The organism is Amphritea sp. 1_MG-2023 (assembly GCF_030547545.1).
GTDB lineage: Bacteria > Pseudomonadota > Gammaproteobacteria > Pseudomonadales > Balneatricaceae > Amphritea.
This window is the reverse complement of record NZ_JAUOQE010000025.1, coordinates 1-57,671: the sequence shown is the minus strand read 5'-3', so window position 1 is coordinate 57,671 and position 57,671 is coordinate 1. Positions and strand designations below refer to the sequence as shown.

The window sequence follows — 57,671 nt, the reverse complement described above, 5'->3', positions numbered from 1 at the left end:
TCCCTGAAACCATAAGCCAGTCATTTCAGTACATACTCATCTGAGGTTCACTGCAAGGTTGAAATGCTTAATTTGAGTAAAAATTTGATCCTCTTCGCTAAAGAATGTGTGATCATAACTTCTTGTGCTCTGATATTATTCTTAAGACTTCGGGTAAATATTGGCCTTCTTTACTATCTGTGTCTGCCCTTAAATAAGGCGCTATTACTTCTTGAAACTCTAAAATGTCACAAGGCCTTTCATGAAGAAGCGCCTCAACCATTGCTGGCCTAAGCAGCCTTTTGTTTGCTTGTGTATCGGGTAGACCTATTCTAATGACCTTCTCATCATACTCTCGGAGTTGTTCGACAAGAGATCTTTTAGCTATTTCAATCGTATCTACAGCCTCTTCTTCATGATCTTGCTCGAGTATAATTTCATTTATATTCAAGCTTTCATCCACAGACTCACAACTAGCTAGAGTCTTCAACTTATCGAGTTCAGCGACTAAGGGTTGAATTTGACCTTCAGGATTTTTAAACCAATCTGTTGACCATATCCGCCTTATTTTCCAACCAAGACGCTCTAATACTGACTGCCTCAACCGATCTCTATCCCTTGCTGATTTAGCTGAGTGATATGTAGCGCCATCACATTCAACGCCCATTAGATATCGCCCTGACTTGCCTGGATCTATAACAGCCAAGTCGATAAAGAAACCTGCAACACCAACCTGGGGCTCACATTGATACCCATAACGAGAGAGGGCTTCAGCAACAGAGATTTCAAAATCACTATCGGCCGCTTTACCTGTATGCACTGGTTGATGAATTTGTCCTGATTTAGCAAAGCCAAGGAAGTTTTTAAACGCGATAATACCTCGACTGGAGGTGTTACTTACCTTGATATCATCAGCTTCCATTGATGAGAAAATATGCATTCTCTTCTTAGAACGCGTAAACAAGACATTTAGTCTTCTCCAACCTACATCACTATTAATAGGGCCAAATCGCTGCATAACCTCACCACCTTGTGCGTCATGAGGCCCATAAGTACACGAAATAAAGATCACATCCCGCTCATCACCCTGAACATTCTCGAGATTTTTGATGAATAGCGGCTCATTCTTACTTTGATTCTCTTCCAATGCCGATTGAAGAGTCTTGTTCCCCCTAACTAGCTCTTCAACAGCACGGTCAATTTGTTCGCTTTGCGTAGAATTCATCGCAACCACACCTAATGACTCATTAGGTGTTTTAATCAAATGCTCAGCAACACTATTTGCAATAGCTCTAGCCTCTTCAATGTTTCTTCTGTTTATAAATCGACCTTTACTAACTTTGTGAAACTTAACACCAAACTCAGGTGAATCTTGGTTCGGCGATGGGAAGACCACCAGATTACTGTCATAAAAAGAATAATTCGAAAACGCTATAAGTTGCTCATGCTGTGAACGATAGTGCCATCTCAGCCTTCTCATAGGAAATAGTGGCGCTGCAGCCCCTAGGACACTTTCAGACTGCTGAATCCCAGTCACTTCATCATCATCTTCTTCGTCACCATGCTTATCAAAAAAGCTTGTAGGCGGTAACTGTTTTGGGTCACCAACAACAACTAATTGCTTACCTCTTGCTATAGCCCCCAAGGCATCCTGAGGTTTAACCTGAGAGGCCTCATCTATTACTACAAGATCAAAGGTAATTTCACCTGGAGGTAAATATTGTGCTACTGACTTTGGTCCCATCATAAAACAAGGCTTATTAGCAATCAGTGCTTGGCCGGCCTGTTTAATCAGTTTCCTTATAGGTATATGTCGAGTCTTTTTACCACATTCGTGCTTCAGTAATGAAAGCTCTGTGTAATTTGATACTTTACCTCCCGACTTACCAGCAGGCACTTTCTTCCTAGAAGACAAGAAAGCTATTCTCTCTCTTTGTAACCCTTTCAACCGTTCATCATATTCACAGAACTGCCGTTGGATAGCACTTTGTTTTTGGCCTGAGAAATGAGACAGGTCTGAATGCTCTTTCAAAATTTCTCTTGCTAATAGGTCATATGTACCTAAATAGAAATAACCTTCGATTTCTTCTATAGGAATTAAAGCAGTCTCAATATTCTCAATTAAAGAGGAATAACCAGATTGATTTAATTGCACTTTGCAACGAATGAAATCGACCCAGGTTGCCAACCACGGAGCCTTCGTAACAGCCATAGAGTTACGTTCAGCAAGGCTTTTCACAGTTCCATCAGTGTTCTTCTCCCAGGAGGAGAGATCTAAATCTGTCAGTTTTAAGAATGATTCGTAAGCAATATTTACATCTGCTAAATACTTTTGAAATCTCTGAGAAATGCTTCTAAGTTCATCAACCGTTGATATCTCTGGTTTATGATATAAGGCCGCCTGATAATGCTCTGAGCATCCGTTTTCTCGAAAATACTTAGCTAACGCAACAGTATTCTTAGCAGCCTTATATGGAGCCTCCCACAAGGCAACCCTACCTATTTGTAGCTTTAATCGACCATCCAGCACTCTTTCGTCAATATCAAAAGAATCCCATTTAGCCTTCATCTCGAATAAATTTTGCAAAGCTTCCACAACTTTCACAAAATTATCAAAAGCCATATCTTTCTTGGTAAGTGCATTTTGACATGGGGCAAGCAAAATTTTGAGTTTGACTGAAAGCTTTTTCAATGAAGGCTCAGACTCAAGCTCTCCAAGCAAGTGAAGTTTGTCTCTAAAGAGAGCAGCATCAGGAATTGTCTCAGCAGTCTTATCAATATCTTTAAAGGTTGCATCTATTTTATCCTGAATTCCATTCTCTGCCATAGAATGAATTCCTTTAGCAATATCCGCAGAAATATTGATCAGGACAGACCCGAGACTCGCTTTTGATCCGAACCCAACCCCATAATAACTACGAATATTTGAATACCACTCTCTCAATGTACATAGATTATCAACCTTTGTTTCCAGTCCTTGGAAATGATCCCCTAGTAAGCGCTTGTAATCTTTATTTGAATTCAGAAGCTCGACAGACTCAGCATAAGAAATAAGCTCTGGCAATCTCGTAACTAGAGAAGGAAAACTTATATTCGAATCAACAGCACCTGACAGTAAGTTCTTCCGCGCTGTACGCCAATCAGATTTCAACCATTTAAAGAATTTACCCTTTTCGATAGTACTATGTAGATCTTTCAATTCTTGAACAGGTGGCAAAGATGTAAGGCTATAAGTCTTAGCAAGCTCACCTTTTTGTTGTGTCAATCGATCAACTTCTTCTTTCAGAATAGGAAGTTCGATGTCTAACTCATCATCATCAAAACACTCATTACGATACTTCAATAAAGCAGGAGGTAACTTGACTACATGAACGATAAACGCAGCAAATTCATTAAGTCCATCTTGGGTGATAGTCACATAAGACGAAAATTCTTTTCCAAGTCTAGAGCTAAGTTCATCTATCGTATTCTTGAGTTCATCGAGGCTATTTATCAACCTATCAATACGGTGCGTACTTTTCGCTATATCTTCTAGATTCGCTTTTTTGGAAACACCAACTAATTCAAGCGATTTCTGAGCATTTCTAAGCTCACTGATCAAAGAAAGATCATCAAGCCATTGATCCGATACATAGTTACTGAGTGACACATAATGCTTTTGAATCTTTTCAGTCAGATCTAGTAGCTCTTGAACTTCTATAATAACCTTATCATTTAACAACTCTAGGCACCCAAGATGAGCACTGCTATAGAAGCTAGGTATATTAGATTCAGTGTCTATAAATGACTTAGCGTCTTCGAATGTTAAAAACGAAAGGTCGATTCCAAGCTCAGCAACTACAGTTTCAAAATATTTGTCTAATGCCTTTAAAATTTTTGTCCACTCATCCAGAGTTGAAGTAACTTCTGGAGAATCAAAGACCTGCAGTTCTGTATTCTGTACACCATGCCAAGGGTGAGAATCTATCCTTCCATGAGTACCAAGCTGTTCACTAACCTGATTAAAAACATCTTTATACAAACGAATATTATCAAGTACTTCCCTATGAAATACTCGGGTACAGCTTAAACCATCAACCCCTGTTGGGTGGACCTTCGTCGGTGCTGCATCCAGCCGTTCTCTATAAAGCGCAGCTCCATTAAGGATTTGATGAATAGTTCTGCCTGTATCCTTCCAGTTACTATTGATCAACTGAACATAGCTATTCAATTTATCTTTAAGGTCTTCGTAACGTGCTATCTCTGTATCTATTTCAGATGGCGCTTTGAACTTAGATTGCTTTGCCAAACGGCGGCTAATATTATCTAACAGTTTTCTCTTTTGCGTTTTATGACTATGAAGCTCTAAGCAAAAGTCACCTAGTTGCGCTTGATCCAAACGCCTTTTCACCACCTCTAATGCTGCTAATTTCTCAGCAACAAATAACACCGTTTTACCTTGAGAAATCGCAGCTGCAATGATGTTGGTAATCGTCTGAGATTTACCGGTTCCTGGAGGCCCTTCGATAACAAGGTTTTTACCTTTGATCGCATCAACGACGGCACTATGTTGCGAACTATCAGCATCATCTATGAGTGGATAGTGCTCATGTACATTCTCGAGCCTATCAATTAGATACTCATCAGAAAAAGAACCAGCAGCAGCTGCACCATCATTTTCATCGACATTAGAACTAGTCGCAAAGAAACGAGATACGATATTGTGATTGGTAATATTCTGAGGGCCTTCAGGCCACTTATTCGGGTCTAAATCGAGATACATCAGAAGGTTACCAAACTCCAACAAGGCCAAAGAGCATTGTCTCTTCACCCGCCAACGAGGCTGATTTTTTCTAATTATTTCATTTAGTTCGGTGAAGTAGCCTTCAGGAGAATTAATTTCTTCAAAGTCAGGTAACCCCAAACCAAAATCAATCCTTAACTTTTCCTGCAAGGACAAATTGGGAACAATATCCTCTCCTGTATATGTGATTGTATATACGTATCGCATAGTTGCTTGATCTAGTCGCCCTTTCTCTATCGATACAGGAATGAGATAAAGTGGAGCTGATCTAGATTGATCCGAGTCTGCACTCTCAAACCACTCTAAGAAGCCAAAAGAGAGATATAGATAATTAGATCCAGTTTCTTCAATCGCAGTAACCGACTTAGAGCGAAGTGTTCTTAAACGAGCTTCTAACTCAAAGGGATATAGCAGAGTTTGGATAGCAGTATCGTTATGCTTGGATTCTTTACTCTCTTCTAAGTCAGGAAGTTCGTAATTTGTATTGAAACCGAGATATTTAGCCCACTCCATAGCGGTAGGATTTGGCTTAATTAGCTTTTCTTCACCCGTTTCTTCATCAACCTCAATATAACCAGCAAATATCAACTCCTCTTTCAAGGGCTCAGGCACAGGTTCAAAATTCAACCGTCGATCAGAAATCAAAAATTCATGAAGCTGATCAGGTAATTCATCGATGACTCGAATCTCACCAGCTTTACTGTATCTAAAGTTCAAAAGCCGATTCTTACCAGTTAGATCAAGCAACCTCTTACGTAAACTTTCAAGTGATTCATAAGAAAAGTCATTTGCCTTCTCAACCTTATCGGCACTCTTGCCTTCCTGAATATCATCAGCTTCAGTCTCCCTTGCTGTTACTGCATCTCTCATAGGTTCTTTACTCTCGAAACTTTGACCTTTTGAATTGAGACTATCCTGTATTTCAGTAGCCAACGCTTTTGCCTTCTTTGAAGTCCGATGCGATAACTCATCAAGCACTTTTTCTAAACTCAATTTATCTGCCGAACTATCTTTATATAGAGACTCAAGCTGATCCGTAGTCAAACTCAATAAAGGCTGATAAAAAGCAGGATTAGAGGTAGAGAGGCCTTGTTGCACATGAATCTTGAAGTCTTTTGCTTGTGACTTTTTTACAGCCATGTATCGTTTGAAAGAGTATGGATGAGTCCATGTTTCGATGAACCCTTCTTTCTCGACAGTCAGACGCGAGTACCGACCTTTCTTCGTATAAGCTAAAAAACCAGCTTTAATGAGGTCATCTTCTTGAATACCGGCCAGCTCACACCAGGTGTCAAGAGAAATTAGATCATTGGAATCTAGCCAAGATTGAAGTTCCTGATCTTGATATTCTGACACTCGCTATTCCTTTAATTGGTATCCACAGAAACAGCGGTATTGGTTCTGAAGCGTCCACAGCCTCTGATTTTGCCTGAAAGTGTACTATAAGAGCACTGCTCAGTTGAACTGTTAGAAATTAATATTCATCATTTTGAGCAAAAAGTGAAACGCTATCTGCTTGTAACCTCAATTCAACTACTCATAGTTTCTCTTAACCTACAGCTCAAAGCTGCCATCCCGATCCCGTGGAGCATCAATAAGCGGCCCATCTTCGATGCAGAAGATATTTCTAGAGAAGCCATTACAGCTGTTATCAATAAGGGTAGCAGATATCATTCAGCTCGGTCCTGAGAGCCGCTTCGGTAATCTGTTTGATGGAGGGGTTAAGAACCCATCTTTGCCTGTCAGATTTTGCCCTGACTGAAGAGATTTAATGGCTTGTTCTAGATTGAAGTCTTTGGTCATGTGTCATTCCTGTTTTATACACATTACGGAAATGACACAGATTTCTAAACACTACCCGCGTAACTGCGGCTCTCGCGACACGACGTTGGCAATGGTATACAAGCTGCGGGAATCAGCTCAGTCACGATGGAAGAGGATCAAAGGATTTAACTTACTGACTCTGGTAGTCAATAACGTTGAGCTCAAGGATGGAGAACAAGTAAGGGATCAGTCAGATAGGAGTGCCGCCTGATTCCATACACCAGATTTGACAATAACTCCTACCTAGTCAGTATTGTTCGTAATCGTCGCTTAAAAACCTTACTCGAATCCAGATGAGACTCTTATTAAAGCCGGCGAAAGGCAATACTGTACACCAGCCAACATTGTTATTATTTAAGCCTTAGCCAAGGTTTTAATCAGCAGCACTCGACTTCGCTCCTAAAATGGAATATCTAATAAAACTTTAACTTAACCCGACCATTAGAAGCCGTAGCCCCACGCTACTTTCATTTTTTGTAGCACTAACCTTTTTAGAGGGGTACTGCTACCTATTGAGCACAGCCAAGATAAGACCAATGGCTGAAAGCCTGCTCAATTTCAGTGCTTAATGACACTTTACCCCGCACATTTCATAAGATTTTCTTATTATATTGTTAAATAAATACAGACCTAATTTAGCGAATCTAATGTAAATTACATTGTGTATTCAGGGCTTAGCGTTATAACACTCAGCCCCGTTTGTATTCCTGAGGAAAATTTTTATTATTCTCGTTCAAAAATGGCGTTAGTTATGTACTCATCAATACGGTATTTGAGCTGAGAATTTAAACACTCTGATCCTTAAGCAACATTAAATAATAAAAATAGGAATAGTCTAATGCCAACATATGAAAGTCTTCTCTATATCAATGCGGAATGGTGCTCAGCAGCTGATCGCGGCACCAAAGACGTCGTCAATCCGGCGACTGAAGAGGTCGTAGGAAGCGTTGCTCAAGCAACAGGAGAAGATATTCAGCGTGCTATCCAGGCCGCCAAAATCGGCTTTGACCATTGGCGCAAGGTATCCCCTCAAGCACGAAAAACTATCTTGAAAAAGATTGCCGCGCTGATTACGGAGCGACGCGAATCTTTAGCCCTTATGATGACACTAGAGCAAGGAAAGCCTTTAGAAGAAGCCCGCCTAGAGATTGATAGAACAGTCGATGTGTTCGAGTGGTGTGCTGAAGAAGCCTCCCGTACCTATGGTCGCCTGTTACCGCAACGCAAACCGGGTAGCCGGGAAATGATCATTCGTGAACCCATTGGTCCTGTTGCAGGATTCTCACCGTGGAATTTCCCCGCGGCGATGACCGCTCGAAAAATAGCCGCCGCACTCGGTGCCGGCTGCTCGATGATCATAAAACCTTCCGAAGAAGCACCCGCCATCTGTGTAGGCTTAGTACAAGCGTGTCATGATGCGGGTGTACCTCCCGGCGTGCTCAACCTTCTCTTTGGCCCCTCTAATGAGATTTCAACCGCGCTGATAGAGTCTCCTGTCATCAAAAAGATATCACTAACCGGCTCGGTGCCGGTCGGTAGAAAATTAAGTAGCTTAGCGGGCCAGCATTTAAAGCCAGTCACTATGGAGCTTGGCGGTCATGCACCTGTCATTATTTTTGACGATGCTGATATTGAAAAAGCGGCCGCCATGACCGCCGCGTTTAAGTTCCGTAATGCCGGTCAGGTTTGTCTTGGTGTCAGCCGTATTTTTGTGCAAAAAAAAATCTACAGTCAATTTCTCGCTTGTTTCTTAGGACATGTAAGCCGTCTCACTGTCGGGAATGGTCTAGAGCCCGATGTAACAATGGGACCCATGGTCAATCAACGTCGAGTCGATGCTATGAATGACATCGTGGCTGATGCTCAGGCACGTGGTGCAAATATTCGCTACGGAGGTAAGCGCTGGGGAGATAAGGGCTATTTTTGGCAGCCGACGGTCATTACTGATATAACCGATGATGCACTGTTGATGACAGACGAGCCGTTTGGCCCCGTTGTACCCGTCGTCTGCTTCGATGACTTTGATGAAGTAATCGAACGTGCTAACCAATTACCACTTGGTCTTGCTGGCTATGCTTTTACACGTTCGCTAGCACGGGCCACCGCCACCGAGGATGGTTTAGACGTTGGCTGGATCGGCATTAATAACTTCTCACCTGCCCTCGCCGAAGCCCCATTTGGCGGCATGAAAGATAGCGGCATTGGCTATGAAGGCGGCCCCGAAGGCTTCGCCGCGTACACTCAAATTAAATTTATTAGCCAAGATAGTTTGTAACTCGAGGTAATCATTCTATTGGAGATAAGCCATCACATAGCGGTTATCGATATAATTTCTGCTTACAGCCGACTTAAATAATTTGTATGTGATACCTAAAAAATTCAACTGTAAAATTAGAGTAACTCATTGAAAGAACACTTAAACAATCAAAAAATACCCAAAAATAATAATTAATTTTCAAAAAACAAAGGTGTTATTGTAATGAAAAGAATAAAACTAATAATTGCAACATTGTCGACGCTAATAGCCGTTGTCTCTAGTGGACAAGCCATGGCGATGGCTACGACTAACATTCCTTACATCAAAAAAACAATCAAAACACTAAAGCTAGCCCATGGTTTACCTGCGGGCTCATCTTATGATCAGGGGGCCCAGCGTTTTTCTAATTTAGTGGAAATTTATACCCGTGGCGAAGTTAAGGTAAAGGTTTATCCAGGTGGGCAGCTTGGTAAAGAGGCAGACCTAGCAAAAGATATTCAATTAGGTACTCTAGACCTTGGCCTTGTTGCCATCAATAATGCATCCAAATGGTATAAACCAATGGATATCTTCATCATGCCTTTTATCTTTCGTGATAGAGAACATGCGAATGCAGTTATCGATGGTCCTGTAGGAAAAGAAATTTTCACTAACTATAAAAATGCGAGCGGCATGAATGTTGTTTCTGTTTTTGAATGGGGTGACAGAGCCATCATGAATAAAACTAGAGCCATCAATCGACCTGACGATTTAAAAGGAATTAAAATTCGAGTACCTAAAAATAAAGTCATGATAGATACTTATAATGCGCTTGGTGCAAATGCAACAGCCATTGACTGGGGCGAGCTTTATAGTGCATTACAACAAGGTGTTGCTGATGGTCTTGAAGGCCCACCTCAGGGCATGATCGATATGAAGTTTAATGACTTCTTAGATTATTACTCTTACATCAATATCTACTACGGTACAGCAGTGATATTGATGAATGATAGAGTCTTGAATAAATTCTCTCCAGAAAATCAAGCCGCAATCGTTCGTGCTGGCCAAGAAGCAGGCATTTATCAACGCTGGCTATCGACGGTTTCTCATACCGATGGTTTATCTAAAATGGAAGAACTCGGTGTCAATGTTAATATTGTTGATGACCGCCAAGCATTTGTCGATAAAGTTCAACCGGTTTGGGATAAGTACCGAGACATCATCGGTGATGAATGGTTCGAGAAGGTAACTCAAGCCAAATAACATTAGTCCGCTCATTCATTCTATGATTGAGCGGCTATTTATAATCCTAATTAAACACTAAACATCCTTCTATATATTTCAATAAAAATATATTTCGACATAAAGCACTATGAAATAAGCTCATAAAATATAGTCGTAATCATATCAAATAATTATATAGACTTGTTTGAGGTTAAAAATGAAATTTATATTTTTCATCAACCGTTGGCTTGAGAAAATAATACTTGTTTTATTATGTTCAACAATGGTCATTTGTCTAACCTACTCTTCATTTGTTAGATATTTCGTTGAAAACCATTTTTTCACAAATCTTACCCATAAGGCAGAAGAACTAGCTGTATTTTGCTTCATCTGGATGCTTTACTGGGGTGCTGTGCTAGCGACAAAAGAAAAAGCACACTTTAGAATTGATGCACACCTTAGCTTACTACCTGAAAAGTTTCAGCGCTGGAAATATTTACCCGGTGATATCTGCTGGGTCATCTTTAATATTTTTGTTCTATGGCAAGGTATTGCATTAGTTGAATCTTCAATCGAGATGCCCGAATACAGTCTGTCGCTTGAGATTCCGATGGAGGTTATCTACTCAATTATACCTGTGACTTTCTTCATGATGACATTCCGACTCATTCAAAGTTATTGTTCTACTGATGATGAAAAAAATATAAACGAATATCACGCATAACATTAACTGTTTAGCTTGAATTTCATCAATAAATATAAGAAATAGGTCTCCATGATGGATGATTCATATATTATATTAGTCCTTTTTGGGGCTCTCACAACAGCACTTGCACTTGGCATCCCAGTTGGTTTTGCACTCGGTATTGCCACAGCCTTAGGGCTTACGTTGACATCAATCCCCTTAGTCTATATTGCCCAAACCCTCTACACAGGGGTGGGTATGTTCCCACTTATCGCGATACCCGGCTTTATCTTAACGGGCCTGCTGATGGAAAAATCAGGACTGACCCATAAGATTGTTAAAATAGTGACGCTGGCAGTTGGGAATGTACCCGGTGGACTCGCTGTTGTGACCATCATCTCATGTATGTTTTTTGCCGCATTAACCGGTTCAGGGCCTGCTACGACCGCAGCCATTGGTGGCATCATGATCCCAGCGATGATTCGAGCAGGTTACTCTGTTGGGTTTGCCGCTGCGGTTGCCGCAACCGGAGGCGCTCTTGGCATTCTTATTCCACCATCGAACCCTATGATAATTTACGGAGTGATGGCCAATGTGTCAGTAACCGGGTTATTTATGGCGGGCATGCTGCCCGGGGTATTATTAGCCGCCGCATTGGCGGGTTACTGCGTTTACACCGGTTACCGCCGTGGCTACACCTCGGCGGGAGGAGCGTTTCAATTCAAACCATTACTGAAAGCCTGCTGGGATGGTAAGGCCGCTCTTTCGATGCCCGTTGTTGTCTTAGGTAGTATTTACGGCGGCTTCGCAACGCCAACGGAGGCGTCAATGCTCGCGGTTGTCTATGCTGCCGCTTATGGCTTCATCACAGGTCACAGTAAGCTCGCAGACCTTGGAAACTCGATGGTTAAAACGGCCACACTCACCGGGGCGATTCTAATTATCATGGGGCCTGCGATGGCCTTCGGTAAGTTAATTACCCTTTATGATGTACCGATGCAGGTGTCTGAATACATTACATCACTATCAAGCAGCCCCCTGTTAATTCTTATTCTGATCTCTATTTTATTGATTATCATCGGCACATTTATGGAAACGATTAGTACCATCGTGCTCTTAGTCCCTGTCTTTTTACCGGCACTATTAGCTTTGGGAGTAGATCCAGTTCACTTTGGCATCCTCTTTGTCGTTTTATCTGAAGTCGGCTTTCTAACTCCCCCACTTGGCGTCAATCTCTATGTTGCTTCGGCGATTTCAGGTCAGAGTATTGAATCCGTCAGTAAATCAGTACTCCCATTTTTAATGATTCTATTGTTATTTTGTGCTCTCTTAATTGCGGTGCCTGAAATAGCGACCATTGGCTACAGCTCTGGTGCTAGATAGCTTAAAAACACTCACTTTTATAGAATGAAGTTATTTATTATTCATCATATACAAAAATAATATTGGAGAACATATATGAAAAATATTGCTTTTATCGGCCTTGGTGCCATGGGTATAGCAATGGCCAATAATATCCTCAAAGGAGGCCACAATGTTGTCGGTTATGACCGCGATGAAGCCCGCTTAGCATTACATTCAGCCAATGGCGGAAAGATAGCATCCTCCCCTGCCGAAGCAGCCAAAGACGCCGACATTGTTATCACCATGTTGCCGGTTGGTGCGATCGTGAAAAGCGCACTATTCGATGCAGGAGGCATTACGGAAACAATGTCGCCCGACGCTTTGTTCATAGATATGTCAACGATTCACCCATTAGAATCAGATGATATCCGCGCTGAATTGACTAAGCATGGCATCACCATGATCGATGCGCCTGTCGGTAGAACCTCCCTTGATGCGATCAAAGGCACTCTCATTATTTTAGCTGGCACAGATACCGATTCATTAGAACGGGCCAGATCTGTATTTGAATGTATGGGCGAAATTATCATTGACTGTGGAGGCCCTGGCAAAGGCATCCGCATTAAGGTTGTTAACAATTTCATGTCTGTTGCCCTTAGCGCATTAACCGCAGAGTGCCTGGCACTTTCTGACAAACTAGGTCTAGATCGCAATCTTGCTATTGAGGTAATGAGCGGCACGCCAGCAGCAACGGGGCATATGTTGACCACTTATCCTAAGAAGGTTTTCCAGAATGATCTTTCGCCAGCCTTTCCTATCGATCTTGCTAATAAAGACCTACTTATCTCTCTAGATCTGGCTGAAGCATTAGATATCAATATGGAGATGGGCCGAGCAGCGAGTTATGTCTATAAAGAGGCTCAGAATGAAGGTCGTGGTAATCAAGACTGGACCGCTCTATATGATATGTTGTCACCCGCCAAACAAATCGCATAAGAGCAGCTGACAACACACGGATAATACGCACCCTTTTGGTGAATGGTAATTTAGATTAGTCGTCGCTAACTATTTTATTGATTCACCTTTTTATTTAATTAATACCAACTTAATATGTCCCATTTATTCGTGGGGCATATTTAATAATCACGAAACCCTTTATCTAGCCATCTTTACTATCAGCCTATAAAACTCCTTTCTATACTGATAGATTAATACGTCAATCACGCCTTATCTTTTAAAATTCAAGCTCACTCATATAAATAAAAATTAATAGAAAGGATAAAACCTTGCCTAAAAATAAATACAAACACTATAGTCAAGTAAATACACATAGTCGCTTCAGTGATAATTATTCTGATCTTCATACCCGCCCATTCCCAATATTAGCCACGCCGTTAAGAGTATCGCAAATATCGGTCTTACATGAGGGTCGCGATAATTATCAGCATGAACTGACTCATCTCAATAATTTATGCCTGCGCTACAATATCAATCCACCGCAACAAGCTGATGTTTGCTTCTACCAAAACTTCGGGGAATTTGAAGTACGCTGGGAACGCCATACTGAATTCAGTAGCTACGCCTTTATCGTTTTCGGTCAGGACTCGCAGCCATTTGAACACCCTCCTATCGCTTTACTACCCGCTGATTGGGTGCAGAACATTCCCGGCAAGGTAATCGCTGCGATCCATATTGAAGCACTTGATGCTAATAAAGTGGTATTTGAGCGGGAAAGCATGCGGCAATACTTTGAAGGGCAACGCTTGATCGCCTCCGCGTTACGCCATGGCGCTGCGACTATTTGGAGTGCATTACGAATACATACAGATAACTTCAACCGTATTTTACTGGTAAACAACAACCTTAATGAGTGCCAAAGCGGCCGAGTGTTGCGCGCATTACTAGAACTGGAAGCCTATCGAAACATGATGCTGTTAGCATTTCCATTAGCGCAAGAGGTGAGCGTCGAAGTCAGCCGCATGGAATCACAACTTGCGCTGTTGATACGTCAAATCAGCGGTGTACGCATCCCGCAAGAAGAGCAAAAGCAGCTATCAGAACTGTCAGATATGGCAGCGGCTATAGCTGAGCTTATCGCCATTTCTCGCTATCGCTTTGATGCTGGCAAAGCTTATTATCAAATGGTTCAAAGCCGCTTAGAGGAGCTGGAAGAAGAGGAAATGAATGAATTACAAACAATGGCTGCTTTCATTGACCGCAGATTATCTCCTGCCGTAAGAACCGTCGAAGCAGCAAAACGTCGGCTAGATGATTTAGCCGGCAGAGTCGATCGGGCCAGTGATTTTCTAAGGACTCGCATTAACATGGCGATTGAGACACAAAACCAAGCCTTACTGCAATCAATGGATCGTAGAGCTCAATTGCAGTTTCGACTACAGCAAACAGTGGAAGGGCTATCGGTCATTGTGATTACTTATTATACATTAGCCTTACTGGGCTATATATTAAATGCGGCTGACAGTTTCCAATGGAAAAGGGATATCGACAAAATAAAGGCGTTCTCATTACCTGTTGTACTCTTCGCTGTTTGGCTATTTATTCATCGAATAAAGCACAAACTAAAATAAATAAAAAAGGGTTTATCAATATAAACCCTTTTTATTACAAAAATACAACAACTCATAAAATATCGATCATTATTATCGAAGCTGCGATATAACTTGCTAGTCATTCATCTTTATAGCTCTGAACGACTTCAGTCCGAGCTTGCAAAGTAATAGATTATTGCCCCTACATTTTTAAGCAGTATTTACCAGCCACCAACCAGAGCCACCGAAAAGATGTTCAATTATAAGCCACCTAATAATAGCCATGTACCAACCAATACAGCGAGAAACAGCGTGTTGAGGGTCATCAATAACATTGGCTTCCAGCCCATTTCAGCCAACTCTTTAAACGATGCTTTCATGCCTAAGCCAACCATGGCGACAATCAGGCACCAGCGTGAAATATCGATCATCGAGTCGGTAATCATCGCGGGCAGATAACCTGAACTATTGAAAAGTACAACGATAATAAAAGCAATAAGGAACCCTGGCAGCGGCAACCCTGCCCCTTTCACTTGACCGTTGGATTTTTGGCGTGCAATAACGATTGAAATAATCACAACCACGGGCACAAGCATCGCTACCCGTAGTAGTTTTGAAAAGGTGGCGACGTCGCCAACATTATCTGAGACCATATACCCAGCGCCGACAACCTGAGCGACATCATGAATCGTCGCACCCAGAAAAATACCACTTTCAGCTTCGTTAAATCCTAATAAGCTAACCACTAACGGATAGGCAATCATGGCCACGGTACTCAGGGCCGTCACCGTAATAACCGTGAAGATCAGGCACTTTTCAGACGCTTTATTCTGAGGCAGCACAGCAGACACCGCTAAAGCGGCTGATGCACCACAGATCCCTACAGACGCGCCGGATAAAATCCCCTGTGTAGCGCCTAGCTTTAGCCATTTACCACAGATAATACTGAAAAATATCGTGGCCGGTACGCCAACGAGCACAATCGCAATCGGCGTCAGCCCTAAGCCTAGTATCTGCTCGATCGTAATTCTTGCCCCTAACAAGGCAATACCAAAACGAAGCACCGCTTTAGCCGAAAAAGTAATGCCTGCCACATAGCGCCCTTCAGCAGATAAATGATTAAACGCCATCCCCAGTAATACAGCATATAGAATAGTCGGGCCGCCATAATGATCAGAAACAAACGCGGCCGCCATACCGACGACAAAACACATTAAAAATCCAGGCAGTATGTCAAATATCTGCGAACGTAGCCCTGAAACCCGTGATGTAACTAAAAATTGATTTGCTGAATCCATTATTATTTTATCCATTTCTAAGGTTGTCATCAGGAAGGTCTGGTTAATCATCACGCAGATTTTGTGAATAAAACCTGCTGCGTTAGCTATCAGTACCTCCGATCGGGCTCCATGACTCAGGAATAAGAATCTTGTTTTCAATACTTTGTACCAGTGGTCGCATTTGCAGAGCATATTTCAACCACTCTTCACTGGCCTGCAGTTCTTGGCGTCGACGATAACGGTCATCCAGTGACTCGTAGCCCCACATATGAACAACCTGATTCAAAGGACCTATATCGGTATGAAAATAACCCACCATATTGCCCAAAATTTTGACCTGGACATCCTTTCCCAGCGTTTCATAGAGCTTGAGAAATTCACCTAACTTGCCATTTTTAAGCGTATAAATACGTTCATCTATAAACATTGTTATCTCCAAAATACGTTTTCAAATAACCCGCTCTTTTTCAGCACAAGCAGATATCCGCAACCTGAATGATTAATCCGGTCGTATCGATTTAAAAAACATTACACATAAAAAGAAGGGGAGAGCCACACAACGAAGCGACCCATCACCCATTGATCAAAGCACAGTCTGTGTCTGCAAGTGCTATCGCCTTGCAGACAGAATCTCTTCACCCTCCCCTTAAAACTTGGGTGCTTACTTCATCGTCGGCATTGAAAACTGCGACTGACTTTTACTTACCTGCCAGCGTGAGGTTACTGTTTTAAGCTTGGTGAAAAAGCGAATACCTTCCATACCATGCATATGATGATCGCCAAACAGAGAACTTTTCCAACCACCAAAACTATGAAACGCCATCGGTACAGGTATAGGCACATTAATACCGACCATACCGGCTTGCACCCGTGAGGCAAACTCACGCGCAGCATGGCCTTCTTGGGTAAAGATCGCCGTGCCATTACCATATTCATGGGAATTAATCAGTTCCAGTGCTTGTTCATAGTCATCGACGCGAACCACCGCCAGCACTGGGCCAAAAATTTCCTGCTGATAGATGCGCATGTTCGGGGTAACATTGTCAAACAGGCAGCCACCCATAAAGTAGCCATCGCCATGATCTGGGTGTTGTAATTGACGCCCATCAACCACGAGGTCAGCGCCCTCTTGTACACCGCTATCAACAAACCTCAGCACGGTATCCAGATGCTGCTGGGTCACTAAAGGTCCCATCTCCGCTTCAAGATCAGTACCAGGTAGAACACGTAAGTCTTTTAGCTTTTCTTTCAGCGCAGCTATTAACGGGTCAGCTATATCACCCACGGTAACCGCCACCGAAATAGCCATACAACGCTCTCCAGCAGAACCATAGGCAGCGCCCATCAATGCATTGACCGTGCTATCAATATCCGCATCAGGCATGACGATAGCGTGGTTTTTAGCCCCGCCTAACGCCTGTACTCGCTTGCCAAATTCAATACCTGTTTTCTGTACATATTTAGCAATAGGCGTTGAACCAACAAAGCTGATCGCACTAACGGATGGATGTTTTAGCAGCGTATCAACGGCTTCTTTGTCGCCATTGACCACATTGAATACGCCCTTTGGCAACCCTGCTTCGGCAAACAGCTCAGCCAGACGCAGTGTACTCGTTGGATCCTTCTCTGACGGTTTCATGATAAAAGTGTTGCCGCAAGCAATCGCGATAGGGAACATCCACAAAGGCACCATCACCGGAAAATTAAAAGGTGAGATACCGGCGCAAACGCCAACCGGTTGGCGAACCGACCAGCTATCAACACGGGTACCGACATTCTCACTATATTCACCTTTCAATAAATGAGGGATGCCGCAGGCAAATTCTACGACCTCAATACCCCGGGTAACCTCCCCTTTCGCATCATCTAACACCTTGCCGTGCTCCTGCGAAATAAGCAGTGCCAGCTCATCAACGTGGTCGTTCAACAGCTGTAAAAATTTCATCATCACCCGTGCACGACGCACAGCAGGGGTTGCAGCCCATGCAGGCAGAGCATCGCTAGCGACCTGAATCGCTTGTTCAACTTCAGTGACGCTGGCTAGGCTGAGTTGCGCCGTTTGCTCGCCCGTTGCTGGGTTAAAAACGGCACTGTTACGCTGATTTGATCCAGTAACGGCAGCGCCGTTAATAAAGTGTCCTAGCTGATTCATTAATCTTTACTCCGTTCGGTTGGCATCGCATTCACAATTCTAATAGGCTGGGTATCCGGCTCACCGATCACTTCATCGGCACGACTGGTCGTTTCGCCGTAGCGTTTAAGGGCCGGTGGTTTCAGTCCCTCATAAAGCTTTTCAAGTTTGGCGTTGACTGCATTTTCATGTTTGACAAACAGGCTGTTGCCTTCCCGGTCGTTATCCACAATGAAGGGGCCTATCTCATCCACCTCAAAGATCCACATCGCTTGGGCAATGCCATTTTCTGCCAGCCAGTGAACATCTTTGACTCGTTTAATGCCGCGCCCGAGCAATGCCCCAGCACCGTAACCCACCGTTGAAAGATAACGGGCACCATTGGGAACAAAGACATCACGATAAGCCTGCTCCGGCATGCCACCTTTACCAATGATGATTTTGGCACCTGACACTTCAAACCAATTTTTCATCCACTTACCAAAACGGAAACTCGCCGTCGCCGTTACAGCCCCCACATCATACCCACCTTGCGCATTAGGACTCGCCGCAGGAGAACAATGGAAGTTGACGTTAGAAATCGAACGAATATCAACCGGTAACTCTTCGCCACTCTCTAACACCTTTTTGTATACCCCTTCACGAGCGGTATAAATGGTGCCGGTGAGGTAAACAACATCGCCCTGTTCCAGTTTGTCGACATCTTCTTGGGACACTGGCACTTGCAACTTAACAACATTCATCTTGCTCATTCGATACCCTCCCTACGGTAGAAATCAGTAAACCACTGTGGATCGTCCCTAAACTCAACTCGGCCATCGCTGTGAATCCGAGCGGCTGCCCGTCGCGAAGAGTGACAGAATGAATGGATGCTCATGGGCATACCGCCGGTATGGGTATAAGCCACTTCAATATGGCAATCGACAACCAGTGTTTTACCTTCAAATCCCATAGGCCCCATGCCGATATTGTTACCGAGGTCTTTAAGCTCTTGCTCGAGTTTTGCCACTTCTGGGTCGGGGTTAACATCGCCAACTGTACGTAAACAAGCCGCTTCTTTACCGATACGCATACAGGTATCTTTATTGCCGCCTAAACCAACCCCAATAATCGCTGGCTGACACGCCAATCCTCGACGGCCAAATGACGCCATTGTATCGAGGAAGAAACGCTTAATACCGTCGATACCATCGCCTGGAAACAGCATCCGATAATCGGTACCAAACAAACCGCCTTTGTGCACTGTCACTAAATCAATCCAATCACCGTCCGGCTCAAAGGTGTATTCAATTTCCGGGGCATGAATCCCTAAGTTGTTGTTGTTATCCTTACGCGACAACGGGTGAACGCGGTTTGGACGTAGCGGTATCTGCTGAGTGCCAATCGCAACGGACTCACGAATAGCATGCTCTAATGCAACAAAACCACCTTCAACAACCGCCTCATTACCCGCTTTAACATAGAACCGAGGCAAGCCCGTATCAGCACACATCGGACGTCGATCTTCTTCAGCCACGTCATAGTTATCCAGCATTGTTTTGATTACAAAACACGATAGGTCTTCCGTCTCTTTGCTGGCAGCTGCTCGCAACGCCTGCTTGTAATCAGACGGTATATCGATAGCCGCCCGTGACATAAGCTCGGTGGCGGTTTCCAGCACTAACTGCTGGGGAATAGGTTTTCTACTCATAATGAGACTCCAGTTTTTTGTTCTATTTCTTCGGGTATGAGGGTCTGCCCTGGCTTCACTCGGGTAAATTCAACAGGGATTTCGGCGACAGCAACATCATCACCCTCCTGCCAGACTCGGACATAAGTCGATGTGTCGAGATCTCCCTTATCGGGGTAATCATCGCGGAAATGTGCGCCACGTGAGTTTTTGCGCGTTTGGGCTGACTTAATAATTGCCAGACTGACGCTAATTTGAGAATGAAGGTTGAGCCAGTCATGCCAGGTCTGGTTATACTCTTTGCTTGTGTTACCAATACCGGTTTGGAGCAGCTCTTCGCGCAGTGCGACGACATCGGTGTAAGCACGCGCTAAGCCTTCTTCGGCACGGATAATGCCCGCGTCATCCCACATTTTGTCCAACAGCCGATAACGCAGATCGGTCAGATCAGCCGCTTCAGCACGGAAGGGGGTTTCGATAAAGTTGAGCGCAGCATCGATAGCTGACCTATCCGGATTCGCAAAGCTACCTTCACGGCCGACCCATTCAGCCATCACATCACCGGCGATACCGCCATAGACAGTCGAGTTTGCTACGCCATTACCGCCTAAACGGTTACCGCCATGCACACCACCCGCATCTTCACCTGCACAGAACAAACCTGGCAGGGCGGTCTCACAATCGACGCTGACTTCAACGCCGCCCATCATGTAATGCGCGGTGGGTACAACTTCAACCAGCCCTCCAGCTAGGTCAGCGCCGACATCCTTACAGCGGCTGACCATGCCCTTAAACTTCTGACGCACATTATCCGGCCCCAGATGCCCCATACTGATATGTACGCCACCGCTCTCAGTGGTATGCCCTTTACACATCTCACGGTAAATAGAGCGTGATACAACATCACGAGTTGCGCGTTCGCCGCGTTCATCATAATCATGCATAAAGCGCTCGCCTTTGCCGTTAAGCAAGTGCCCACCAGCCCCCCGTAAGCCTTCCTCTAATACCGTGCCGGTAAGCCGAGTGCCTTCACCGGCCAGCAAACCTGTCGGGTGAAACTGCACCATCTCCATATCACGCAGGTTAAGTCCCGCACGCAGCGCCATCGCTAGCCCATCGCAGGATTTTTCACCAGAGGGCGTGTGGTAACGATACATGGTTGGCCCACCACCCGTACCCAACATGACGGCTTTAGCTTTAACAAATAATGGTTTACCGGTGCGGATATTGAGCATCAGAATGCCAGAAATACGCTTACCATCTTCAGAGGCAATAATCTCGATAGCGCGGTGATCTTCTAAACGATCAATCGGCTTAGCCCACACCTGTTCAGCCAAACGGTTGATAATTTCAATCCCGGTCAAATCACCTTTATGAATTGTCCGGTCAAATGTCTGACCAGCAAACGCTTTACCATGCAAAGAGCCATCGTCAACTCGATCAAAGAAACAACCCACCTCATTTTCAAGCTCCAACACACGCTTCGGTGCTGTCTCAACCAGACGCCAAGCTAATTCTTGGTTTGGAATCCAATAGCCACCATTGATGGTGTCCATAAAGTGGCGCTCGACAGAGTCACCCTGGTTAAGGGCGACGTTATAACCACCTTGCACCATCCGCGTACAACCACACTTTCCCAGCAAACCTTTGACCGCCACGGTAATTTTCAGATCGGGGTTACCTTTATAAGCATGTAGAGCTGCAAACAAACCCGCACCACCCGATCCCAGAATTAGTACATCAGTCTCTTTCTGTTCAATATTCATATAATCTCCTGCGTACCTACGTATCTACCAAAACACAAACAGATACTTAAAATGCTCTCAGTAGAAACAAACAACCCGTTGCTGTTGCGCCAACACCCGCAATCGATATCAGGTAGCCCTGCCACTCTTTCCAAGCAAAAAACTCAATCACCAACAATCTGAAACCGCCTAATAGATGCACTGCTAACAGCCCAACCAAACCCGCTTCCGCAAACTTAACCAGCGGCGCATCAGCCCAGTAAAGAAAGCCATCCAGTACATGTTCTCCCTGTAAAATCAGGCTCAACACCACAAAATGGAAAGGTAAAAACAAAGCTAGTGCAACACCGGACCAACGCTGAACAAAGGATGCCCAATACTCTTTCTTGTCCCGATTAGTCTTCATAGAACTAAGCCTCCCACCGCTGAAATGCCCATCGCACATAAGAAAAGGAAAAACGCGATCAAAACAAAATTGGCACTCATACCACCCCAGCCCAATACTTCACGCGCAACAGTCCGTAAGCCGATAGTTGAATGAGTAGCAGCAGCAATCGTAAAAAGAGAATAAAACAAGCCCATCGCGTAGTTACCGCTGGTTCTTTGCAGGATTTCTGCTGAGGACAAGCCCCCCTGTATCGCTATAATCATGCCGGCAAGATGCACCACGACGAACAACCCCAGCGCCATGGCACTTAAGCGATGTGCCAGCCACAGTTTGAATTCAATTCTCTTGTTCATATTTCCCCCTTCAGCGTTGCTAGGGAAACGGCCTTCTTAAGACCCGCAATAGATCGAGTGGGATTAAGCTGTAAAGGGCAACGCGCAACACACTGAGAATTGGTATGGCAATTCTGACAACCACCATCACCACTGACAGCCTTTAGGCGTTCAGGGTTAGCAAAATCTTTCGCATCATTAATTAATGACCAGGCACGATTAAGCGCTGCTGGCCCAAGATAATTAGGATTTAATTCAACAACATCACAAGCCGCATAACAGCAACCGCAATTAATACACTCAATGGCTTCATCCGCTTTTTGACGCTGCTTATCATCGGGTTTAATAGGGACAAACTCGGTGACTGGAGAATCCGATGGCTCAAATCGACCTTTGGCTTCTTGCCATTTATCAAAGAAGGGTTTCATATCGACAACCAGATCTTTTACTACCGGTAAATTTGATAATGGCTCAAGTTTTAATTCCCCATCTTGTATCACACTTCTAACGAGAGTACGGCAAGTCCAACGTGGTTTACCATTGACCTGCATCGCACAAGAGCCACACATTCCAACACGACAAGCAAAGCGATAAGATAAAGAATTATCAACGGTACGCTGCACGTGTGTTAGCAAATCGAGAATAGTTTGATCCTCAACATAAGGAACCTGAAAACTCTCAAAAGTACCGTCTTCTCCACCTCGCCAAACAGAAACTCTTATTTTTTTTTGATTATCTTCCATAAACTTTTACGCCTCACCGAATAGGAACTGCTGCGGTTTTAATCACAGTTATTTCGTTAAACATATCTTATATCTATAGATATACTTATGTATAACGATATAAATTTAATGATTAATTAAGATTTAATTAAGTTAATGCTCTATATAGGCTACTTTTCGTGACTCCTGGCACACACCAGAGCCACAAAACACAAAACACAAAACACAAAACACAAAACACAAACAGTATTAGTAACCTATTCCTGGAACCACTGGTCGCAGCGTGAAGAACTCACCGTGAATACAGCATAAAAAAATCTAAGGAAGGTGCGAATAAGTCCGTTATGTTCTCTGCAGACATTAGAATGGCCAGATACGCGATAGCCAAGTAAGCGTGTTTTTTCAGCAATTAAGAGAAGAGAAACAGGCCGCCAATCACAGCATGAATTCAATTTGACGTAATAAATAACGAATGGAGTTTTTATTAACTTACACAATATTAAGGCTTTAAATCTGAGAACAGACCTCAAGAGGAAGCCTGAAGCGACACCAACGTCTATTCTTAACGCAACGCACGCCATTTGAATATGACTAAGCTACTTCGCTCATACTTATATAGGAAAACTCCGCTGAGATTATTATAACAACGGTTTAACATCTATATTTAAAATAAGGTTAACAACGAGAATGCCTCTTAATAAACAAGCTTATAGCGGGTTATCATAAACAATCACTATGAACCCCATACCAACCGCGTCGCCAACACAAAACCAAACAACAATAGAAAGAACCAAATAATCCGCTGAAAGGTGGACGCATCAAACCTATTCGTTAATTGCTGCCCTATCACTGACGCAATAACAGCCACAGGCAATAGTAACAAATACAATCCAAGCAAGCGTGACGTAATCAATCCTGCGCCAAAATAAGTAAGCGGAATAATTACCCCGCTGAGAATATAAAAGCCACTAATCGTACTTTTAAACTCTCCCGGCCCCCACCCTCTCAGATTACCGTAGATACTAAAAACGATACCTCTCAATGCATATGCAGACCCTAACATGCCCGCCAGACAACCAAATAGATAACTCCAACCCTCTCCTTCCAAACGATAGTTAGAAGATGGCAATAATTGCCATGCTGCCATCATGACCAATAAAATACCCAGCACTCCCTTAGCGATACCCTCGTTACCAAAACTCAGTAACAGCACACCTAACGGGATGCCAACGAGTGCAGCGATCGACGTCCTTTTTAATGAGCCTAATTGCAATGATCGTCTATTTTTCCATAACGTAAAAAATGAAACCGTTGTAGATAAAAGCAATATCAGCGGTACGGCCTCGCGTAGCTCAATAAAGAGCGTCAATAATGGTACCGCAAGTAAACCATCACCAAATCCAATCGCCGATCTTAATAGAAGGGCCAAAAACAAGATAATACCAATAAAACCAAGACCATCTGTCTTCAATGCGAGCATAAGTAAACTTATAACATCATCCATTTACACCGTTTCCTTTTACAAAAAAATATTTTTGAGCCATACATAAGGACATGAATAATATGAAGGTTATCCAGAGCAAGATTTTCGGTAAAATCTAAGATAAAACATACAGTTAAGATAAGAACGATCACCACAGAGCGTGGCGATCGCCATATAAGATTTACGCGTTAGCTTAACGCTTCGCCCTTGAGGTTATTGCCTGCTTCAGGCTTGGGGGGCGATTGCGAATCTGTTTTCTTAGTCGCAAAGTGACTCTTAATCAAACAGAACAGCGTCACCGCAGTCAGTATCCAGAACCCCCAGGTAATCCACCCTCTAAAAAGAATTTCAAAATTACCATTAGACATCAACATCGATTGTCGGAAGTTATCTTCCAGCAAGGGACCTAAAATGAAAGCGATCAAGAAAGGTGCCGCGGGAATCTCAAGCCGCATCAAGAAATAGCCCAACCAACCCAAGGCAAACATAACCATGACATCAAACAATGAGTTGTTAATTGCATAGCTACCAAAGACACATAGAATCAGAACCGCAGGTAGAAGAATGGACTTAGGCACATCCGCTATATATTTGAAGATCCTGATAGAAAAGCTACCAAAAAATAGTAAGAAGACAGAGCTTAGAATCAACCCCATAAACAGTGCATAGACTAAACTACCATGGTCTTGGAATAGCAGGGGTCCCGGTTGAATGCCATGCACCATGAATGCACCGATAATAATTGCGGTAACGACATCACCGGGTATTCCGAGTGCTAATAACGGTATTAACGTAGAGCCACAAACACCGTTATTTCCTGCTTCAGAGGCGGCTACCCCTTCTATTTCACCTTTACCAAAATTAGCCTTATTGGGCGATTTACGCCGCGCTTCACTATACGATAAAAATGCAGAAGGGGCCGCGCCTATCCCTGGAATAGAGCCTAAAATGGCGCCAATAACACCGCCTCGACAAATGGTACGGAAACAACGTTTATACTCGCCGAAAGTCACATGCTCCCCCCCCAATTGCCGAACATTTCCATGCTTATCTGAAGGATGAATCGCAAACGCAATAATTTCTGGTAGAGCAAAAAGACCGATCAGCACAACAATAAAGTTGAGCCCACCCATCAGGTTGACGTTACCCATAATGAAACGATCAGTCCCGTATACTAAGTCAAGCCCAACAGTTGCCAGCAACAAACCCAACACCGCCGCGACTAAACCTTTCATTAACTGATCACCCGAGATGCCCGCAATAATCATCAGAGAAAAAACCATTAAGGTAAAAAACTCTGGCGGACCAAACCCCATCGCAAAAGAAGCGAGCCAACCCGCAAATAAAATCAAAGCTAGATTGGATATAATATCTGCCGTACACGACGCATAGAGCGCCATTCCTAACGCTTTGCCAGCCTGTCCATTTTCTGCCATCGGATGCCCATCAAGTATCGTGGCACTGGATGCTGGCGTGCCTGGCGTCTTAATCAGGATTGCAGGAATCGAGCCGCCAAATATGCCGCCCTTATAAACACCGAGCAATAGCAAAATACCCACTACAGGCTCTAGCGCAAAGGTAAATGGCAAGGTCAGTGCAACCGCCATCGTCGCTGACATACCGGGTATTGCTCCGCATATAACACCAATCACAACACCAATAGCGAGTGCCAATATGCTACCCGATTGAGTCACTAACGATAGCGCCTCTAACAGTGTGTCTAAGAAACTCATGGCAACCTCACAAAATCACTCTGGGGGATATCCACGCCAGCTATATGATAGAAAAAAACATACAGCCCGAGGGGTAGCAACAATCCAACACTCACCGCAGCAACACGATGCTGCGTGCGACAGATCAATAATGAAAATATTAGATAAGCGACACTTGAACCCCAAATCATCCCTAAATCAGGCAGCAACCAATAAAAAACAGCTAAAAAAGAAGCGAATAACGCTAAACGCAGCCACTTAAAAACTTCTTCGTTAAAAACACTCGAGACCTTTTCTTTATTCTCTTTATAGAGAGCTGTTTTAATCAATATTCCACCCCCTAATAACAATAACATCCACGCAATAGCGTTAGGCCAGAAGCTCGGTGAGAGCACAGCATGGGCGACATGATTAGGCGTAACAACAGCAAATGGAATAATAAAAATCATCAACAAAATAGCGGATATAAAAATAGCAAAACCAAGATATAACTCTTTTATATTTATCAACATAAAAACCTCTATGTATTAAAAATGAATACTTTATTACCGGTATCCATATAGAATTAAACTCTATTAGTTTATTTGCATCCCTAACTTCTCTACTATTCCGCGAAAGGCAGTATATTGAGCGTGAATAAATTCCTCAGCATCAGCAGGCCCCATATAGACCACCTGAGACCCTAGGCGAGTCATGGTATCAACGAATCCTGGCTCACTGGTTGTCGTTTTAAGCCACTGAGTCCACGCTTCGACACTTTCATTTTTCAAAGACTTTGGCCCTGCAATACCGGTCCAACCCACTAGTTTTTCTAGCTCTGGATGCCCCAGTTCCGCAGCCGTTGGCGCATCAATACCCTCAACTCTATCCTTTGTGGCAACCATCAGAGGCTTCATCTGACCATTGTTAATAAATCCCGCAACACTGGATGAGTTAGCACAGACAAAGGTGGCCGTACCATTTAATACCGCTGTTGCAGCGCCACCACCGCCATTCATGGGCAAGTGAATAGCCTCTTCAAGTGGGTTTTCCACACCGAAAGCATTCAATACCATAACGCCTGCAAGGTGTTGTAACGCCCCAACGCCGGAAGAACTATAAGTCACTGTTTTTGGCTTAGACTTTACTAAATCGATCAACTGAGACATCGACTCAATACCGCTTTCACTGCGGGTCACACAAACAATGGGATTGAGTTCGTAAATACCAACAAATTTAAAGTCGGCCAATGAATAAGGCATATTTGACTTCATGGCTAAGCTCACACTTTGCGAACCTGTACGTGCAGCCAACATTTTATAACCATCGCCTCTGGTATTAGCCACAGTAGCAGACCCAACAGCACCTCCCCCGCCAGTCTGATTCACGATGACAATCGGTTTGGCCACCTCATCAGTTAGTGACCGGGCTAAAGCACGGGCTGATATATCGGTAGGCCCGCCTGTACCAAATGGAATAATCAAAGAAATGGGTCGTTGTGGATAATCAGCAAAAACGGGGCCAGCCAGCAGAGCACTCACACTGACTAACGATACGACTTTAAAAACTGTTTTTTTAATCTTTGCAATAGGGCTACTTATTGTCATTTTTATTCTCCATAAGCAAGCAACGGTTTCCCCTATTTCCTTTCACAGAATAGGAAAATTTTTAATCAGGTCTTCGTCAGCAGAATGGATGCATACAATCTTTCTACTGGCGTCAAACCTCAGAAAGTAGCCTATGCATCAGAAATAATAATGTAAAATGATATTTTTTTAATTATTACAACAACTTTTTTTAAGTGGAAAATAATATTGAGCCATTTGCCACGTTTATAAGATACTAAAAGCAGATATTGAGGGCTTGTTAATAACGGTTGCCCTGCATAAGTGATAAGTGATAAGTGGTCGTAACGTGAATAATTCATAGGGGAATGATGGTTTTATACTGAGGCTGCAGACTTATGCTGTGCTTAGGGAAGGTGCTAATAAGTCCGTTATGTTCTCTGCAGACATTGGAATGGCCAGATACGCGAAAGCCAGAGGCGTAATTAACTTATTCGTACCTTCCTTAGCTCATACTGAGATATGCTTAAGCGATTCTAGGCCATTTATTTTGGCATTTACTTCCCTTCCAGCATTGATTCACGTTCCCTCTTTAGCCCTCTCGCCATATCTCGAAACATGTTCATTAAGAAAATAACAAAGTCTTGATGGTTTTCATTATAAAGATCGTGAAAGACGGCAGAACTCACTTCTAATACTTCACTATCAGAATAGGCGACGCCATCCCCTTGTCGAGTATTCAGTGTAATCATGGCTGAAACACCTACCTGCTCCCCTGCTAAATACTCCCTTATCAGTCGAGTTTCACCTGAATGATGCTGTACTAAATGCACTGAACCACTTAAGACAACATAAAACTCATTCGCTGAGTCACCCTGATGAAAAAGGTAATCACCTGCTCGAAGCTGAGCCGTTTTGCCCTGATTCATTAGAAATTTTATGGTTGTTTCAGAAAGTGCGCCAAACGCCGAAATAGATGCCAGGTTAGCGATTTCAGGAGAAGAAGGCATATCACTAGACATATAAACCTCGAATGTTAAGCAGCTCAATTATAAGCAACATAGGATATACCAATGTGCATAACTCCAATGAATAGGAGAAAGAATCTATGATTATGGTTAGACCTTCAAGCGATTTTTGCCCATCGCTTCCGCCAGCTCTGAGATTAGCTCTTTAGTGAGGTGCGCTTTACTGCTGTCTTCTTTCTCGATGAGCCCTAGTATTCGCTGAGGTGCATTCTTAGTGAATGGGATACGTTTGAGAAGCAAAGTACCTGGATATTGAATATGACATTGCGGCACCACGGAAACACCAAGGCCATGATAAACCATGGTAGAAATAGCTTCGAGGGTATTCAGCTCCATCGTATCCTTGACGGTGATCGCTTCATCCTTCAAAAATTGATCAATGAGCTGACCCACCCAAGCCGCCTTACTGAAACGTATAAACGGATTGTTTTGCAACAACACTTCAGGTGGTTCATCTGGCGAATCTATGTGGGCAATCACAATCAGAGGCTCTATACCAAAAGGCCTCCAGATTAAACCAGGCCGATCCATAGGCGGCTCACTGATGATCGCCGCATCTATAGCCCCGCGTTCAACTTGAGTGATTAAAGAACTAGACAGCCCACTGGACACCGAAATATGCAATTGTGGCAAAGATTGACGCAATCTAGCCAAGGCAGGCGGCAGTGCACCTGTCAATATCGTTGGCACCGAGCCCAGCGAGAGCTGTCCTGTCAACTTATCCATGATGGCGGATGTTTCCATAAACTGTTCGTAATGCCTAACTGCTTCTCTCGCTTTAGGCACCACAGCCATACCAGCCTTGTTCAAGGTCGGCGGTCTTCTGGTCCGGTCGAAAAGAGTCATATTCAACTCTTCTTCTAAGGTTTTCATTTGCATGCTAACCGCTGCTTGGGTGATGAACACCGCTTCAGCCGCCTCGATAAATGATCCTTTATCTGCAATTGCAACTAAGGTTTTCAGATGACGAATAGACATGTTAACTATCCCAATAAATGCTAAGACTAATCACAACAACAGCCTTTATATCATAAAAAATTATACAAAATAAAATATTTAAAATATAAATTCAGAATTAATTACTCTATCACATGCATCATGTGAGTAAGTACACGCTTTTTATTAAAATCGCATGAACGCTACATTGTTGGAAATACTCGTAGTCCCAGCAAAGATAAACAAGGTGATAAGGAGAAGGTTCAACCGGCCTTGGAATGACCGGTCTCGGCTGAAAAGCGGGTAATGACAACGACGCTATACTACTAGCAAAATACAACCTAGCAATAGTCATAACCATACATTTTTAAATGTATCTTTAGATACGTTTAAATCGATGACCTGCAGAAACATAAATCGATCATTAGCCTATTATAGTAAGCTCTCAAGATATGTAATACTGGGCATTCAACACCAAATCAAGCTCTCAACAAACAGACCAATGCCAAATAAAGTCTGCTCTCTGAGAATATGTATCATTGATCAGTTTTGCAGTAGCTCTTTCCAATTCCCTGGATATACGGCATAGAAGATTGTCGCATTCTCGCCTTCGTATTTCAGTTCTGTCCCTTTAGGAATCCAGAGTACGTCTCCTGCCTGAGCCTCAAAAATACCTTCCCCAGTCACTAATTTGAAGCACCCATCAACCACATAGACCACTTCATCATACAGAACTGTCCAAGCGATAGAGCACTGATCAAACCGTGCTAAACCGGCTCCCATGGTAGAGCTGATATCTGTTGATACTGCACGCCCTACTTCCGCATAGCCCGGCGGACCACCACGATGAGCAAACTCAATTGCATTACTTTTTATATGTTTAACTAACATAACTACCTCAAAAAAACGGACATCCGTGTCTAACAGTAAAACCTACAAAGCCAGCAACAAACTCAAAGCACGCCAAGCGCCCTAGGAATAAACAAAGACAGTTCTGGCACGAAGGTGGTAACGATCATAACGGGGATACCCACTGCGCCTATTAGGTAGAGCGCAGGCATAACTGATTTATGAATCGAGACCTGACCGATGCGGCAAGCCATATAGAGAATAGGCGCGACCGGAGGACTGTTTGCACCAATCACCACTGAACAAGCGACAATTGAAGCATAATGTACGGGGTCTACCCCGATGGTATTTATCAGTGGCATGAACAGTGGAGCGATGACAACGGTGACTGACAGATCATCCATAATCGCTCCGGTAAAGATCAGAAAGGCATTTACCATCAGCAGGATAAGTATCGGGTTTTGTACCAATGTTGTGATCGCTTCAGTCAGCTCTTGAGGGACACGTTCTGCCGTCAAAATTCTGCCGATCATAAATGAGAACAGTAGGATAAGAATAATCGTACCCGTTGTTTCACCCGCAGCGATAACGCTTTCCCTTAGCTGTTTAAAGGTCAAATCTTTATAGATAAAAAAACCAATAAATATCGCGGTGACCACTGCCACTGCTGCAGCCTCTGTCGGCGTAAAAATACCACCGTAGATTCCCCCTAGAATAATAAACGGCATAGATAACGCTGGAATCGCATTCTTAAATATTGAACCCCGCGTACGGTCACCCAGATTAAAACCAGATACCTCCTCTTTAAACAACCGGTTAGCGCAGAAACGGTTAAATAAAACGAGGCCGATAATCAGCAATAAACCCGGGCCGATAGTTGCAGCAAACAAGGCAGTTATAGACTGACGCGTTACCACACCAAATAGAATTAGAGTAATTGATGGTGGTATCAAAATGCCTAATAAAGAAGACATCCCCAGCAATGCGCTGGAATAGCCTCGTGGGTACCCTCGCTCTGATAAAGGCCCAATCATAATCGTACCGATGGATGCCACAGCAGCGGTTGCAGTACCGGAAATGGCGCCAAAAATACCCGATGCAAATACCATCGAAGCCCCCATACCACCACGACGCCCCATAACAATTAGTTCAATAAAATCAACCAATCGCCGAGCTATACCTCCACTTTTCATCAAGTAACCCGTCAGTACAAATAACGGTAAAGCTAACAAAATAATATGATCAAGCGACCTGAAGCCCTGCAATAACAAGGTGGTCATTTTCACATCAAAAATAAAAACCAGATAACCCAGCACTGCAGCAAAAGACCATGCTACAGGCACCCCTACGGCCATCAAAAAAATTAATAGAAATACAGCCCAGATAGCCATTACTCTTCCTCTGCTTCTTTAACATTGTGGCAAGCTCGACCGGTAAACAAATCTCTTAAGGCATAGAGAAAACACCCAACACTGGCCAGAATAATTGCTCCCTGAGCAACCAGTTGTGGAATATCCAACCCTTCTGTGTACTGAGGTCTACGTATCGCAAAAGACAGCATTCGCCAGGAGAGATATACAAAGAAAGCACATGTACTAACCATAATCAGAGCGATCACTTTCTGATGACACTTCTGCCAGAATGATGATTTGATCTGCTGCGGCAAAAAATCCACCACCAAATGCTCAGCTCGTCGACTAGCAATTAATGCTCCTGTCATGTAGAGCCACATAGCACTGATAAGGGCCAACTCATCAAGACCGATAACAGATATTTCAAGCACATAGCGGGTAATTACCTGAAAGAACACGAGTCCAGCAACAGCGGCACTCGTCAGCAGAACCATATTCTCAAGAATAACGGCGAACCACTTATCTAACTGAGTCCAAAAGGCTCTCATAGGGCTTCTCCGAAGAGATCTGACCCCAAAAAATGGAGCCAGATACAGTTAATTTTAAAGCGTAGGTGCCTGTTCCTTCAGCTGTTGAACAATATCTTCACCCAGCTCGTCAACCATCAGAGGCCATACTTTTTCACGTGCGGCATGCGCCAATTCACGCAGCTCTTGGTCATTCAACTCAATATATTTCATACCCGAAGCCACCGCTTGATCAACATAGTGTTGATCGCGGCCTTTTGCTTCCTTGAACTGCTTTGACATCACGTTGACGGCGGCGTCAGAGATAACTAATTTTTGATTCTCCGACAGTTCATCCCAAACTTCCATATTCATAGATAGGGCCCCGGTTACAAAGGTGTGCTTGGTACGAACGTAATAATCCAGCACATCACGGAAGTATTCATAATCCCAATAGATAGTGTTACCCGCATCGCCATCAACAACACCGGTCTGGATAGAAGTGTAAACTTCACCCCAAGTAATCGCTGTCGCTTGATACCCTAATGCCTGTAAAGTTTGAGGATTGGGAAAGTTAGAAGGGACCCGCACTTTCATGCTCTTTGCACCTTCGATCGTCGTCGCATAACGACCTCTAGATGCCACACCGGCAAAGCCTTCTGGCCAGGCACCGAAGTATTTTAATCCTAGGTCAGCATGGATATCACCGTTGATTTTGTTCAGCCAGCCCCCCTGTTTATATGCATCAAATGCTTGCTCCCAGTCTAAGAAGAGATAAGGCGTATTACGCAGTCCCATTTTTTTGTCATAAGAGGTCAATGGCCAGTTAAGCATCAAATCAACCTCACCCACCACTAGCAAATCGAAGACCTCTTTTTGGTCACCTAACTCATCCTGATAAAAGATATCCACTTTAATTTCGTCATCGGTGCCTTGGGTTCGCTCCTCAATCTGAGCAGCCCAATACTCAATCGCTTCAGCTGCAGGAGACCCCTTTGCCCCCGAATCAGTAGCGAGCTTCAATTCAACCGCATCGGCCTGCACGGGCATGCTTATCGCTGCAGCTGTAACAACAGGAGCAAGGAGTGTGAGTAATTTTTTTAGTTTCATTGGACACCTAATTATTTTATTAATATTTTGGCAGAACCATTACAGTTCTGATCGACTTGCAAACCGGGCCATCTGCATACGCAGAGGCACGCCTATTCGTAGGAAAACCTTTGGCGGCAACCAAGATGGATTGCCAGATACTTCAATCATGTCTTGCAGTAACGCACTCTTTTTTCCGGCAACCATATCTGCCAGCATCATTCCTGAGATTGTCCCTCTTGCTGCACCAACACTCTGATCGCAACATGATGCATAAACACCGTCCTCAACCTCACCGAAAAAGGTTTCAAAATTGCTAGACAAACCGCTAGCGCCGCCCCAGGTATACTCAAACTTCACCTCAGTTAGGTGGGGGTAGCGAACGACAAACCCTTCCCAGTGACGCTTGTGCATCTTAGGCAGTAGCTGGCTGGGCGTATTGTAGTCGTGAGCATAACGATAAGAATTACGAATAATAAGGCGTCTATCCTGAGTCATCCGCACCGTAGTACCGGCATGATCAGCGGGTGTAATTCCCCAATCTGTTTGACCACCATAGACAACCATTTCTGCATCAGTGAGAGGTCGCGTCATACTGGCAAAGGTCATGACGGGAAGAATCCGGTTACGCATGTAACCCAGTTCGGGAGTAAATATATTCGTAGCAAGAATAATCTGCTTACAACTAACCTTAACGCCATTATGAGCGGTAAGCTCAAAGCCATCGTTAATACGTTTAATCTCAATAATCGGCGTCTGTTCTACTACTGTCACATTGTCAGGCATAGTATCAGCTAACCCTCGCATCAGGGCAGCAGGTTGCATTAACATCCCTCCGGGAGTGAATATAGCGGCATTGTAATAATCCGTACCAAATACATTTTGCATCTCAGCAGAACTAAGCCGGTGGTAGGTTTCATTGCCCTGTTGAAGCAGTTGCTCATAGTGATTCAGGTGCTTCTCACCCCGCGCGCCAACTGCCGCTTGATACTTACCCCCTTTTGACCACTGACAATCAATTGAATACTTATCAATCTGGGTTTCAAAATAATCAATCGCGGCTCTGTTTAAACGGATTATTTTCTCTTTCTGCTCTTTACTACCGAGTTCTAAATCCCGCTTATGGGGCTGGTCGATCACAAAACCAGAATTTCTCCCCGAAGCCCCCTGACCAATTTTCAGCGCATCGATTAGCAAGAAAGATTCATCCGGCATATTTTCCGCCAGCCTTCTTGCTGCAGCATTCCCAACAAATCCCCCGCCAATTACCACTGTGTTGAACTGAGCGTTATCCTCAAGTGGCGAAAAGCAACTGACATTATTCAGTAGCTCATACCAACCACACTGGTTGTCATACTGCGGAAGGATCATTTTTTACCTCATTTAAAGCTTTTTTTAATTAAAGCCATTCAGTCTCAGAATCACTGAGCACTCTACAATTCTGATAATTATTAACACAATCCATAAATCTCTCTACTTTTTACTGCAATATTAAGCAATAATAATGCCTATCATAAGTAATATTTATAATAAGACAATGAAACCCTCACAATTACTCGACTCCAACTTATTGCATAATTTTGTAGTGATTGCTGAATCCCAATCACTTACGGATGCGGCCTTACGGCTCAATGTCACTCAACCCGCAGTATCACAATGCCTGCGCCAACTTGAGCAACAGATAGGCACTGAACTTGTCGTTCGACGCACCAAACCGGTACGACTCACTGTTGCAGGTGATGTTCTTAAAAAACATGCGGATACTATTCTTGGTGACCTCCGGCGATTAAGCGCAACGGTACGTGAAGCAGCACAAACCGGTCAGGTTAAGTGCCGATTAGGCTTGGTGACCTCATGCTCAGAAATATTTGGCAGCAAACTACTTGCCGGGTTAAGTAGTCAGACTCAGCAACTTATTATGAAAAGCGGCCTTACAACTGGCTTGCATCAGCAATTTCTTAACCGTGATATCGACATTCTGATTTCGGATTTAACATTAATGGAAGAAGAAAACCTGCTGCGCTTTAGCTTAATACGCGACCCGATGCTACTCGCTATTCCAGAGAGATATTATTCTGCTGACTCTTTTTCTCTAAAACAGCTAGCCGCAGAAGTGCCTATCATCAAATACAGCCGAACATCAAATATCGGCGCCTACAGTGAGGTCGTACTCCGTCGGATGCAAATAAAAACCAATATACGTTATGAAACTGATGACACCCACACCCTCATGAGTTTTGTTAAAGATGGACACGGCTGGGCTATTCTTAGCGGTATCTGCTTGTCACAAGTAATTGATAAGCTCAAAAACGTGCGTATCGTTGAGCTGGACAACAGCCGCCACTACAGAGATATCAATCTGATAAGCCGTAAAGGTGAGCTCGGCTCAATGCCTGAACAGGTAGCAGAATCAGTGAAAACTATTTTTTTTGATAAAATCTTTCCGAGTCTAAAAAAAGTTTCCCCTTGGATGACACCTGAGAGATACGACATTGATTGATCACTTTAACGGTAGAGCCAGCACAATTCATCAGTAATATCCGAGATCTATCATTTAAAGCACTATTGCTCACTGGTAACGCATGACAATACGGATTCAACTTGGCTAAGTTGCACCAGACCACTAACAGCAGCTATACATGTCGACTCACTTCACAAGTGCAATAAACGACGACTTCAAGCAATATAACTGCAATACCAGAAACCTCTAAAGTGATGTCCAGTTGCTGTTAACCATTACACCTTGGCTATAAGCCCGGAAGAATATGAATCAAAGAATGTCGCTTAGGGAGGTGTCCACGCTGGCTGGGGAAGATCAGACAACTGGGGATACAACCTGATGCAGACTGACCCCGGTTTTTTTGCATAGTGATCGTTGTCTAATTCCAAGACGGTTATATCGATCTAATTTTAGATGGCTCTCGTAGTAAAAGGATGTCTAAACATGACTCATAAGGTATCTATGAAATACTCTCTGTCTATCACAGCGCTGTTACTGCTGAATATGCTAACCGTGTCTCCTTACAGCAGCGCTGATAGCCCAACAGAAACAAAAGACCAGGCCTGCGCGGCTTCGGCAAAACACTTACTGGATTACAATTTTTCAGTGTTGGGGAGCCAGCAGCAGGTCAATCTGTGTGACACCTATGGTTCAAAACTGATCCTGATCGTTAACACAGCCAGTAAATGTGCTTTTACGCCCCAGTATGATGGCCTTGAATCACTGTATTCCCGTTATAAAGAACAAGGCTTGGTGGTGTTGGGCTTTCCTTCGAATGACTTCGCCGGGCAAGAGCCTGGCACTGAAAAACAAATCAAGAACTTCTGCCAACTAACCTATGGTGTCAATTTCCCGATGTTCGAAAAGGTACACGTGAGAAAAGGCGAAACCGGTATATCCCCTTTTTACCAGCAACTGGCAAAGGTGTCTGGCGAATATCCCGAATGGAATTTCCATAAATATCTGATCAGCCCCCAAGGGGAGGTAGTGGCCAGTTTTAAAAGCCATATCAAGCCGAATGATCCCATGATCATTAATATGATAGAGCAGCATCTACCAGGTGCAGTGACGAATGAATAACCCACCGGATCAAAAAAGTGCCCCCGTCCCTCAATCAAGAATATCCCGACTGGCACGTATGGGATCCCTCGCGGGACGTATTGCCGGTAATGTCGCGTTGGCCGGTGGCAAAAGTCTGGCACAGGGAAAAAAACCATTGATGTCGGACCTCTTGTTAACCCCCAGCAACCTGAATCAGGTGGCTGATAAGTTATCCAACATGCGCGGCGCCGCCATGAAGATGGGACAACTGTTATCGATGGATTCGGGCAACTTATTGCCGGATGAGCTCGCCTCGATACTGGAACGACTCCGCTCAGACGCGGTAACGATGCCGATGTCACAGTTGGTCATGGTGCTAGAACGTCATTGGGGAGAAAACTGGGACGAGCAGTTTCAGCGGTTCTCTTTTAAACCACTGGCTGCAGCTTCTATTGGACAGGTCCATGAAGCCACCTGCAAACAGGGACGGCATCTGGCAATTAAGGTGCAATATCCCGGTGTGCGGCAAAGTATTGATAGCGATATTGACAACGTTTACAGCTTGTTACGCCTGACAGGGATTATTCCAAAATCACTGGATCTCCAGCCACTTATGGATGAAGCCCGACAGCAATTGAAGCAGGAAGCTGATTATCAGATGGAGGGGGCTTACCTTGATATCTATCGGCAGCACCTGCAAACCTTTGGTAGCAATGCAGACCTGATTATACCAACCTACCATGCTGATCTTTCCACCACGGAAATCTTAGCCATGGACTATGTGGCAGGTGAATCACTGGACAGCTTGCGCTCAATGCATGCTGATAAGCGAACCGATATTATGTCACTGATATTCAGCCTTTTCTTCGCTGAACTGTTTGATTTCAACTGCATTCAAACCGACCCCAATCTCGCTAACTACCTCTATCAGGCCGACAGCCATAAGCTGGTGTTATTGGATTTTGGAGCGGTTAGAACCTTCGATCCCGGTTTCGTTACGCTGTATCAATCCGCCATGAGTGCTGCCATCCGCGAAGATAAACCAGCCTTAGACGCGGCCTTACAAACACTCGGTTTTTTCCAGAGTGGTAAGAAGATAGAAAACCGGCAAGTGGTTTTAGATATATTTATCATGGCCGCCGAACCGCTACGTTACGAAGGTAAATATGCGTTCGGTGAATCGGATTTAGCCAAGCGGATTCAAACGTTGGGTCTCAGTGTCAGCAGAGACCCCGATGACTGGCATACGCCACCGCCTGATGTGCTGTTTTTACACCGAAAAATGGCTGGTTTGTATTTAATGGCGGCAAGATTAAATGCCTCCGTTAACGTGCAGGCTTTATTTTCAGATTACATTATCAATCAGGCACCTTGAGACAAGCGCTTAATATTGTCTCGTATAGCCAGTAAGTATAAGCGTGCCAAACCGGTTTACCACAGAGGATTCTGAAAGCACAGTGGAGAGCGCGGAGATAAAGCGATAAAAAGGGCTTTGCCCCTGTGGTATGGCTCGAACCCACGAGGGATCTCACCCTCCCCCCACATTTCGGACACAAAAAAGCCCAGTCGTTAGACTAGGCTCTTTCATTTTGAATTAGATGGCGGTGAGGGAGGATTACTCGTCGTTACACTCCTCGCCCTTCGGGCTATCGTCGCAAGCTCCGATGTGGTCTCGCTTCGCTCGGCTCGAACCACGAGGGATCTCACCCTCCTCTCACATTTCGGACACAAAAAAGCCCAGTCATTAGACTAGGCTCTTTCATTTTGAATTAGATGGCGGTGAGGGAGGATTACTCGTCGTTACACTCCTCGCCCTTCGGGCTATCGTCGCAAGCTCCGATGTGGTCTCGCTTCGCTCGGCTCGAACCACGAGGGATCTCACCCTCCCCCCACATTTCGGACACAAAAAAGCCCAGTCGTTAGACTAGGCTCTTTCATTTTGAATTAGATGGCGGTGAGGGAGGGATTACTCGTCGTTACACTCCTCGCCCTTCGGGCTATCGTCGCAAGCTCCGATGTGGTCTCGCTGCGCTCGGCTCGAACCACGAGGGATCTCACCCTCCCCCCACATTTCGAACACAAAAAAGCCCAGTCGTTAGACTAGGCTCTTTCATTTTGAATTAGATGGCGGTGAGGGAGGGATTCGAACCCTCGATACCTTGCGGTATACACACTTTCCAGGCGTGCTCCTTCGGCCACTCGGACACCTCACCACGTATATTGCTTACGTTGTCTTTTCAGACTTATAACCTGCACGTCTACGTGCTCGTTACCATCGTCGTAAACTCCGATGTTCTCTCCGGCTTCGCCTCCGAGTCAACCACTCGGACACCTCACCACGTATATTGCTTACGTTGTCTTTTCAGACTTATAACCTGCACGTCTACGTGCTCGTTACCACCAGCGTAAACTCTGATGACGCTCTGAGTTGTTAATCAGAGGCCGCGTACTTTAATAGAAATCAGGAGGTAAATCAAACGTATGACAGGCTTTTTACCGACTTTATTCTAGATTCATGGCCAGCATTAGCTCAAGCCGAATTGACAGCACTCATCAATAATCAATAAAACCCCACCTAGGCATTATGCCATGGGTGAGGCTTATTGATTGTTAAGAGATCAGGGACGGGACATATCCCTATGGGCTCTCTCTTAGTCAGCCTGACGGCGAAGGAATGCTGGAATATCGAGGAATTCCATATCATCCGTGCCGGTTTTACGGCTATCACTAACGGGCTCTGGTTCCACGACAGGGTTATCCTGTGCACGCACAGAGTCATTGCGATTGCGCATTACCGTTGGCAGCTCTAGCTGACTGTAATCACTCACCGCGCTAGCGGCACGACGTGATCCGGTCGCGGCAGTGGCGCCATTGCTCACCATGCGGATATCTTGCTTCTCAACACCGCCAAGGCCGGTGGCCACAACCGTTACTTTAATTTCATCGGTCATTTCAGGATCGATAACCGTACCGACAACGACCGTCGCGCTGTCAGAAGCAAACTCTTCAATCACCTGACCCACATCGCTGAATTCACCCAAGCCTAAATCAAGACCGGCGGTGATATTCACCAGAATACCGCGCGCGCCCATCAGATCGACATCTTCCAGCAGCGGGCTACGAACCGCCGCTTCAGCCGCTTCAACCGCGCGATTTTCACCACGCGCAGAACCAGTACCCATCATTGAGGTACCCATCTCTGACATCACCGTGCGCACATCGGCAAAATCGACGTTGATCATACCCGGACGAATAATCAGATCAGAAATACCCTGTACCGCACCTTTCAGTACATCATTGGCTTCATCAAAGGCTTTCATCAGGGTGCAGTTTTTACCCAGCACCTGTAGCAGCTTCTCGTTCGGCACGATAATCAATGAATCAACATGTTCGGATAGCTCTTTGATTCCCTGATCGGCAATCAGCATCCGCTTGCGGCCTTCAAATGGGAAAGGCTTTGTCACCACTGCAACCGTTAGAATACCCAGCTCTTTTGCCACCTCAGCGACAATCGGTGCGGCACCGGTGCCGGTACCACCGCCCATGCCAGCGGTAATAAACACCATATCGGCGCCGCTCAGCATTTCGACGATTTGTTCGCGATCTTCCAACGCCGCATCGCGTCCAATATCTGGGTTCGCGCCAGCGCCAAGCCCTTTGGTGATCTCGCCACCTATCTGTAGGACATTGCGCGAGCCCATATTATTCAACGCCTGCGCATCCGTATTAGCACAGATAAACTCAACCCCGTCGACCTCTGAGGTGACCATGTGCTGGACCGCGTTACCGCCGCCACCGCCCACGCCAATCACCTTAATGACAGCGTTCTGTGCTATATTATTAACCAGTTCAAACATGTCCCATTCCTCCAGGTTCAGTGCCCAACCCGCACCTGTTGTGTTGCTTATTATTTCATTGGTTTATTGACTATCGTTCACACCTTGTGAATACCTCGATAGCCGTTATTTTATCGTGCTAATCCCGCAGCGAAGCAACGCTCAGAAGTTTCCCTGAAACCACGTTTTCATCCGCTGTAAAACATTAATTCGTTCAACATCTTCATCAACCGGTACCGCTTCAACCATGCTCTGATTGTCTTGCTTAGCATACTGCAGCAAGCCAATACCGGTGGCATAGATGGGGCTATTCAGAATATCCCCCATCCCACGTACTCCTTTCGGAAAGGCTAACCGTACTGGCATATGAAAAATTTCTTCTGCCAGCTCGACAGCGCCTTCCATCTTCGCAGTACCGCCAGTCAAAACGATACCTGCCGCGACTAAGTCTTCAAAACCGCTACGGCGTAACTCAGCTTGGATGAGTGTAAATAGCTCGTCGTAACGGGGTTCAACCACTTCGGCCAGCGCCTGTCGAGACAGATTCCGTGCTGGACGATCGCCGACACTGGGTACCTTAATCGTATCATCGGCATTGGTCAGTTGCGCCAAGGCGCAAGCATATTTAATTTTAATCTCTTCTGCGTGAGGTGTCGGTGTGCGTAAGGCCATGGCGATATCGTTGGTTACTTGATCGCCGGCTATCGGAATCACCGCGGTATGCCGGATAGAGCCACCGGTGAAGATGGCAATATCGGTGGTACCACCGCCCATATCCACCATACAAACACCCAGCTCTTTTTCATCTTCTGTCAGCACAGAATAACTCGACGCCAGCTGTTCCAGTACCGAACTGTCCACCGCTAAACCGCAACGCTGAACACATTTTTCAATATTCTGTACGGCATTGACCGCACCAGTAACCAGATGCACCTTGGCTTCTAATCGCACCCCGGACATACCCAACGGTTCACGAATACCTTCCTGATTATCGATCACATATTCCTGTGGCAAAATATGGAGAATCTTTTGATCTGCGGGTATAGCCACCGCACGAGCGGCATCGATGACGCGTTCTAAATCGTGTTCCATTATTTCGCCCTCACGGACAGCCACAATGCCGTGAGAGTTCATGCTATTGATATGACTACCGGCAATGCCTACCGTCACCGAGTGAATTTTGCAGCCCGCCATGAGTTCGGCTTCTTCTACCGCACGCTGAATTGAGTGCACGGTGGACTCAATATTGACCACCACACCCCGTTTAAGCCCGCGAGACTCATGCGAACCAATGCCAACGATATCGATCGTGCCGTCTAAACCGACCTCACCCACTAGACACACCACTTTCGAGGTGCCTATATCCAGTGCCACGATCATAGTGCTTGTCATTGCCATATCCGTCACATGTTAGAAATTCGCGCTTCTCGTACAGAAGCGCCTAAATTATCAGACTGCGGTTTGTTGCAGCGCTGAGTATTATTCAATCAATACCGGATATTTGTTGATCCGGGTAAACCATTCTTTTCGTCTGCGCCGTTATTATTGATAATAACAGCAAAAAATAAACCCAATAACGACTAAAAATGAATATTTATCACGACAAAAGTCTGTGTTAACAAAATACGCGCCAAAAACTCAGTCTATTTATCTATATCGGCCATATTTTGTTATCTTGAGTGGAAAATTCCCTTGTCACATCAGCGACTACAATAAATATAGCATCTCTTCAGCTGGCACTCTATTTTTATCATATATACCATGTTTTTTGTATAAAAAATAACCAATAATCAATATTTTGTTTTGAATCATAAAATAATAATCATTATTTAATCTTGATGATTTTGAGAAATTTCAATATTTAATATTGATGATTTATGGATTTTTCAAAATCTTATTTTGATTATTCACTAAAAATCAACACGTCATGTTGATATCAAAATAGAGAACTTAGGCTCGGTATATTAATCGTTCTGCCACGAAAAAGGAGATTAGCGATGATCGCTCGGGTAGTGATAGCCGGTATCGAGTTCATCCCAATTCTGCAACTCGGGTGACTGCTGTAAGTAAGTTCTAATGGTGGTTGATCCATCAGCGAGATAGCTGCTATCAAGAAAGTTTGCTAACACCTCAGCCCCCTGTGAGGTAGCCGCTTGCAGACAGAAGGCAAGGTAACGAGGGAAAGGCAGAATATCATCCCGCCAAAGGGCACCATCATAGTACTGACCAACTCTCGCATCATATTCCTGCGGCGTGATACACTTATTCAGGCGATAATCATCATCGCTATATTCAGTGCACATCCGCCCTTTTAACAACCCCTTGTCGAGCGCTATCGTCTCTAACGGCTGCACATCGACTTCAATCCAGCGAAACCGATGCTCGCGTTCATAAAGCGCGCTAAACTGTTCGACGCTGCATTCAAATTGACTACAGATAATCGCATCAACGGCTGACACCTGCGTTGCACAAGATGCCAGATAAGCACTCTCGGGGTCAGCACCATGCCGACTCAGAAAGACAACGCCCACTTTGTTGAAGATACGACGATAGCCCGGTACTCGTACCAAACGAAAATTTTGTAACCCTGGTACGGTTTGCAACGCTGACGCCTCGGACAGCAGCGATCCATAGCCGATAACCGAGATCATCGATCCAATATTTCCAATTGTTCGGCATCCGGATCGGATTCAGAGGCTTTTTCCAGCAATTTTTTATCCAACTCTTTTTTATTCTTCACCCCCAGCCTATGCAGTGAAGCCGCCTGACTGATCAAGTTACCTCGCCCACTGCTGAGTCGTTTATGAGCGGTTTCATAGGCCGCCTGAGTACGCCCTAAGTGTCGACCGACATCGTCGAGTGCTTCAACAAAACCGACAAACTTATCATGTAACTCACCGCCGCGTTGCGCTATCTCTTGCGCGAAACGGTTTTGACGTTCATAGCGCCAGATATTATTGATAGTACGCAGTGTAACTAACAGCGTTGACGGGCTCACGAGAATAATATTGCGATCATAAGCGAAACTGAATAGCTCTTTATCCTGCTGTAGTGCCAATAAGAAAGCCCCTTCAACGGGGATAAACATCAAGACAAAATCGAGTGAGCGTACGCCATCTAAACTCTGATAAGCTTTATCACTTAAACCGCGAATGTGCTGACGAATCGATTGTAGATGCCCCGTGAGCGCCTGTTCCTGTGGCCGCGACGCGTCACTCGAACAATATTTTTCATAGGCCGTGAGGGAGACTTTGGCATCAACGATGACATCCTTATCATCCGGCAGGCGGATAATCACATCGGGCATATACCGCTGCCCCTGTTCATTCAGAGACACCTGAGTTTCATACTCATAACCTTTGCGCAGCCCAGACTGTTCTAAGACGCGTTCAAGGATCACTTCACCCCAGTTACCCTGAGTTTTACTTTCACCTTTAAGCGCGTTGGTCAGATTGACGGCATCGGCACTCATCTGTTGATTGAGCTCTTTTAGCTGATTGATCTGCTCATATAATGACCGTCGGTCCTTGGCTTCTTTATCGTAGACATCATCAACACGACGCTTAAATTCACCTAATTGATCCCGTAAGGGGGTTAACAACGAGCCTAGCGAGTCATGATTAGCCGAGGTAAATTTAGCCGACTTTTCTTCAAAAATTTTATTCGCTAGGTTCTGAAATTCACCTTTTAACTGATCTCTGGCTTCTGTTAACAGTTGTAGCTTTTCAGATTGTGATTCCCGTTCACTTTCGAGCCGGCTTTCAAGTTCGGCGATCCGAGCCTGACGCTGACCGAGCAAGCGCTGCAAATTATCGGCTTGCTCATGCTGTTCAGCTAGCTCATCATCTTGTGCATATTTTTGTACTTCGATCTGCTGCAAGCGCACCTGATCTAATTCCAAATCACGAATACGCACACGGTTTTGCTGCTGCTCCTGCGTTAAAGTCTGCGCCTTATCTTCAACCCGACTCAACTCGACGTGTAAACGCTCCAGTTGCTCCTGACGTTGCTGCAGCGCCATCTCATATTCCTGTCGCTGCCCCGCCAACTGACTAGTGAGTTTCGCCTTAGCGAATTGCAGCAGCAGAAAACCCGCTAGCATACCCAACAGCAACCCCATGATTGCCGTGGCTAAAGCGTCATTCAATAAGGCTGTCAAAATCATCATCATGTCCTAGCGTCAGTGCGGCAACAAAAATCACCAGAAATAATACAGCAGCCCGGCCGATAAAAGGGTCAACGGTAGCATAATCAACAAGTTAACCTTGTCACCGAAAAGACGTTGAGTGACACCGACTGAAATAGCCGGAAAAGAAAGAAAAATACTACTCAACGGTATCCACCAATCCAACAAACGAAAGCCATAGGCCAATGCGGCAACCAACGTCAGGGCGCCGACATTACCGGTCATCACCACCCACACCGCTCCGTTTCGGCTTTTAAGAAAATCTGACTTATCCGCATCAGGCAGTTTATTTAACTGCCCTGCACTGAGTGCAGTCGACATCGACACAAAGCCGGCAAAAAGAAACAGAATCAGGGGTTCCAAGGGGCTACTCCACTATGACAAATATTTAGACGGGTATTGTAAGGGATTTTTTCATCTCAACCTATGGCAGAGCGTTCACTGACGACTAAAAAATAAGGTATTCAGCGTATCGCGCCGATCACATAATGCAATTATCCCTAAGCGCTCAGAAAGTGATATTATTGGCAGCCGATTTCCCCGCACTCAGCCACGCTGATGTTATATCCCGTGCGGGCCATTACCGCCACATTGAGAGAGATAGCATGACCCAATATCTGGTTGATGAAGCCATTGAAGATTACGCTTTTATCCATACCGGTGAAGAGCCGCCCCTGTTACAAGAGCTAATCGACAAAACCAACGAGAATATGGGCTGGCCACAGAAGCTTTCTGGCCGTTTAGTCGGCCGCACGCTGAAACTGCTCAGTGCTATCCATCAACCTAAAGTGGCCTTAGAAATTGGCATGTTTACCGGTTATTCTGCCCTCTCGATCGCGGAAGGCATGCCGGATGATGGACGTTTAATCTGCTGTGAAACCAACCCTAGAGCGATTGAGTTCGCACAAACATTTTATGACCGTAGCGAACACGGCCATAAAATTGAAGTTATCTTTGGGCGCGCCTTAGACACCATCGAAAAGCTCGATTTAACGCTCGACTTTACCTTTATCGATGCCGATAAGCGCAACTACCTCAACTACTATACTCGAGTAAAAGAGATGACTCGCCCCGGCGGCCTGATTGTACTCGATAATGTGCTTTGGTCTGGCAAAGTGGTACAACCGGAATCGGAGATTGATGATATTCTCGTGGAAACCAACCGCATTATTGCCGCAGATCCCAATGTCGAAAATGTTTTTCTCACCGTGCGAGACGGCCTCAACGTGGTGCGTAAAATACGCTAACTCAGACTCAAACAGGCTCGAGCAAGAGGATCGATCATCATGCCTTTTATACTGCGCGCCAACGGTTGTGATTTCAGCCTAGAAACGCTTAACCCACAAGCTGATAACAAACCGGCTACTTCGGCCGATCATCTGATTGAAGACGCCGATGCGCTGTTAAGACTCTATGTGAATACGCAAGCGGATACGCCGCTGTACAAGAGATTGCAGCAGCTGCGTGCTCACTTTATCGCTGATCTGGATAGCATTGAAACCCGAGCAGAGATTTACGGTCTAACCCATTGGTTGCTCAATGATCATGGTATCCGTGCAGAGGGGGCATCGCTGGAAGAAACCGTCGATCGCCTCAGTGATATTGATATTGCCACCGATAGCGATCAGTATACCGATATTATCTTTCACCTCAGAGATGCAATTGATCGGTTATATGAGATGGAACTCGATGACATCTAATTCAGGCATTGATTAAATAACAACAGGAACGACGCAATGCGCAAGCTACTGATAGCCACCGTTGTTCTTGTTCTGCTGATCGCCGGTTTGTATACAGCCCTACCGGCCATCGCAGAGTATAGTGTGCGTCAGGCATTGAGCGAACATAAGATCAACGCTCACTTTACGCTGCGTCAGCCCAGTTTTAATCGTCTTGTCATTGAGCAACTCAAGCTCGAAAAAAATACCTCGGAACAATCCTTTACCCTCACCGCAGACACTATCAACCTGCAACTTTCACTCTGGTCTCTATTCAATACGGGCCGCATCCATTCACTGGATATCGAACAGCTACAACTCGATCTGCAACTCAAACAGCAAACGCCACTCGAGACGGATCAATCGATTACAGCAACCGCGCTTCCTTTTCCGCCGTTGCCATCCTATATCCTTGCGCAAATACCCGCTGACAGCATCAATCTCCTGCATTATAAAGCGAATATTACCCTTAATTCGAATACCCTTAATTCAGATACCCTTGCGCAGACGCCGTTAACCTTTGCGGGCAGTGCTTCAGCCAGTAATCAACAGCTGAACATAATGCTCGATCAGGTCAATGAGTCCAGCAATATACAAATCAAACTCGTCGTCAATGATGAAGACGAAGCGATGCTTTCCGTCTATGCCAGTGACGCCATTGCGTTGCAAACGCAAGCATCACTGTCATATCAATCCGAACAGCTCAAAGCCGTCAGTCAAACAACCCTTTACCCAGAACATTTATCTCAAGTACTGCAACATCCGAGCTTAATATCAGAGTTTGAATCCTATCTAGCGCTGTTACCATCCATATCAGGCTCTGTTTCACTCGCTGGGGAGAGTACGATTAATCTGCAACGTGATAACACGAGTGATCAACATCACTATCGACTCAACAGTGTTATTGCAACGACTGAATTACCCTCAGTGGCTCAGCTAACAGTGCAGCAGGATGTCAGCCTAACGCTCGAAGGCCAACAGTTAACCTTTACGCTACATGCCTTCTCGGCTAACGGACAACAACTGCAGCTACAACCGCAAAAGGGATCGCAGATCAGTACCGCAGCGGTGCAAATGACTTTATTAAAACCGCAAACCGTACAAACAACCCTTTCACCTCATTATCAATTGGATTTAAAGCGTCTCTCGTTAGCAGCTATTCCCCTTAACATCACCTTACAGCCGGTTAGTATCAGCGCCGCCGGATTCGCCGATAGTGTGATTCAAATCGCCCCCATCAACCTCACTCTGTCGCACTTCGATCTCAGCAATAAACGCTTTCAGGCTAACCTCATCAGTCAGCGCATGACCGGACGCTACGGCACTCAAGCCTTACCTCAGATTAGCTTACAGAGCCAAGCCGACCTATCAGAAACGGAGTTCCGGCAACGTTTTACGCTTCGGCTTGACGATAGCGCTCTGACTCAACCGAGCACACTCAGCGGCGTCACCACCACCGTATTCGCAACGGGGCATACCCGTGGTAACTGGAAAACCGCGCTGCCACTCACCGGTATCGAAAAGCTCATGCGGCGTTTTACCACGGCTATTCCGCCCGAATTAGTATTCACCGCTGGCACCCTCTCTCAGCAAGGCTGGCTCGATATCAATACCCGCGGTATTGCTTTACGGTTATACAATCAAACAGAAAAACTCAACCTCAGCTATGATCAAACCCACCTATACGATATCAACTGGCATTCAGAAACCATTAAGACCCACCGAGGTAAATTAGATGATAGCGGTGAGTTAACGATCGCTTTTATTGATGCTGGGGTACCGTTAGAACATTTCTCGGGCGATTATCGCTTTGCACAAAACCTAGCGGGGCAGCAGCAACTTCAATTAGACAGTAGCACCGTTGACTTACTGGGTGGCACCGTCACGACACTACCGGTGACAGTAATGTTAGATGAGCCAAACTTGAGCACCGCCATCGCTGTCACGGGGATAGACTTAGCTCAACTGATCGCCTTGGAACAACAGCAAGGCCTGAGTGGTAGCGGCACCTTGAATGGTCAAATGCCGATACATATCGCCAACGGTGAATTATCGATTATTGGAGGACAGATTATCAGTACCTCAGATGGCGGCTGGATTCGCTTTGAACCGCCACCGGAGTTACTCGCACTGACGCAAACTAATCAGGCACTGGGCATCGCCTTTGCGGCCCTCCGTAATATGCAGTACGACAGTCTCGGTATCGAACTAGATTACCAACCCAACGGTGAAGCCCTATTAAAAACTCACCTGAAGGGACATAACCCAAACTGGAATAATGGTCGCCCCGTCGACTTCACGATCAATATTGAGGAGAACATCCCTAAATTGCTACAAGCGCTTCAATTTACAGATAAATTGACGAAAAACTTAGAGAAGCGGTATCGTTGACACGGTACAATTAGTCAGCGCAATCTAAACACCGCATCACAGACCTGCTTTACTATTGACGGAGAACCGCAATGTCTATGCCAAAATTATTACAACCGCTGGCACTCAGCAGCCTAGTGATGACGTTAGTCGCCTGTTCGCCAACGGTACAAGTTGCAGTTCCCAACGAGCCGATCACGATCAACCTCAACGTTAAAATCGAACATGAAATACTGATTAAAGTTGATAAAGAGATTGATAATCTGCTAGAAGAAAACAGCGATCTATTCTAAGGAGCAGAAACATGAAACCGATAACAACGATGCTGACATTCGTGACCTTATTATTCAGCTTGATGATCACCCCCGTCTGGGCCATTAGCTTAGAAGATGCCAAACAGCAAGGCGCAGTCGGTGAACAGTTAAACGGCTACCTCGGCATTGTTAAACACTCATCTGACGTCAGTGCCTTAGTTAACAATATTAATGCCAAGCGCCGCGCCGCTTATGCTAAAAGCGCTCGCGATGCCGATGTCGATATCAATATTATCGAACTGCGTATTGGCGAACGTCTGATTAAACGCGCGCCGGCTGGTCAATATATTCAAACACCGAACGGACAATGGTCTAAAAAGTAACCTAATTCAGGACAGTAATATGAGTACCCTTGGCGTCTCAGCTAAACCCTCATATCGTTCAAATAACGCATTAGGCTTTTGCATCTGTGTTGGCAGTCTAGCCATCACAGAAAGCTATATCGAACCACTGATAGCAAACAGCGACTGTGCCCTGTGTTCGGTTATCCGTATTATTATATTATTGATGACCGGACTGTTCATGATGAGCTTTCTGGTCAACCGACACGTTTATTTCCAACGATTTGTGGCGTTTATCCATCTAATCCTTATCTCCGTAGGTTGCGTAACTGTCATACGTAGCCTGTTTGTCGATAGTCATCAGCTCCCCTCAAGTTGTCAGCTGAGCACCTCTTTGTTGCTCGAACAGGGGAGCTTTAAAGCACTGCTCACCACGCTCGATAATGCCGGCTCTTGTCCCTATCCCGACTGGCACATCTATCAACTGAGTGTGGCGCACCTGTCCTTCATCCTGATGCTGATTCTGCTGATCATTGTGTGGAAAATCATCATTAAAAAACCCCAGCGAAACCTATTCTTCTGATGAAAAAAGCGACCATAGCACTGCTTACAGGACTCACGTTACCCTCGCCTCTACTGGCGTCAACGCTACTAACCGATCCTGATATACTGTTTGGTAGTGAAACCAATCCAGGAACCTTCACCTTTTATTTGGAAAACGATCTGTTCGCCGATACGGATCAACAGTATACCAATGGCATTCGTTTTTCCTGGACCTCACCGGATTTAACCAGTTATCTAGATGATAAAAGTTTACCCGTCTGGGTGAGGCGCTATAACCGTTATATCACTGCGCCACTCGGTTTATACGATGATACACCGCGGAATCAGGATGAAATCGTCCGTAATCTCGTGATTTCACTGGGACAACTGATGTTTACGCCTCAGGACAATAAACGTACTACCGTAGACACCGATGATCGACCCTATGCCGGTTGGCTATATCTGGGCATGGGCTATCATTTGAAGCACGATCAACGTATGGATTCTGCCATCATGAATATTGGCATGGTTGGTCCGGCATCAATGGCACAAGAAGCGCAAAATCTAGTACATGATCTGCGTGGCATTGAAAAATTTGAGGGCTGGGATAATCAATTAAATAACGAACTGGGCGTACAGATCGTTTACGAACGCAAATATCGCACGCCAGTCAAACGCGTCAAGGGCGCACTGGAATATGACGTTATCTGGCATGGCGGAGCGAGCCTGGGAAATGTCGCTACCTATGTCAATGCCGGTGGTGAATTCCGTCTCGGTTGGTTTCTGCCCGATGATTTCGGTACCTCGTCCTTACGTCCCGGTGGCAATAATAGTGCGCCAGGCAGTCAAGACCTTCGCACGCTAGCTACAACCGGCTATAGCCGTGAACAAAACTTTGGTTTACACGGCTTTATTGCCTTCGACGGACGCTGGGTCATTCGGGATATATTCCTTGATGGTAATACCTTCAGCGACAGTCACTCAGTCAATAAAAGGAATTTCGTCGCTGACTTAAGTATCGGTGCGAGTATGCTTATCGACGATTGGAAAGTCTCCTACGCACGCGTGTTTCGCAGTCAAGAGTTTGATACACAAGATGAAACCCACAGCTTTGGTTCTATCTCCGCCTCGTACAGCTTTTAATTAAAGCCTCGAACATTTGAGAAACCTCCCCCGACAGCATCTTGCTCGGATAGTATCACTTGCGTCATAACAGCAAGCCTGAGAGGCAAACAAAACCGCCGGATCAGATGATCCGGCGTCCTAGATGCCTACCGATCACTCGATTAGAATGATTGCGTCACCCGAACCCAAGCGCTGCGACCCGCTTCAGCCACCTGGAATAGATCAGGATTGATCGAATCATCGCGGCTTTCATGCACGGTATAGGCTTTATCCATTAGGTTATCCACCCCGAGTTGCAGGTTCAAACCTCGTTCAAATGCATATTGCGCATGCACATTGACGACCCCATAGCCTGGGGTTTTTCGCACATCTTGGCCTCCGCAGTTGCTACTACCGGCCAGACAGATATCATTCTGACTCGCCACCAACTGCCACTCTACACCAACGTTCAGCTGATCTTTCTGATAATCCAAGGATGAATTTAATTCCAGCGGCGCAATTCGTGATAAGGAAGTATCATCGTCTTGATTATTACCCACGGTCCACGTTAGCGTATTACCCCATTGCCAATGATTATTCAGTGCAACCGCCGCTGCGAGTTCAACACCATACAGCTCGGCATCAACGTTACGATAGATATCACGGCTTTTCGAGCCAGCAGCCACCGTCTGACGCAGAATGTAATCACTCACATGGTTATACCAAGCGGTGGCAGACCAATCCATTGCATCGAGATCACCCTGTAGGCTAACTTCCAGTTGATGATGTTTTTCAGGTTCAATAGATGGATTGCCAATCCAATCACTCGTCGTGGTCATCCGTGCCATATAACGTTCAGTTGCATCGGCCGTACGCACACTTCGTGATAGCGTTGACTCAATACTATAGTCATCATTTAAACGGTGCGTCCAAGCCACAAAGCCACCCACGTTATCTTCGCTGCGCTGCTCACCGGCATCGGCAGAGGCACCTGCCATCGCCCAGATAGCCTGAGGCGTGGTGCCACCCACCACGTCATCAGCGCGGTTTGCCTCGGCGGTCACATGATCATAACGTAGACCGGCACGGACAATATCATCTCCGCTCAGCAGCTTTTCCGCCTCAACAAACAGTCCCGTTTGATCAATTTCAACACCGGGCCATAGCAAACGACTGACCACACCGGCACTGTTCTGCAGTTCGGCATTACGATCATTGTTTTGTATATCCGCACCGAAGGTCCAATCAATGTCAGCAGCGCGCGCATCGAAAATTAATCGTCCACCTTCCGTATCCGATGTCGAAGGCGCCTGCATCTGCATCATGCCAGCAGGACGCAGGCTGTAGTTATCCATATTATGTTCAACTTCAGACCGATACAGTTCCAACTGCACCTGCTGCAACGCTCCCTGTTCAAACTCATGCGTCAATTTTAAACGTGTCGTATCAGCATTTGCATAGGGAGAATCCATGCCCGCACCGGCAAACAGTACGTCGTTTTCTTCTTGCTGTTCGTAACTCGCTTCAATTGTGGTCAGCTCAGTCAAGCGATAACCGAGCAGCAATGTTTTCGACATGCTTTCAAATGATGAACGCACCTCATTACCATCACCGTCATCATAGTTGTCGGCTTCTGCTTTATGCCCAATCACACGGATATAACCGTCATCAGAGCCTGCCGCAACATCCGCCCCCAGCTCATAACGATTACCATTACCCTGATAACTGCCGCTTAATTCGCCCGTATAAGCGTTTTCATCAAACATGGGCCAGCCGCGTTGAAACAGCACCGTACCACCAGAACCACCGCCACCATACACCACACTACGATTACCTTTAATAACGGTCACGCTATCATAGCTATCCACCGAGGTATACGAGGTAGGTGGATCCATACGGTTAGGACAACCACCATGAATATAGGCACCATCGAGCAAGATATTGAGCTGTGTTTGACTCTGCCCCCGAATCACGGGATCGATCGCACGCCCACCCATACGAATCCCTGAAACACCACTCAAGCTTCGCAGTAACTCGCCGCCATCCGTGGTTGGCGATGCTTGCACCGCAGCGGTTTCACTGTGCACAGTATTCTCAACCTGAGGCAGGCCTGACGTTATCTCAACCACTAACGGTTTATCATCGAGACCGGCAAAAGTCGGGGCTGAAATTGTCGCAGCAATAGCCAGCGATAGTGTTGTTTTGATCATACAGCGTTCCTTAGCAACGATAGATATTAAGCTGGCGCTATTGTAGATGAGCCGTCCACGGCAAAGATGTGACAGGATGCCGCACCGCGGCGTGACATAATGACGCACCCATTTAATGGAACTTTTAGGGAACGCTGTTCAGGATAGCTTTTTAATGGCGCTTTGACTTCATGTATCCAGCAATAGATGAGATGAAAGAAAATTATTGGTAACCACGTAAATATCTGTATGATACGCGGCCGAATTTGAGAAGCGCTATTAATGGACTCTTATAATAAGCCCTTATAAAAGTAAAAGGATCTATTAAAAAGACCTATTAAAAAGACCTATCAATAAGCGCTATCACAAGATCCCGTCGCCTGTGGCGGCGATATTCAAGGCAATAAAATAGATCGTTTGAACGTCTAACACCTAATGCAATTAGATCTGAATCGAAGACGGATTACGCCCTTAATAAACCGACAACGCTGACTCAGCGTTCCAAGCAACATAGACGGCGCAGCCACCATGCCGCGACGTTATGTCTAAGAAAGACTTTTACTCAAATACAACTATGCTTGATATCTAAGCATCCTAATTCACAATACACAGAAAAAGAGTTTGATAACTGATAATGATACCTTTCGACATCACCGCCGTGGTCAACATCATGGGACTTTCAGCCGGTGCCGTATTTGCTATTTCAGGCGCACTGGATGCGGCTCGTCAAAAAATGGATATTCTGGGCTTTATGCTGATTGGCACGGCGACCGGCTTGGGCGGCGGCACCCTGCGAGATGTGCTGCTGGGTAAACTACCGGTTCTCTGGATTCGTGAACCTATTTGGATCATCACCTGCCTAGTGGCCTCAGCGATCACCTATTTTATTGCACCCAAACTAGCCTCACTCACTCGCGCACTCCTGTGGATGGATGCCGTTGGTATTGCCCTATTTGCCGTGGTCGGCACAGAGATAGGCCTAGAATTTGGCACCTCGCCCTTGATTGCCGTCTGCATGGGCGTCATGACCGCAAGCTTCGGCGGTATCGCCCGTGATCTTCTCTGTGGCAGCAACCTCACACTAATGAATGAAGAACTGTATATCACCACGATGCTGGCCGGCTCGGTTACCTATCTCATATTAAATAGTCTTAACCTACCCTATAGTTACGATCTCATCGGCGGTTTTCTCGTTGCCTTTATTCTGCGGGCGTTAGCGATTATGTTTAAACTTAAGCTACCCAACGCTTATCGTCATGACTGAATATTATTCAGTCGCAACACTATTTATCGTCAAACGGTCAATCCGTTCAATTCAAGGATAACGATATGGATGTCATACAGACACGACATGATGGTTTTCAGCTGCGCCTCGGCACACCCGATGATGCGGCTCTCGTCGTTGCTTACATGAAAAAACTCGGCGCTTATCAAAAAATGTTGGATAAGATAACGGCCACCGAAGCGAGTATTCACCAATTATTAAGTGAGAACAAAGGGGAAGCTATTTTTGGCGAACTGGGCGGAGAAACGGTTGGTTTTATCTATTTCTATCAAAACTCATCCGCGTTCACAGGACAATCAGGCCTGTATATAGACGGTTTTTTTATTGATCAACAGGTTCAATCCAAAGGGCTGGGACAAATCATGATCGCTTACATGGCAAAACTAGCACTGCAGCGCGGCTGCCAACGCTTAGAATGGGGTTGTCTCGACTGGAATGAACCCGCCATTAATTTCTATCGAAAAATGGGGGCTTACAGTGTTGATGAGATGACGATTTATCGTTTTTCAGCAGAGCAGCTAGCAGAACATGCCACGCGTTTTTAATCATGCATTAGTCGTTTATGGCTAACGGTTTTTAGGTTGTCGTTTTAAGTATTCTTGAACACAGCGATCACCTTCCTACACCATCAAAGCGAACGATCTATGCATCAACGCTGAACGTCTGTAGTCAACCTTACGCTAAAGCGCCGTCAAATTCCGTTACTGAACACTATACGCGTGTTCGCGACTCAAATAGCCCGTTGCGACTCTAAAGCGTTGCCTAGCCCGTTTCATCGACGAGAAGGTTATATTTTTTAATTTTGCGATGCAGTGTAGAACGACTGATGCCCAGCGCTTTTGCTGTACGGGTAACCACCCAACGATTCTGTTCCAGTGCGGTTTCTAATACTTCTTTCTCCGATAACGCTTCCGATACGCCCACGATAGACGCCACACGTTCTGGCGGCGTCGATGAACGATGGCCAGACTGGCGCTCAATAGCCGGGGCGGCAAAGACTTCATCGGGAAGATCGTCAACTTTAATCCGATCCCCTTCACGCATACACATCGAATATTGCAGGACATTCTTCAACTGACGAATATTACCCGGCCACTGATATTGACACAGCACTTGCAGCGCTTCTGGCTCGACCTGGACGTTATCAGCGTTCTCCTCATCTAAACAGAGTGTCCGCAACACCTTGTCAATAATAACCGGCTTGTCGCCTCGATCCCGTAAACTAGGCAAGGCCACTTGAAAGCCGCTAATGCGATAATATAGATCTTCTCGAAACTCACCTCGGCTAACCAGTTCTTTCAAATCACGGTGGGTCGCACAAATAATATTTAGCTGAACCTTGACCGGGTGAATCTCACCTAGCGGAATAATCTCACTTTCAGCTAACACGCGCAGTAAGCTTGCTTGAAGTTCAAGTGGCATATCACCAATCTCATCAAGAAACAAAGTACCGCCATGACTCGCCTGTATTTTTCCGACCTTACCGGCCTTCAACCCCCCGGTAAATGTACCGGCACTGTAACCAAACAATTCGCTTTCAATCAATGATTCAGGAATCGCCGCACAATTAAGCGTAATAAAGGGTTTATCTGCTCGATCGCTGCTTTCATGCAGAGCCCTCGCCCAGACTTCTTTACCTGTTCCCGTCTCACCCAACAGCAGAGTACTCATGCCTTTGTTGACGACCCGCAGGCAACGCCCGGCCTGTTTTATTAAATGAGGTTCTTTTCCCGCCGCCTCCAGTAACGGAGTGCTAACGCGATTGCTTTCATGGTCGACACCGACAGGCTTTACGGCCCGATTCAGTATAATATCCGCTGTCTGTTTAGTTGAGCCCGTCAGTAAGGTTGCATACAACACCTTAAGCCTATGCGCTAGCAGCACATGCACCTCAACAGTGGATGGCGTCAATTGCTCGATTGTCTGATCAAACAACAAATCAAAACTCTTCCCAACGAGGTCATACCGTTCACGGCAACCGAGGGCTAGCAATAGAGGCGTTGTCGCGCCAATAATGGTGCCATCATCATTCACCGCGAGTAAGGCAGAGCTCAAAGCCCGGACTGGGGATAACGAAAAACTGATAATACGCTGATGTGCATAAGCATTTTTAAACACGATTGCTTCAATCTCGTCTGCGGTTTCACACACAAGATTTAACGCTAATGCCTGATAGAGCCGGTTGCCCGACGCGAATGTTGAAATATCTAGCGCACCAAATGGGCTACCATCGGGTGAAATAAGCGGTGCCGCAGAACAACTGAAATTATGTAAATTAAAACCATAATGATCCTCTGCGAACACCGTTACCGGGCTGCGCTCAGTTAAACACGTACCGACACCATTAGTGCCAATAAGCTTCTCAGCCAACATCGTGCCAGAACGCAGCCCCTTTTTTTCCAATTCATGGCTGGCACTCGAATCCGCATAGGACTTAATCACAGCGCCTTCAGCATTGGTGATCAGAACGGCATAGCCACCCTGCTTAGAGATACCCCTAATTTTATCAAAAACCGCTTTAGAGTCACTTAAGAGTTTCTCCATCGGTTCACGACACTGCTTCGTTTCAGACTCGGTCATCGACACGAGTTGAACATCCGACTTAGGGGCTATTTTGTATTTATATCGACATCGATCCCAAGAGTTGAGGATATATTTATCACTCTCCTCTACATTTTCGGCTTCGGATATTACAGACTTCCCATGCGCGGAAAAATAGCCATTCGTTGACGCCATCAATTCACCTGCTCACTCCTTGTATCACTTAATGTGTGTAGCACAAGGGTCTTTTTTTATATTTTTAGTGTCAAGTTTTTACAATTGTTAAAGAGGTTCTAACTAAGGAAGGTGCGAATAAGTCAATTACGCCTCTGGCTTACAGAGAAGCTGGAGATCAAGGCAACAGTTACAGGCA

Annotated in this window: 46 protein-coding genes, 1 tRNA gene, 3 other RNA genes and 2 pseudogenes; 19 read left to right on the top strand and 33 right to left on the bottom strand. The window is 45.2% G+C overall.

Annotated features, from left to right (window positions below; translation table 11 throughout):
• Positions 1–112: 112 nt before the first annotated feature.
• Together hhe and Q4488_RS13460 are read right to left on the bottom strand one after the other, a co-directional pair.
• On the bottom strand, positions 113–6,118 hold the full coding sequence (gene hhe / locus Q4488_RS13465; protein WP_303580997.1) for a DUF4011 domain-containing anti-phage protein Hhe: 6,006 nt from the start codon (positions 6,116–6,118) through the stop codon (positions 113–115).
• A gap of 316 nt (positions 6,119–6,434) precedes the next feature.
• Positions 6,435–6,565: pseudogene (locus tag Q4488_RS13460) on the bottom strand (IS256 family transposase); the annotation flags it as partial.
• A 58-nt stretch (positions 6,566–6,623) separates the two neighbouring features.
• Between Q4488_RS13460 and Q4488_RS13455 the strand changes: the two are divergent.
• The 7 genes and pseudogenes from Q4488_RS13455 to Q4488_RS13425 all read left to right on the top strand — a co-directional run.
• Positions 6,624–6,797 (top strand): annotated as a pseudogene (locus Q4488_RS13455) (IS256 family transposase); the annotation flags it as partial.
• Positions 6,798–7,424: 627 nt separating this feature from the next.
• The gene (locus tag Q4488_RS13450; RefSeq protein ID WP_303580996.1) at positions 7,425–8,861 is read left to right on the top strand and encodes an NAD-dependent succinate-semialdehyde dehydrogenase; all 1,437 of its coding nucleotides are present in this window, start codon (positions 7,425–7,427) and stop codon (positions 8,859–8,861) included.
• A 204-nt stretch (positions 8,862–9,065) separates the two neighbouring features.
• On the top strand, positions 9,066–10,085 hold the full coding sequence (locus Q4488_RS13445; protein ID WP_303580995.1) for a TRAP transporter substrate-binding protein: 1,020 nt from the start codon (positions 9,066–9,068) through the stop codon (positions 10,083–10,085).
• A gap of 178 nt (positions 10,086–10,263) precedes the next feature.
• Positions 10,264–10,770 (top strand): TRAP transporter small permease, encoded by a 507-nt coding sequence (locus Q4488_RS13440; protein ID WP_303580994.1) that lies wholly within the window; start codon positions 10,264–10,266, stop codon positions 10,768–10,770.
• A 51-nt stretch (positions 10,771–10,821) separates the two neighbouring features.
• A complete protein-coding gene (locus Q4488_RS13435) occupies positions 10,822–12,114 on the top strand; it encodes a TRAP transporter large permease (protein ID WP_303580993.1) in 1,293 nt (430 codons plus the stop codon).
• 75 nt (positions 12,115–12,189) lie between these two features.
• The gene (gene yihU, locus Q4488_RS13430) at positions 12,190–13,071 is read left to right on the top strand and encodes a sulfolactaldehyde 3-reductase (protein ID WP_303580992.1); all 882 of its coding nucleotides are present in this window, start codon (positions 12,190–12,192) and stop codon (positions 13,069–13,071) included.
• Between the two features lie 290 nt (positions 13,072–13,361).
• Positions 13,362–14,663 (top strand): DUF3422 family protein, encoded by a 1,302-nt coding sequence (locus tag Q4488_RS13425; RefSeq protein WP_303580991.1) that lies wholly within the window; start codon positions 13,362–13,364, stop codon positions 14,661–14,663.
• A 221-nt stretch (positions 14,664–14,884) separates the two neighbouring features.
• Here the strand turns inward: Q4488_RS13425 and Q4488_RS13420 are convergent, their stop codons facing one another.
• The 20 genes from Q4488_RS13420 to Q4488_RS13325 form a co-directional block, all read right to left on the bottom strand.
• Positions 14,885–15,922: a YeiH family protein gene (locus tag Q4488_RS13420; protein ID WP_303580990.1), complete on the bottom strand. Its 1,038-nt coding sequence runs from the start codon at positions 15,920–15,922 to the stop codon at positions 14,885–14,887.
• A gap of 82 nt (positions 15,923–16,004) precedes the next feature.
• Complete coding sequence (locus tag Q4488_RS13415; RefSeq protein ID WP_303580989.1) at positions 16,005–16,331, bottom strand: NIPSNAP family protein; 327 nt, start codon at positions 16,329–16,331, stop codon at positions 16,005–16,007.
• 234 nt (positions 16,332–16,565) lie between these two features.
• Positions 16,566–18,056, bottom strand: coding sequence for a CoA-acylating methylmalonate-semialdehyde dehydrogenase (locus tag Q4488_RS13410; protein ID WP_303580988.1), 1,491 nt, complete (start codon positions 18,054–18,056; stop codon positions 16,566–16,568).
• Entirely contained in the window at positions 18,056–18,787 is a 732-nt protein-coding gene (locus tag Q4488_RS13405; protein ID WP_303580987.1) for a fumarate hydratase C-terminal domain-containing protein, read from the bottom strand. The genes Q4488_RS13410 and Q4488_RS13405 overlap by 1 nt, the downstream gene beginning before the upstream one ends.
• The gene (locus Q4488_RS13400; protein ID WP_303580986.1) at positions 18,784–19,725 is read right to left on the bottom strand and encodes a fumarate hydratase; all 942 of its coding nucleotides are present in this window, start codon (positions 19,723–19,725) and stop codon (positions 18,784–18,786) included. The genes Q4488_RS13405 and Q4488_RS13400 overlap by 4 nt, the downstream gene beginning before the upstream one ends.
• The gene (locus Q4488_RS13395) at positions 19,722–21,470 is read right to left on the bottom strand and encodes an L-aspartate oxidase (protein WP_303580985.1); all 1,749 of its coding nucleotides are present in this window, start codon (positions 21,468–21,470) and stop codon (positions 19,722–19,724) included. Before Q4488_RS13395 ends, Q4488_RS13400 begins: the two co-directional genes overlap by 4 nt.
• Before the next feature lie 46 nt (positions 21,471–21,516).
• Positions 21,517–21,855 carry a hypothetical protein gene (locus Q4488_RS13390; protein ID WP_215953162.1) on the bottom strand — a complete coding sequence of 113 codons (339 nt, stop codon included), beginning with the start codon at positions 21,853–21,855 and terminating at the stop codon, positions 21,517–21,519.
• Complete coding sequence (locus tag Q4488_RS13385) at positions 21,852–22,190, bottom strand: hypothetical protein (RefSeq protein ID WP_303580984.1); 339 nt, start codon at positions 22,188–22,190, stop codon at positions 21,852–21,854. The genes Q4488_RS13390 and Q4488_RS13385 overlap by 4 nt, the downstream gene beginning before the upstream one ends.
• Positions 22,187–22,912 (bottom strand): succinate dehydrogenase/fumarate reductase iron-sulfur subunit, encoded by a 726-nt coding sequence (locus Q4488_RS13380; RefSeq protein WP_303580983.1) that lies wholly within the window; start codon positions 22,910–22,912, stop codon positions 22,187–22,189. The genes Q4488_RS13385 and Q4488_RS13380 overlap by 4 nt, the downstream gene beginning before the upstream one ends.
• A 712-nt stretch (positions 22,913–23,624) precedes the next feature.
• On the bottom strand, positions 23,625–24,395 hold the full coding sequence (locus Q4488_RS13375; RefSeq protein ID WP_303580982.1) for a sulfite exporter TauE/SafE family protein: 771 nt from the start codon (positions 24,393–24,395) through the stop codon (positions 23,625–23,627).
• A gap of 167 nt (positions 24,396–24,562) precedes the next feature.
• On the bottom strand, positions 24,563–26,107 hold the full coding sequence (locus tag Q4488_RS13370) for a tripartite tricarboxylate transporter permease (protein WP_303580981.1): 1,545 nt from the start codon (positions 26,105–26,107) through the stop codon (positions 24,563–24,565).
• Positions 26,104–26,598 (bottom strand): tripartite tricarboxylate transporter TctB family protein, encoded by a 495-nt coding sequence (locus Q4488_RS13365; protein WP_303580980.1) that lies wholly within the window; start codon positions 26,596–26,598, stop codon positions 26,104–26,106. The genes Q4488_RS13370 and Q4488_RS13365 overlap by 4 nt, the downstream gene beginning before the upstream one ends.
• Before the next feature lie 63 nt (positions 26,599–26,661).
• A complete protein-coding gene (locus Q4488_RS13360; RefSeq protein ID WP_303580979.1) occupies positions 26,662–27,672 on the bottom strand; it encodes a tripartite tricarboxylate transporter substrate binding protein in 1,011 nt (336 codons plus the stop codon).
• 515 nt (positions 27,673–28,187) lie between these two features.
• Positions 28,188–28,652, bottom strand: a complete 465-nt coding sequence (locus Q4488_RS13355) for a Crp/Fnr family transcriptional regulator (RefSeq protein ID WP_303580978.1) — start codon at positions 28,650–28,652, stop codon at positions 28,188–28,190.
• 96 nt (positions 28,653–28,748) lie between these two features.
• Complete coding sequence (locus Q4488_RS13350; protein WP_303580977.1) at positions 28,749–29,636, bottom strand: LysR family transcriptional regulator; 888 nt, start codon at positions 29,634–29,636, stop codon at positions 28,749–28,751.
• A 501-nt stretch (positions 29,637–30,137) separates the two neighbouring features.
• Positions 30,138–30,485 carry a cupin domain-containing protein gene (locus Q4488_RS13345; RefSeq protein ID WP_303580976.1) on the bottom strand — a complete coding sequence of 116 codons (348 nt, stop codon included), beginning with the start codon at positions 30,483–30,485 and terminating at the stop codon, positions 30,138–30,140.
• Between the two features lie 62 nt (positions 30,486–30,547).
• The gene (locus Q4488_RS13340) at positions 30,548–31,834 is read right to left on the bottom strand and encodes a TRAP transporter large permease (RefSeq protein WP_303580975.1); all 1,287 of its coding nucleotides are present in this window, start codon (positions 31,832–31,834) and stop codon (positions 30,548–30,550) included.
• Positions 31,834–32,343 (bottom strand): TRAP transporter small permease, encoded by a 510-nt coding sequence (locus tag Q4488_RS13335; RefSeq protein ID WP_303580974.1) that lies wholly within the window; start codon positions 32,341–32,343, stop codon positions 31,834–31,836. The genes Q4488_RS13340 and Q4488_RS13335 overlap by 1 nt, the downstream gene beginning before the upstream one ends.
• 54 nt (positions 32,344–32,397) lie before the next feature.
• Positions 32,398–33,411, bottom strand: a complete 1,014-nt coding sequence (dctP, locus tag Q4488_RS13330) for a TRAP transporter substrate-binding protein DctP (protein WP_303580973.1) — start codon at positions 33,409–33,411, stop codon at positions 32,398–32,400.
• A gap of 39 nt (positions 33,412–33,450) precedes the next feature.
• Positions 33,451–34,761: an FAD-binding oxidoreductase gene (locus Q4488_RS13325; protein ID WP_303580972.1), complete on the bottom strand. Its 1,311-nt coding sequence runs from the start codon at positions 34,759–34,761 to the stop codon at positions 33,451–33,453.
• Between the two features lie 133 nt (positions 34,762–34,894).
• Between Q4488_RS13325 and Q4488_RS13320 the strand changes: the two genes are divergently transcribed.
• From Q4488_RS13320 to Q4488_RS13310, 3 genes are all read left to right on the top strand, one after another.
• Positions 34,895–35,890: a LysR family transcriptional regulator gene (locus tag Q4488_RS13320; protein WP_303580971.1), complete on the top strand. Its 996-nt coding sequence runs from the start codon at positions 34,895–34,897 to the stop codon at positions 35,888–35,890.
• Between the two features lie 444 nt (positions 35,891–36,334).
• Positions 36,335–36,970 carry a glutathione peroxidase gene (locus tag Q4488_RS13315; RefSeq protein ID WP_303580970.1) on the top strand — a complete coding sequence of 212 codons (636 nt, stop codon included), beginning with the start codon at positions 36,335–36,337 and terminating at the stop codon, positions 36,968–36,970.
• Positions 36,963–38,306 (top strand): AarF/ABC1/UbiB kinase family protein, encoded by a 1,344-nt coding sequence (locus tag Q4488_RS13310; RefSeq protein ID WP_303580969.1) that lies wholly within the window; start codon positions 36,963–36,965, stop codon positions 38,304–38,306. The genes Q4488_RS13315 and Q4488_RS13310 overlap by 8 nt, the downstream gene beginning before the upstream one ends.
• A 224-nt stretch (positions 38,307–38,530) precedes the next feature.
• On the opposite strand, the gene Q4488_RS13305 is transcribed toward Q4488_RS13310, so the two are convergent.
• From Q4488_RS13305 to Q4488_RS13265, 9 genes are all read right to left on the bottom strand, one after another.
• Positions 38,531–38,659: non-coding RNA, RtT sRNA (locus tag Q4488_RS13305), on the bottom strand.
• 46 nt (positions 38,660–38,705) lie between these two features.
• Positions 38,706–38,834, bottom strand: a non-coding RNA gene (locus Q4488_RS13300) — RtT sRNA.
• A gap of 46 nt (positions 38,835–38,880) precedes the next feature.
• Positions 38,881–39,009, bottom strand: a non-coding RNA gene (locus Q4488_RS13295) — RtT sRNA.
• 47 nt (positions 39,010–39,056) lie between these two features.
• A tRNA-Ser gene (locus Q4488_RS13290) sits at positions 39,057–39,144 on the bottom strand.
• A 438-nt stretch (positions 39,145–39,582) separates the two neighbouring features.
• A complete protein-coding gene (gene ftsZ / locus Q4488_RS13285) occupies positions 39,583–40,788 on the bottom strand; it encodes a cell division protein FtsZ (protein WP_303580968.1) in 1,206 nt (401 codons plus the stop codon).
• Between the two features lie 141 nt (positions 40,789–40,929).
• Positions 40,930–42,165: a cell division protein FtsA gene (ftsA, locus tag Q4488_RS13280; protein WP_303580967.1), complete on the bottom strand. Its 1,236-nt coding sequence runs from the start codon at positions 42,163–42,165 to the stop codon at positions 40,930–40,932.
• A gap of 593 nt (positions 42,166–42,758) precedes the next feature.
• Entirely contained in the window at positions 42,759–43,418 is a 660-nt protein-coding gene (locus Q4488_RS13275; protein WP_303580966.1) for a gamma-glutamylcyclotransferase, read from the bottom strand.
• Positions 43,415–44,932, bottom strand: a complete 1,518-nt coding sequence (gene rmuC, locus Q4488_RS13270) for a DNA recombination protein RmuC (protein WP_303580965.1) — start codon at positions 44,930–44,932, stop codon at positions 43,415–43,417. Before rmuC ends, Q4488_RS13275 begins: the two co-directional genes overlap by 4 nt.
• A 33-nt stretch (positions 44,933–44,965) precedes the next feature.
• Entirely contained in the window at positions 44,966–45,316 is a 351-nt protein-coding gene (locus Q4488_RS13265; protein WP_303580964.1) for a hypothetical protein, read from the bottom strand.
• Positions 45,317–45,558: 242 nt separating this feature from the next.
• Between Q4488_RS13265 and Q4488_RS13260 the strand changes: the two genes are divergently transcribed.
• The 7 genes from Q4488_RS13260 to Q4488_RS13230 all read left to right on the top strand — a co-directional run bounded on the left by Q4488_RS13260 (position 45,559) and on the right by Q4488_RS13230 (position 51,322).
• Positions 45,559–46,200, top strand: coding sequence for an O-methyltransferase (locus Q4488_RS13260; RefSeq protein ID WP_303580963.1), 642 nt, complete (start codon positions 45,559–45,561; stop codon positions 46,198–46,200).
• A gap of 39 nt (positions 46,201–46,239) precedes the next feature.
• Complete coding sequence (locus Q4488_RS13255; protein WP_303580962.1) at positions 46,240–46,653, top strand: hypothetical protein; 414 nt, start codon at positions 46,240–46,242, stop codon at positions 46,651–46,653.
• Between the two features lie 36 nt (positions 46,654–46,689).
• Positions 46,690–49,062: a YdbH domain-containing protein gene (locus Q4488_RS13250; protein ID WP_303580961.1), complete on the top strand. Its 2,373-nt coding sequence runs from the start codon at positions 46,690–46,692 to the stop codon at positions 49,060–49,062.
• 71 nt (positions 49,063–49,133) lie between these two features.
• Entirely contained in the window at positions 49,134–49,334 is a 201-nt protein-coding gene (locus Q4488_RS13245) for a YnbE family lipoprotein (RefSeq protein WP_368411581.1), read from the top strand.
• An 11-nt stretch (positions 49,335–49,345) separates the two neighbouring features.
• Positions 49,346–49,678 (top strand): YdbL family protein, encoded by a 333-nt coding sequence (locus Q4488_RS13240; RefSeq protein WP_303580960.1) that lies wholly within the window; start codon positions 49,346–49,348, stop codon positions 49,676–49,678.
• A gap of 19 nt (positions 49,679–49,697) precedes the next feature.
• Complete coding sequence (locus Q4488_RS13235; RefSeq protein ID WP_303580959.1) at positions 49,698–50,219, top strand: disulfide bond formation protein B; 522 nt, start codon at positions 49,698–49,700, stop codon at positions 50,217–50,219.
• On the top strand, positions 50,219–51,322 hold the full coding sequence (locus Q4488_RS13230; protein ID WP_303580958.1) for a lipid A deacylase LpxR family protein: 1,104 nt from the start codon (positions 50,219–50,221) through the stop codon (positions 51,320–51,322). Before Q4488_RS13235 ends, Q4488_RS13230 begins: the two co-directional genes overlap by 1 nt.
• A gap of 143 nt (positions 51,323–51,465) precedes the next feature.
• Here the strand turns inward: Q4488_RS13230 and Q4488_RS13225 are convergent, their stop codons facing one another.
• Entirely contained in the window at positions 51,466–53,493 is a 2,028-nt protein-coding gene (locus Q4488_RS13225) for a TonB-dependent copper receptor (protein WP_303580957.1), read from the bottom strand.
• 613 nt (positions 53,494–54,106) lie between these two features.
• Here Q4488_RS13225 and Q4488_RS13220 point away from each other — a divergent pair.
• The gene (locus Q4488_RS13220; RefSeq protein WP_303580956.1) at positions 54,107–54,736 is read left to right on the top strand and encodes a trimeric intracellular cation channel family protein; all 630 of its coding nucleotides are present in this window, start codon (positions 54,107–54,109) and stop codon (positions 54,734–54,736) included.
• Positions 54,737–54,801: 65 nt separating this feature from the next.
• Positions 54,802–55,302 (top strand): GNAT family N-acetyltransferase, encoded by a 501-nt coding sequence (locus Q4488_RS13215; RefSeq protein ID WP_303580955.1) that lies wholly within the window; start codon positions 54,802–54,804, stop codon positions 55,300–55,302.
• A gap of 217 nt (positions 55,303–55,519) precedes the next feature.
• Here Q4488_RS13215 and Q4488_RS13210 read toward each other — a convergent pair whose 3' ends face one another.
• Positions 55,520–57,493: a sigma-54-dependent Fis family transcriptional regulator gene (locus tag Q4488_RS13210; protein ID WP_303580954.1), complete on the bottom strand. Its 1,974-nt coding sequence runs from the start codon at positions 57,491–57,493 to the stop codon at positions 55,520–55,522.
• Positions 57,494–57,671 lie beyond the last annotated feature (178 nt).

Coding starts and splice junctions, on each gene's coding strand:
- Q4488_RS13450 (WP_303580996.1), top strand. CDS start 7,425: ATGCCAACATATGAAAGTCTTCTCTATATCAATGCGGAATGGTGCTCA.
- Q4488_RS13445 (WP_303580995.1), top strand. CDS start 9,066: ATGAAAAGAATAAAACTAATAATTGCAACATTGTCGACGCTAATAGCC.
- Q4488_RS13440 (WP_303580994.1), top strand. CDS start 10,264: ATGAAATTTATATTTTTCATCAACCGTTGGCTTGAGAAAATAATACTT.
- Q4488_RS13435 (WP_303580993.1), top strand. CDS start 10,822: ATGATGGATGATTCATATATTATATTAGTCCTTTTTGGGGCTCTCACA.
- yihU (WP_303580992.1), top strand. CDS start 12,190: ATGAAAAATATTGCTTTTATCGGCCTTGGTGCCATGGGTATAGCAATG.
- Q4488_RS13420 (WP_303580990.1), bottom strand. CDS start 15,922: ATGGATTCAGCAAATCAATTTTTAGTTACATCACGGGTTTCAGGGCTA.
- Q4488_RS13415 (WP_303580989.1), bottom strand. CDS start 16,331: ATGTTTATAGATGAACGTATTTATACGCTTAAAAATGGCAAGTTAGGT.
- Q4488_RS13410 (WP_303580988.1), bottom strand. CDS start 18,056: ATGAATCAGCTAGGACACTTTATTAACGGCGCTGCCGTTACTGGATCA.
- Q4488_RS13405 (WP_303580987.1), bottom strand. CDS start 18,787: ATGAGCAAGATGAATGTTGTTAAGTTGCAAGTGCCAGTGTCCCAAGAA.
- Q4488_RS13400 (WP_303580986.1), bottom strand. CDS start 19,725: ATGAGTAGAAAACCTATTCCCCAGCAGTTAGTGCTGGAAACCGCCACC.
- Q4488_RS13395 (WP_303580985.1), bottom strand. CDS start 21,470: ATGAATATTGAACAGAAAGAGACTGATGTACTAATTCTGGGATCGGGT.
- Q4488_RS13390 (WP_215953162.1), bottom strand. CDS start 21,855: ATGAAGACTAATCGGGACAAGAAAGAGTATTGGGCATCCTTTGTTCAG.
- Q4488_RS13385 (WP_303580984.1), bottom strand. CDS start 22,190: ATGAACAAGAGAATTGAATTCAAACTGTGGCTGGCACATCGCTTAAGT.
- Q4488_RS13380 (WP_303580983.1), bottom strand. CDS start 22,912: ATGGAAGATAATCAAAAAAAAATAAGAGTTTCTGTTTGGCGAGGTGGA.
- Q4488_RS13375 (WP_303580982.1), bottom strand. CDS start 24,395: ATGGATGATGTTATAAGTTTACTTATGCTCGCATTGAAGACAGATGGT.
- Q4488_RS13370 (WP_303580981.1), bottom strand. CDS start 26,107: ATGAGTTTCTTAGACACACTGTTAGAGGCGCTATCGTTAGTGACTCAA.
- Q4488_RS13365 (WP_303580980.1), bottom strand. CDS start 26,598: ATGTTGATAAATATAAAAGAGTTATATCTTGGTTTTGCTATTTTTATA.
- Q4488_RS13360 (WP_303580979.1), bottom strand. CDS start 27,672: ATGACAATAAGTAGCCCTATTGCAAAGATTAAAAAAACAGTTTTTAAA.
- Q4488_RS13355 (WP_303580978.1), bottom strand. CDS start 28,652: ATGTCTAGTGATATGCCTTCTTCTCCTGAAATCGCTAACCTGGCATCT.
- Q4488_RS13350 (WP_303580977.1), bottom strand. CDS start 29,636: ATGTCTATTCGTCATCTGAAAACCTTAGTTGCAATTGCAGATAAAGGA.
- Q4488_RS13345 (WP_303580976.1), bottom strand. CDS start 30,485: ATGTTAGTTAAACATATAAAAAGTAATGCAATTGAGTTTGCTCATCGT.
- Q4488_RS13340 (WP_303580975.1), bottom strand. CDS start 31,834: ATGGCTATCTGGGCTGTATTTCTATTAATTTTTTTGATGGCCGTAGGG.
- Q4488_RS13335 (WP_303580974.1), bottom strand. CDS start 32,343: ATGAGAGCCTTTTGGACTCAGTTAGATAAGTGGTTCGCCGTTATTCTT.
- dctP (WP_303580973.1), bottom strand. CDS start 33,411: ATGAAACTAAAAAAATTACTCACACTCCTTGCTCCTGTTGTTACAGCT.
- Q4488_RS13325 (WP_303580972.1), bottom strand. CDS start 34,761: ATGATCCTTCCGCAGTATGACAACCAGTGTGGTTGGTATGAGCTACTG.
- Q4488_RS13320 (WP_303580971.1), top strand. CDS start 34,895: ATGCCTATCATAAGTAATATTTATAATAAGACAATGAAACCCTCACAA.
- Q4488_RS13315 (WP_303580970.1), top strand. CDS start 36,335: ATGACTCATAAGGTATCTATGAAATACTCTCTGTCTATCACAGCGCTG.
- Q4488_RS13310 (WP_303580969.1), top strand. CDS start 36,963: ATGAATAACCCACCGGATCAAAAAAGTGCCCCCGTCCCTCAATCAAGA.
- ftsZ (WP_303580968.1), bottom strand. CDS start 40,788: ATGTTTGAACTGGTTAATAATATAGCACAGAACGCTGTCATTAAGGTG.
- ftsA (WP_303580967.1), bottom strand. CDS start 42,165: ATGGCAATGACAAGCACTATGATCGTGGCACTGGATATAGGCACCTCG.
- Q4488_RS13275 (WP_303580966.1), bottom strand. CDS start 43,418: ATGATCTCGGTTATCGGCTATGGATCGCTGCTGTCCGAGGCGTCAGCG.
- rmuC (WP_303580965.1), bottom strand. CDS start 44,932: ATGATTTTGACAGCCTTATTGAATGACGCTTTAGCCACGGCAATCATG.
- Q4488_RS13260 (WP_303580963.1), top strand. CDS start 45,559: ATGACCCAATATCTGGTTGATGAAGCCATTGAAGATTACGCTTTTATC.
- Q4488_RS13255 (WP_303580962.1), top strand. CDS start 46,240: ATGCCTTTTATACTGCGCGCCAACGGTTGTGATTTCAGCCTAGAAACG.
- Q4488_RS13250 (WP_303580961.1), top strand. CDS start 46,690: ATGCGCAAGCTACTGATAGCCACCGTTGTTCTTGTTCTGCTGATCGCC.
- Q4488_RS13245 (WP_368411581.1), top strand. CDS start 49,134: ATGTCTATGCCAAAATTATTACAACCGCTGGCACTCAGCAGCCTAGTG.
- Q4488_RS13240 (WP_303580960.1), top strand. CDS start 49,346: ATGAAACCGATAACAACGATGCTGACATTCGTGACCTTATTATTCAGC.
- Q4488_RS13235 (WP_303580959.1), top strand. CDS start 49,698: ATGAGTACCCTTGGCGTCTCAGCTAAACCCTCATATCGTTCAAATAAC.
- Q4488_RS13230 (WP_303580958.1), top strand. CDS start 50,219: ATGAAAAAAGCGACCATAGCACTGCTTACAGGACTCACGTTACCCTCG.
- Q4488_RS13225 (WP_303580957.1), bottom strand. CDS start 53,493: ATGATCAAAACAACACTATCGCTGGCTATTGCTGCGACAATTTCAGCC.
- Q4488_RS13220 (WP_303580956.1), top strand. CDS start 54,107: ATGATACCTTTCGACATCACCGCCGTGGTCAACATCATGGGACTTTCA.
- Q4488_RS13215 (WP_303580955.1), top strand. CDS start 54,802: ATGGATGTCATACAGACACGACATGATGGTTTTCAGCTGCGCCTCGGC.
- Q4488_RS13210 (WP_303580954.1), bottom strand. CDS start 57,493: ATGGCGTCAACGAATGGCTATTTTTCCGCGCATGGGAAGTCTGTAATA.